General features: G+C 38.2%; 57 protein-coding genes and 3 other annotated features (1 of these 60 running past the window's edge). Of the genes, 48 read left to right on the forward strand and 9 right to left on the reverse strand.

The genetic code is table 11. From position 1 onward, the window contains the following. Positions 1 to 354: 354 nt before the first annotated feature. Entirely contained in the window at positions 355 to 801 is a 447-nt protein-coding gene (locus ABNX05_RS12060) for an SRPBCC family protein (RefSeq protein ID WP_349659983.1), read from the forward strand. Positions 802 to 1,077: 276 nt separating this feature from the next. Continuing rightward, positions 1,078 to 1,848, forward strand: coding sequence for a valyl-tRNA synthetase (locus ABNX05_RS12065; RefSeq protein ID WP_349659984.1), 771 nt, complete (start codon positions 1,078 to 1,080; stop codon positions 1,846 to 1,848). On the opposite strand, the gene ABNX05_RS26555 is transcribed toward ABNX05_RS12065, so the two are convergent. Beyond that, positions 1,825 to 2,019: a YszA family small membrane protein gene (locus ABNX05_RS26555; RefSeq protein ID WP_490390921.1), complete on the reverse strand. Its 195-nt coding sequence runs from the start codon at positions 2,017 to 2,019 to the stop codon at positions 1,825 to 1,827. The two genes, ABNX05_RS12065 and ABNX05_RS26555, sit on opposite strands and share 24 nt — an antisense overlap. 104 nt (positions 2,020 to 2,123) lie before the next feature. Next, positions 2,124 to 2,401: a binding site (T-box leader), on the forward strand. Positions 2,402 to 2,525: 124 nt separating this feature from the next. Between ABNX05_RS26555 and ABNX05_RS12070 the strand changes: the two genes are divergently transcribed. The 3 genes from ABNX05_RS12070 (at position 2,526) to ABNX05_RS12080 (ending at position 7,849) form a co-directional block, all read left to right on the forward strand. After that, a complete protein-coding gene (locus ABNX05_RS12070) occupies positions 2,526 to 5,171 on the forward strand; it encodes a valine--tRNA ligase (RefSeq protein ID WP_349659985.1) in 2,646 nt (881 codons plus the stop codon). A gap of 135 nt (positions 5,172 to 5,306) precedes the next feature. Beyond that, a complete protein-coding gene (locus tag ABNX05_RS12075; protein ID WP_432760142.1) occupies positions 5,307 to 6,599 on the forward strand; it encodes a bifunctional folylpolyglutamate synthase/dihydrofolate synthase in 1,293 nt (430 codons plus the stop codon). Beyond that, complete coding sequence (locus tag ABNX05_RS12080; protein ID WP_349659987.1) at positions 6,596 to 7,849, forward strand: bifunctional folylpolyglutamate synthase/dihydrofolate synthase; 1,254 nt, start codon at positions 6,596 to 6,598, stop codon at positions 7,847 to 7,849. Before ABNX05_RS12075 ends, ABNX05_RS12080 begins: the two co-directional genes overlap by 4 nt. A 62-nt stretch (positions 7,850 to 7,911) precedes the next feature. Here ABNX05_RS12080 and ABNX05_RS12085 read toward each other — a convergent pair whose 3' ends face one another. After that, positions 7,912 to 8,328: an SRPBCC domain-containing protein gene (locus ABNX05_RS12085; RefSeq protein ID WP_349659988.1), complete on the reverse strand. Its 417-nt coding sequence runs from the start codon at positions 8,326 to 8,328 to the stop codon at positions 7,912 to 7,914. 336 nt (positions 8,329 to 8,664) lie between these two features. Between ABNX05_RS12085 and ABNX05_RS12090 the strand changes: the two genes are divergently transcribed. From ABNX05_RS12090 to ABNX05_RS12175, 18 genes are all read left to right on the forward strand, one after another. After that, positions 8,665 to 9,309, forward strand: a complete 645-nt coding sequence (locus ABNX05_RS12090; protein ID WP_349659989.1) for a hypothetical protein — start codon at positions 8,665 to 8,667, stop codon at positions 9,307 to 9,309. A gap of 99 nt (positions 9,310 to 9,408) precedes the next feature. Then, the gene (locus ABNX05_RS12095) at positions 9,409 to 10,002 is read left to right on the forward strand and encodes a Maf family protein (protein WP_349659990.1); all 594 of its coding nucleotides are present in this window, start codon (positions 9,409 to 9,411) and stop codon (positions 10,000 to 10,002) included. 34 nt (positions 10,003 to 10,036) lie between these two features. After that, a complete protein-coding gene (radC, locus tag ABNX05_RS12100) occupies positions 10,037 to 10,708 on the forward strand; it encodes a RadC family protein (RefSeq protein WP_349660147.1) in 672 nt (223 codons plus the stop codon). Between the two features lie 1,007 nt (positions 10,709 to 11,715). Further along, positions 11,716 to 12,735, forward strand: a complete 1,020-nt coding sequence (locus ABNX05_RS12105) for a rod shape-determining protein (RefSeq protein ID WP_197144832.1) — start codon at positions 11,716 to 11,718, stop codon at positions 12,733 to 12,735. 13 nt (positions 12,736 to 12,748) lie between these two features. Then, on the forward strand, positions 12,749 to 13,660 hold the full coding sequence (mreC, locus tag ABNX05_RS12110) for a rod shape-determining protein MreC (RefSeq protein ID WP_349659991.1): 912 nt from the start codon (positions 12,749 to 12,751) through the stop codon (positions 13,658 to 13,660). Beyond that, complete coding sequence (mreD, locus tag ABNX05_RS12115) at positions 13,660 to 14,184, forward strand: rod shape-determining protein MreD (RefSeq protein WP_349659992.1); 525 nt, start codon at positions 13,660 to 13,662, stop codon at positions 14,182 to 14,184. The genes mreC and mreD overlap by 1 nt, the downstream gene beginning before the upstream one ends. 27 nt (positions 14,185 to 14,211) lie before the next feature. Continuing rightward, on the forward strand, positions 14,212 to 14,880 hold the full coding sequence (minC, locus tag ABNX05_RS12120; RefSeq protein WP_079563570.1) for a septum site-determining protein MinC: 669 nt from the start codon (positions 14,212 to 14,214) through the stop codon (positions 14,878 to 14,880). Between the two features lies 1 nt (position 14,881). Continuing rightward, positions 14,882 to 15,679: a septum site-determining protein MinD gene (gene minD, locus ABNX05_RS12125; protein WP_079563571.1), complete on the forward strand. Its 798-nt coding sequence runs from the start codon at positions 14,882 to 14,884 to the stop codon at positions 15,677 to 15,679. A 93-nt stretch (positions 15,680 to 15,772) separates the two neighbouring features. After that, positions 15,773 to 16,327, forward strand: a complete 555-nt coding sequence (locus tag ABNX05_RS12130) for a peptidoglycan DD-metalloendopeptidase family protein (protein WP_349659993.1) — start codon at positions 15,773 to 15,775, stop codon at positions 16,325 to 16,327. Further along, positions 16,317 to 16,928: a zinc metalloprotease gene (locus ABNX05_RS12135; protein WP_349659994.1), complete on the forward strand. Its 612-nt coding sequence runs from the start codon at positions 16,317 to 16,319 to the stop codon at positions 16,926 to 16,928. The genes ABNX05_RS12130 and ABNX05_RS12135 overlap by 11 nt, the downstream gene beginning before the upstream one ends. A 45-nt stretch (positions 16,929 to 16,973) precedes the next feature. Beyond that, positions 16,974 to 17,050: a sequence feature (ribosomal protein L21 leader region), on the forward strand. 14 nt (positions 17,051 to 17,064) lie between these two features. Beyond that, on the forward strand, positions 17,065 to 17,373 hold the full coding sequence (gene rplU / locus ABNX05_RS12140) for a 50S ribosomal protein L21 (RefSeq protein WP_036124117.1): 309 nt from the start codon (positions 17,065 to 17,067) through the stop codon (positions 17,371 to 17,373). Between the two features lie 16 nt (positions 17,374 to 17,389). Next, positions 17,390 to 17,746 (forward strand): ribosomal-processing cysteine protease Prp, encoded by a 357-nt coding sequence (locus ABNX05_RS12145; protein ID WP_349659995.1) that lies wholly within the window; start codon positions 17,390 to 17,392, stop codon positions 17,744 to 17,746. Beyond that, positions 17,743 to 18,042 (forward strand): 50S ribosomal protein L27, encoded by a 300-nt coding sequence (rpmA, locus tag ABNX05_RS12150; protein ID WP_079563575.1) that lies wholly within the window; start codon positions 17,743 to 17,745, stop codon positions 18,040 to 18,042. The genes ABNX05_RS12145 and rpmA overlap by 4 nt, the downstream gene beginning before the upstream one ends. A 137-nt stretch (positions 18,043 to 18,179) precedes the next feature. Further along, a complete protein-coding gene (locus tag ABNX05_RS12155) occupies positions 18,180 to 18,707 on the forward strand; it encodes a Spo0B domain-containing protein (RefSeq protein WP_349659996.1) in 528 nt (175 codons plus the stop codon). Between the two features lie 5 nt (positions 18,708 to 18,712). Next, the gene (gene obgE, locus ABNX05_RS12160) at positions 18,713 to 20,002 is read left to right on the forward strand and encodes a GTPase ObgE (protein WP_349659997.1); all 1,290 of its coding nucleotides are present in this window, start codon (positions 18,713 to 18,715) and stop codon (positions 20,000 to 20,002) included. A 23-nt stretch (positions 20,003 to 20,025) separates the two neighbouring features. Beyond that, positions 20,026 to 20,481, forward strand: coding sequence for an ACT domain-containing protein (locus ABNX05_RS12165; protein ID WP_079563577.1), 456 nt, complete (start codon positions 20,026 to 20,028; stop codon positions 20,479 to 20,481). A 656-nt stretch (positions 20,482 to 21,137) separates the two neighbouring features. Continuing rightward, complete coding sequence (pheA, locus tag ABNX05_RS12170; protein WP_349659998.1) at positions 21,138 to 22,013, forward strand: prephenate dehydratase; 876 nt, start codon at positions 21,138 to 21,140, stop codon at positions 22,011 to 22,013. Positions 22,014 to 22,043: 30 nt separating this feature from the next. Continuing rightward, the gene (locus ABNX05_RS12175) at positions 22,044 to 22,433 is read left to right on the forward strand and encodes a thiol-disulfide oxidoreductase DCC family protein (RefSeq protein WP_349659999.1); all 390 of its coding nucleotides are present in this window, start codon (positions 22,044 to 22,046) and stop codon (positions 22,431 to 22,433) included. Positions 22,434 to 23,362: 929 nt separating this feature from the next. On the opposite strand, the gene ABNX05_RS12180 is transcribed toward ABNX05_RS12175, so the two are convergent. Next, positions 23,363 to 23,896 (reverse strand): transcription repressor NadR, encoded by a 534-nt coding sequence (locus ABNX05_RS12180; protein WP_349660000.1) that lies wholly within the window; start codon positions 23,894 to 23,896, stop codon positions 23,363 to 23,365. Positions 23,897 to 24,038: 142 nt separating this feature from the next. On the opposite strand from ABNX05_RS12180, the gene ABNX05_RS12185 reads away from it, so the two are divergent. The 7 genes from ABNX05_RS12185 to yajC all read left to right on the forward strand — a co-directional run bounded on the left by ABNX05_RS12185 (position 24,039) and on the right by yajC (position 30,522). Beyond that, the gene (locus ABNX05_RS12185) at positions 24,039 to 25,034 is read left to right on the forward strand and encodes a LysM peptidoglycan-binding domain-containing protein (RefSeq protein ID WP_349660001.1); all 996 of its coding nucleotides are present in this window, start codon (positions 24,039 to 24,041) and stop codon (positions 25,032 to 25,034) included. A 70-nt stretch (positions 25,035 to 25,104) separates the two neighbouring features. Next, on the forward strand, positions 25,105 to 25,902 hold the full coding sequence (locus ABNX05_RS12190; RefSeq protein ID WP_349660002.1) for a phosphotransferase: 798 nt from the start codon (positions 25,105 to 25,107) through the stop codon (positions 25,900 to 25,902). 274 nt (positions 25,903 to 26,176) lie between these two features. Next, the gene (gene ruvA / locus ABNX05_RS12195) at positions 26,177 to 26,797 is read left to right on the forward strand and encodes a Holliday junction branch migration protein RuvA (protein ID WP_079563583.1); all 621 of its coding nucleotides are present in this window, start codon (positions 26,177 to 26,179) and stop codon (positions 26,795 to 26,797) included. Between the two features lie 18 nt (positions 26,798 to 26,815). Further along, entirely contained in the window at positions 26,816 to 27,820 is a 1,005-nt protein-coding gene (gene ruvB, locus ABNX05_RS12200) for a Holliday junction branch migration DNA helicase RuvB (RefSeq protein WP_197144844.1), read from the forward strand. Positions 27,821 to 27,837: 17 nt separating this feature from the next. Further along, positions 27,838 to 28,881: a tRNA preQ1(34) S-adenosylmethionine ribosyltransferase-isomerase QueA gene (gene queA / locus ABNX05_RS12205; RefSeq protein ID WP_349660003.1), complete on the forward strand. Its 1,044-nt coding sequence runs from the start codon at positions 27,838 to 27,840 to the stop codon at positions 28,879 to 28,881. A 53-nt stretch (positions 28,882 to 28,934) separates the two neighbouring features. Beyond that, positions 28,935 to 30,080, forward strand: coding sequence for a tRNA guanosine(34) transglycosylase Tgt (gene tgt / locus ABNX05_RS12210; RefSeq protein WP_079563586.1), 1,146 nt, complete (start codon positions 28,935 to 28,937; stop codon positions 30,078 to 30,080). Between the two features lie 169 nt (positions 30,081 to 30,249). Beyond that, entirely contained in the window at positions 30,250 to 30,522 is a 273-nt protein-coding gene (yajC, locus tag ABNX05_RS12215) for a preprotein translocase subunit YajC (RefSeq protein ID WP_349660148.1), read from the forward strand. Positions 30,523 to 30,719: 197 nt separating this feature from the next. Here the strand turns inward: yajC and ABNX05_RS12220 are convergent, their stop codons facing one another. After that, positions 30,720 to 31,565, reverse strand: coding sequence for a polysaccharide deacetylase family protein (locus ABNX05_RS12220; RefSeq protein WP_349660004.1), 846 nt, complete (start codon positions 31,563 to 31,565; stop codon positions 30,720 to 30,722). Between the two features lie 450 nt (positions 31,566 to 32,015). Between ABNX05_RS12220 and ABNX05_RS12225 the strand changes: the two genes are divergently transcribed. Continuing rightward, positions 32,016 to 32,651, forward strand: coding sequence for a DUF421 domain-containing protein (locus ABNX05_RS12225; protein WP_349660005.1), 636 nt, complete (start codon positions 32,016 to 32,018; stop codon positions 32,649 to 32,651). Here ABNX05_RS12225 and ABNX05_RS12230 read toward each other — a convergent pair. Then, positions 32,648 to 34,165 (reverse strand): putative polysaccharide biosynthesis protein, encoded by a 1,518-nt coding sequence (locus ABNX05_RS12230; protein WP_349660006.1) that lies wholly within the window; start codon positions 34,163 to 34,165, stop codon positions 32,648 to 32,650. The genes ABNX05_RS12225 and ABNX05_RS12230 overlap by 4 nt on opposite strands. Positions 34,166 to 34,258: 93 nt before the next feature. Here ABNX05_RS12230 and ABNX05_RS12235 point away from each other — a divergent pair, with 93 nt between their 5' ends. Together ABNX05_RS12235 and secDF are read left to right on the forward strand one after the other, a co-directional pair. Next, positions 34,259 to 34,567, forward strand: a complete 309-nt coding sequence (locus tag ABNX05_RS12235) for a post-transcriptional regulator (RefSeq protein WP_349660007.1) — start codon at positions 34,259 to 34,261, stop codon at positions 34,565 to 34,567. Between the two features lie 351 nt (positions 34,568 to 34,918). Beyond that, positions 34,919 to 37,186 carry a protein translocase subunit SecDF gene (gene secDF, locus ABNX05_RS12240; protein ID WP_349660008.1) on the forward strand — a complete coding sequence of 756 codons (2,268 nt, stop codon included), beginning with the start codon at positions 34,919 to 34,921 and terminating at the stop codon, positions 37,184 to 37,186. 202 nt (positions 37,187 to 37,388) lie between these two features. Here secDF and ABNX05_RS12245 read toward each other — a convergent pair whose 3' ends face one another. Further along, positions 37,389 to 39,077, reverse strand: coding sequence for a methyl-accepting chemotaxis protein (locus tag ABNX05_RS12245; RefSeq protein WP_349660009.1), 1,689 nt, complete (start codon positions 39,075 to 39,077; stop codon positions 37,389 to 37,391). 326 nt (positions 39,078 to 39,403) lie between these two features. Then, positions 39,404 to 39,799 (forward strand) — a binding site (T-box leader). Between the two features lie 2 nt (positions 39,800 to 39,801). Continuing rightward, positions 39,802 to 40,023, reverse strand: a complete 222-nt coding sequence (locus tag ABNX05_RS12250) for a hypothetical protein (RefSeq protein ID WP_349660010.1) — start codon at positions 40,021 to 40,023, stop codon at positions 39,802 to 39,804. 413 nt (positions 40,024 to 40,436) lie between these two features. Here ABNX05_RS12250 and ABNX05_RS12255 point away from each other — a divergent pair, with 413 nt between their 5' ends. From ABNX05_RS12255 to ABNX05_RS12295, 9 genes are all read left to right on the forward strand, one after another. Continuing rightward, positions 40,437 to 41,801: a chorismate-binding protein gene (locus tag ABNX05_RS12255; protein WP_349660011.1), complete on the forward strand. Its 1,365-nt coding sequence runs from the start codon at positions 40,437 to 40,439 to the stop codon at positions 41,799 to 41,801. Continuing rightward, entirely contained in the window at positions 41,801 to 42,832 is a 1,032-nt protein-coding gene (trpD, locus tag ABNX05_RS12260; RefSeq protein ID WP_349660012.1) for an anthranilate phosphoribosyltransferase, read from the forward strand. Before ABNX05_RS12255 ends, trpD begins: the two co-directional genes overlap by 1 nt. Continuing rightward, positions 42,829 to 43,620: an indole-3-glycerol phosphate synthase TrpC gene (gene trpC / locus ABNX05_RS12265; RefSeq protein WP_349660013.1), complete on the forward strand. Its 792-nt coding sequence runs from the start codon at positions 42,829 to 42,831 to the stop codon at positions 43,618 to 43,620. Before trpD ends, trpC begins: the two co-directional genes overlap by 4 nt. Next, positions 43,617 to 44,231 (forward strand): phosphoribosylanthranilate isomerase, encoded by a 615-nt coding sequence (locus ABNX05_RS12270; protein ID WP_349660014.1) that lies wholly within the window; start codon positions 43,617 to 43,619, stop codon positions 44,229 to 44,231. The genes trpC and ABNX05_RS12270 overlap by 4 nt, the downstream gene beginning before the upstream one ends. Then, positions 44,231 to 45,442: a tryptophan synthase subunit beta gene (gene trpB / locus ABNX05_RS12275; RefSeq protein WP_349660015.1), complete on the forward strand. Its 1,212-nt coding sequence runs from the start codon at positions 44,231 to 44,233 to the stop codon at positions 45,440 to 45,442. The genes ABNX05_RS12270 and trpB overlap by 1 nt, the downstream gene beginning before the upstream one ends. After that, entirely contained in the window at positions 45,439 to 46,230 is a 792-nt protein-coding gene (gene trpA / locus ABNX05_RS12280; RefSeq protein WP_349660016.1) for a tryptophan synthase subunit alpha, read from the forward strand. The genes trpB and trpA overlap by 4 nt, the downstream gene beginning before the upstream one ends. A 147-nt stretch (positions 46,231 to 46,377) precedes the next feature. After that, complete coding sequence (gene recJ, locus ABNX05_RS12285) at positions 46,378 to 48,696, forward strand: single-stranded-DNA-specific exonuclease RecJ (protein ID WP_349660017.1); 2,319 nt, start codon at positions 46,378 to 46,380, stop codon at positions 48,694 to 48,696. A gap of 33 nt (positions 48,697 to 48,729) precedes the next feature. Next, a complete protein-coding gene (locus tag ABNX05_RS12290) occupies positions 48,730 to 49,242 on the forward strand; it encodes an adenine phosphoribosyltransferase (RefSeq protein ID WP_079563600.1) in 513 nt (170 codons plus the stop codon). Between the two features lie 256 nt (positions 49,243 to 49,498). Next, positions 49,499 to 50,425, forward strand: coding sequence for a serine hydrolase domain-containing protein (locus ABNX05_RS12295; protein WP_349660018.1), 927 nt, complete (start codon positions 49,499 to 49,501; stop codon positions 50,423 to 50,425). 159 nt (positions 50,426 to 50,584) lie between these two features. Here the strand turns inward: ABNX05_RS12295 and ABNX05_RS12300 are convergent, their stop codons facing one another. Then, on the reverse strand, positions 50,585 to 51,031 hold the full coding sequence (locus ABNX05_RS12300) for a helix-turn-helix domain-containing protein (RefSeq protein WP_349660019.1): 447 nt from the start codon (positions 51,029 to 51,031) through the stop codon (positions 50,585 to 50,587). Between the two features lie 335 nt (positions 51,032 to 51,366). Here ABNX05_RS12300 and ABNX05_RS12305 point away from each other — a divergent pair, with 335 nt between their 5' ends. After that, complete coding sequence (locus ABNX05_RS12305) at positions 51,367 to 51,573, forward strand: transcription initiation factor TFIIIB (RefSeq protein WP_142509673.1); 207 nt, start codon at positions 51,367 to 51,369, stop codon at positions 51,571 to 51,573. Between the two features lie 145 nt (positions 51,574 to 51,718). On the opposite strand, the gene ABNX05_RS12310 is transcribed toward ABNX05_RS12305, so the two are convergent. Next, positions 51,719 to 52,165, reverse strand: coding sequence for a MarR family winged helix-turn-helix transcriptional regulator (locus ABNX05_RS12310; RefSeq protein WP_349660020.1), 447 nt, complete (start codon positions 52,163 to 52,165; stop codon positions 51,719 to 51,721). A 245-nt stretch (positions 52,166 to 52,410) separates the two neighbouring features. Between ABNX05_RS12310 and ABNX05_RS12315 the strand changes: the two genes are divergently transcribed. From ABNX05_RS12315 to ABNX05_RS12335, 5 genes are all read left to right on the forward strand, one after another. Next, entirely contained in the window at positions 52,411 to 53,667 is a 1,257-nt protein-coding gene (locus tag ABNX05_RS12315; RefSeq protein ID WP_349660021.1) for an MFS transporter, read from the forward strand. 237 nt (positions 53,668 to 53,904) lie between these two features. Next, the gene (locus tag ABNX05_RS12320; protein ID WP_349660022.1) at positions 53,905 to 54,300 is read left to right on the forward strand and encodes a M23 family metallopeptidase; all 396 of its coding nucleotides are present in this window, start codon (positions 53,905 to 53,907) and stop codon (positions 54,298 to 54,300) included. 295 nt (positions 54,301 to 54,595) lie between these two features. Then, positions 54,596 to 55,687, forward strand: a complete 1,092-nt coding sequence (locus ABNX05_RS12325) for a carbohydrate kinase (protein WP_349660023.1) — start codon at positions 54,596 to 54,598, stop codon at positions 55,685 to 55,687. A 4-nt stretch (positions 55,688 to 55,691) separates the two neighbouring features. Then, positions 55,692 to 56,609, forward strand: coding sequence for a pseudouridine-5'-phosphate glycosidase (locus ABNX05_RS12330; protein ID WP_349660024.1), 918 nt, complete (start codon positions 55,692 to 55,694; stop codon positions 56,607 to 56,609). Positions 56,610 to 56,817: 208 nt separating this feature from the next. Further along, a protein-coding gene (locus ABNX05_RS12335; protein WP_349660025.1) for a RelA/SpoT family protein crosses the window boundary here: on the forward strand, positions 56,818 to 57,671 show its 5' portion. 1,342 nt of this gene lie beyond the right edge of the window; the window shows 854 of its 2,196 coding nt (coding positions 1-854); it begins with the start codon at positions 56,818 to 56,820; its stop codon lies beyond the right edge, outside the window.

Consider the following 57,671-nt stretch of genomic DNA (forward strand, 5'->3'; position numbering starts at 1 on the left):
GTTTTGGTTTTGTTTGTGCGAAAGCGCAGCGACAGCAACAGCACGATGTTGGTCACGAAGGCGTTATCACAGGATGTGATGCTCTTAGTTTTCGTTCCTCTATCGCTAATCCCCAAGGAGTCGCCCAGTCGTAACGAAGATCAACGTATTTACATATTAGATGTTTTAACAAAAGTCACAGCTTTTGGTGATGAACCCTTTATCTGTAAAGGCTTATACTTATGTGCCCGTTAGAATGTATGAATCGTTACCGCTTGAGAAAATTTTTATTAAAATTATAACTTTCAGCATAGCCAAATTGTAGGCGAAATCGTATATAATAGAGCTATTCGTAAAAGAAAGTAGTGAATTGATATGGCAACTGGCACACATATGGTCGAAGTACCTGTAGGAATTGAAAATGTATGGGATTTCGTCAGTGATATGGAAAAATGGGCAAAGCTTGTCCCAGGTTATAATGCACATGAAATGATTGATGAAAAACATTCAACATGGACGTTTAAAGGCAATGTTGGTGTTCTGAAAAAAACAGTACAAGTAGAGATTGCTATTTTAGAATGGACAGCACCTTCTAAAGTAACATTCGAATTAAAAGGAATTTCTGATAACTTTTCAGGAAACGGTTATTTCCTAGCGGAAAGTATTGATGCAGAAAATACAAAAATGACAGGCTTCTTGGAAGTAACAGCAGGAGGATTAGCTGGTCCTGTTTTAAATCCAATCTTTAAGCCAATCGTACCAAAAGCAACACAAATGTTAACAGACCGTGTAGCAAACAAAATTAAATTGGTGAATGTATAATAACGATTGCACACCATTAAAAGGCATGCTAGAGAATTTTTTCTAGCATGCCCTTTTTTTCTGTTACGGCAGGCGCTTTCTTAGGGGACGCCCGATGTGCCGCTTCTCTTTGGCACTATACAAAATCCGATTGCATTGTTTATTTGCGCGAGATCAAAGAGACAGCTACATAATATACACCAAGACGAAATTGATTAATCATCCTATAGCATACTATCCTTCGGAGCTTCATATGATGCAAGAGGAGGGATTATTATCGAACACAAAACATGGAATATGAGTGAAACTTTTAGTTTTCCTGGTTATGGCTGCCCAATAGAAATAGCAGCTGTACAAATTAAGCCACGGTGGCAGACAACACAGTTAGAAGACTCTCTACGATTAATGGGTATTTATCATATCACAGCACATGTTCGCTTTGATTTTCAAGACATGCAAGCTTACATGGATGATGATGAATTAGTACAAATCGATACACTAGATATTCAAGGAGATACTGGTTATTTTGAGTATGCAGTTCCTTTAAATGTAGATTTACCAAAGGATGCAGCTATTGAAGATTTAATGGTAAAGGATATTCGACCTGTTTTGAGGAATCAGATGTGTCAGCTCGAGTGGACGGTTACAAGTGTTTTTAATGAGCCTGAGCTTGCGTTAGAAAAAGCGCACGTTTTTGAAAAACAGTCTGTCAATGCCTCAGCACAAATTGAGAAGGGGGACCTTACAAAAGAAACGGCACAAGTAAAACAACCTACAACTGCAGTAGCTTCGAATCAAGAAGAAAAAACTGTAGCTGTAGCAGCTTCAGCACAAGAGGAAAAATCAAAGACTGTTTCATTTGCAGTTCAAAAGGAAAAGTCTGAAGCAATAATAGCTTCAGACAAAAAAGAAAAGCCTGCATCAAAAACAATGTTGAGGGAGTCCTCAAGTAATATTGTAGTCCGTGAATCTAGTTCCTGGCATGAAGTGCCATCGATGATCTGGGATTTAACCGAAGACTATACACCGCTAAAGGTTCGTGTTTCAAATGATTTCATTCAAAAGTAAATAGCATATAAGTAAAAGGAGCAATAAGATGATGAAATCCCCAGATGTTGGAATGATGATGACACGTATAAACTGAAAAGCACAAATTGGAACAATTATCGTTTTGCAATAAAAACGAAATTGTCGTAGCCATGGTGGTAAAAGCCAAGGATTATACTTACGTCGTCGCATTTGAATTTTCACTTCCTTTTCTAGTAGTGCTTCCTAAAAAATGACTAAATCACTTGAAAAATTGCACGATTTTGGGGTACAATGTGAAAAAGTTGAATATAAATGCAAATGCTATGACAGGGAAGAGTAAATTATTCGTACATTTTAAGAGAGGAAACGGTAGCTGAAAAGTTTCTATTTGTACCTAGTTGAATGTAGCCCTCGAGCAGCTTTAGTGAACTAACAGTAGTTAAAGCCGGTTAAACACCGTTACTGAATTGAGAGCCAGTAGTAAAGGCTTAAGCAAGTAGTACATTTTTTTCTGATGAAACGTATGATAGCTTAACTCGCCTCTGCTGGAATTAAAGGTGGTACCGCGAACTTAAACTCCTTCGTCCTTTTTGACGTTAGGAGTTTTTTTTATTTTTATTAATCTTCTTGTTAATGTCTTTTTACTAAGACTTAAAAAAGAATGATTGGTACTATCTCACACTAAAAAAATTATTAAGTTAACAGGAGGAGTCAAAATGACAGAAAACATTTCAATGCCAACAAAATATGATCCACAGTCCATTGAAGCAGGTCGTTATGAATGGTGGTTACAAGGGAAATTTTTTGAGGCGCAGCCTACAAGTGAAAAGGAACCTTATTCTATCGTTATTCCACCACCGAATGTAACAGGTAGACTACACCTTGGCCATGCTTGGGATACAACATTGCAAGATATTTTAATTCGTATGAAGCGCATGCAAGGTTATGATGCACTTTGGTTACCAGGAATGGACCATGCAGGTATTGCGACACAAGCAAAAGTAGAAGCAAAATTACGAGAAGAAAATATTACACGTTATGATTTAGGTCGTGAAAAATTCCTCGAAAAAACATGGGAATGGAAAGAAGAATATGCTGGGCATATTCGTGATCAATGGGCGAAGCTTGGTCTTGGATTAGATTACTCTCGCGAGCGTTTCACACTTGATGAAGGTCTTTCTGATGCAGTTAAAACTGTTTTCGTGCAATTATATGAAAAAGGCCTAATCTATCGTGGCGAACGTATTATTAACTGGGACCCTGCTGCAAAAACAGCATTATCAGATATTGAAGTTATCTATAAAGATGTTCAAGGTGCATTCTATCATATGAAATACCCATTAGCTGATGGCTCAGGATATGTGGAAGTAGCAACTACACGTCCTGAAACAATGCTAGGTGACTCTGGGGTAGCTGTTCACCCGAATGATGAGCGCTATCAACACTTAATCGGTAAAACAGTTATTTTACCAATCGTAGGTCGTGAAATTCCAATCGTAGCAGATGACTACGTAGATTTGGAATTCGGTACTGGAGTTGTAAAAATGACACCAGCACACGATCCTAATGACTTTGAGGTTGGTAACCGCCACAACCTAGAACGCATTCTTATTATGAATGAAGATGGTACTATGAACGAGCTTGCTGGCAAGTATAACGGTATGGATCGTTTTGAATGTCGTAAGCAAATCGTTGCTGATTTACAAGAAGCTGGCGTGCTTATCCGTATTGAAGAGCATACACATTCAGTAGGGCACTCTGAGCGTTCTGGTGCTGTTGTAGAGCCCTATCTTTCTGCACAATGGTTCGTAAAAATGCAACCACTTGCTGATGCTTCACTTACTCTTCAAAAAGATGAAGAAGGGCAAGTAAACTTCGTACCATCTCGTTTTGAAAACACATATTCTCGCTGGATGGAAAACATTCGTGACTGGTGTATCTCTCGTCAATTATGGTGGGGTCATCAAATTCCTGCTTGGTATCACAATGAAACAGGTGAAGTTTACGTAGGTAAAGAAGCACCAGCAGATGCAGAAAATTGGACGCAAGATGAAGACGTATTAGATACTTGGTTCTCGTCTGCACTATGGCCATTTTCTACAATGGGTTGGCCAGATGAGACGAACGAAGAATATAAACGTTACTATCCAACAAGCACACTTGTAACTGGTTATGATATTATTTTCTTCTGGGTTTCTCGCATGATCTTCCAAGGTCTTGAATTTACAGGTCAGCGCCCATTCAAAGATGTATTAATTCACGGTTTAGTACGTGATGGAGAAGGACGCAAGATGAGTAAATCACTTGGCAATGGTGTAGACCCTATGGACGTTATTGATCAGTATGGTGCTGATTCATTACGTTACTTCTTAGCTACTGGATCTTCTCCTGGTCAAGATTTACGCTATACAACTGAAAAAGTAGAGTCAGTATGGAACTTTGCAAATAAAATTTGGAATGCCTCTCGTTTCGCTTTAATGAATATGGAAGGTATGACATATGATGAAATCGACTTAACTGGTGAAAAATCAGTTGCCGACAAATGGATTCTTACTCGCTTAAATGAAACAATTGAACGTGTAACATCTCTTGCAGAACGTTATGAATTTGGTGAAGTTGGCCGTGAGCTGTATAACTTCATTTGGGATGATTTCTGTTCTTGGTATATTGAAATGGCTAAATTACCGTTATATGGTGATGACGAAGTAGCTAAGAAAACGACTCGTTCTATTTTAGCTTACGTTTTAGACCAAACTATGCGTCTATTACATCCATTCATGCCATTCATTACAGAAGAAATCTGGCAGCACTTACCTCATGAAGGTGAATCAATTACAGTGGCAGCATGGCCAACTGTTCGTGAGGATCTTCATTTTGCAGAGGAAGCAGACAATATGAAGCTCCTAATGGATATTATACGTTCAGTACGTAATATTCGTGCGGAAGTAAATACACCAATGAGCAAAAAAGTGCCACTATATATTTCAGCGAAGGATGCTACAACGGTTACAGTACTAGAGGCAAATAAAGCGTATTTAGAAAAATTCTGTAATCCAGAATCACTAACAATCGGAGAAAGCTTAGAAGCACCTGGTCAGTCAATGACAGCAGTAGTAACTGGAGCTGAACTATTCCTACCACTTGTTGGACTTATTAATCTAGAAGAAGAAATTGCTCGTCTTGAAAAAGAATTAGAAAAATGGGCAAAAGAAGTAAAGCTTGTGAATGGTAAGTTATCGAATGAAAAATTCGTTTCTAAAGCGCCGGAAGCATTAGTTAATGCGGAGCGTGAGAAATTAGCCGATTACGAAAGTAAACATGCGGTTGTATTAAAACGTTTAGAAGAACTAAAAAATATGTAAGATTAAGACAGCGGATGGCAATCGTCATCCGCTGTTTTTTTCTTTCATTCAAATGTAAGTTTTTACGAAAAGTATGTGTATTAGGCGCTACTTATACTAAAATAGAGATAATTGTAGTAAGAGGGAGTGTTTCTTTTGTTTAAAACAATGAAAGAATGTACAGATTTTATTTTTACGTTAAAGGCAGTTGATCATAAACGTGCTCCGCTCGTCTTGATGCGAGAGGTATTAGCTTTTCTTAATAACCCACAGGACAAGCTACGTGTTATCCATTTAGCAGGCTCAAATGGGAAGGGGTCAACAGTGAATGCGCTAAGAGAAATGTTGCAACTTACTGGCTACAAAGTAGGCGCCTTTACTTCACCTCATCTAGAGTGTGTTAATGAACGTATGACTATTAATGGTATGCAAATTAATGATGCACAATTTTTACACTATATGAACAAAGTTGTTGAGATTATTGAGACACATTATGAAGGTGAATTTCCGAGCTTTTTTGAAGTGGTAACACTTATTATGTACCAATATTTTGCGGATGAAGAAGTGGATTTTGCGTTGATTGAAACGGGACTTGGTGGACGTTTAGATGCTACGAATGTCGTTACGCCTCTAATTTCAATTATTACAACGATTTCATTAGAACATACTGCGTTTTTAGGAGATACGTTAGCTAAAGTAGCGTTTGAGAAAGCGGGAATTATTAAAGAAAGTGTACCTGTTGTAGTGGGTGTTAAAAGTGAAGAGGCACTTTCTGTAATTCGTGAGGTAGCAAATAAGCGTCATGCCCCATGCTTTGTTTTAGGGGAGGATTTTACGGTTGATAATATTGAACAAGGAACTGATATGCAACATTTTAATTACCGTAAAGCAAATGTGGAGATGGAAGCTATCCCATTAAAAATGGCTGGTCAGCATCAAATAAATAATGCAAGCGTTGCGATTTCGGCAATTTTAACGTTAAGAGAGAATGGAGCCGTTGATATTTCGGATGCATCAATCCGTCAAGCTTTGGCAAAAGCTCAGTGGGCAGGCCGTTTTGAGCAATTACCTGGCGCTATTATATTAGATGGCGCACATAATTCTGAAGGAACTGCGGCGTTAATTCAAACTCTAAAAACGGTTTATCCGCAACAAAACTATCGATTTATATATGCAGCATTATCAGATAAAGATCATGCGAAAAGTATTGCTTTAATGGATAGTATTGCTACATCAATTGCATTTACACAAATCGAGCTTCCGAATGCTATGCCTGCTGATCAATTAGCTGCATTATCTACAAATACGAAAAAAATATATAATGCGAATTGGTGTGAAATGGTTCAAACGATGCTACATCAAAGAAATGATGAGGATGTTATCGTCATTACAGGCTCCTTATATTTTATAGCTGAAGTTCGACAATGGCTACAGGGGGAACAAAGATGATCCCGAAATGGAATAGCTATAAGGAAAAATGGAATGTTCAGAGTGATGATGTTATTAAACCTGGTCTAACTGCGATTGAAGAAGCATTGGTACGAGTAGGTAATCCAGAAAATAAATTGCAAACCGTACATTTAGCAGGGACTAACGGTAAAGGCTCGACACTTACTTTTTTAGAATCAATTGCTAAGGAACATGGCTTACGTGTTGGTAAATTTATGTCTCCTTGTATTTTGGACGTGCATGACCAAATTCAAGTAGAAGGTCAAGCTATTTCAGAAGCTGAAATGAACCTTGTATTCCAACAAATGCAGGTAGCCGGACTTAGTGGCAAACTAACAGATTTTGAACTTTTAACAGTTGCAACATTTTTACATTTTGTTGCTAGTAATGTAGATATCGCCCTTATTGAAGCTGGTATGGGTGGCTTACTTGATAGTACGAATGTGGTCACACCAATTGCTTCTATCATACCGAGTATCGCATTAGAGCATACGAATTTTTTAGGAGATACGATTGAAAGTATTGCCTATCATAAAGCCGGAATTATTAAGCCGTATCAACCAGTTATTATTGGCGATTTACCGTTAGAAGCGAAAAATATTGTCTACGAGGAAGCCAGTAAAAAACATGCCTCCGTTTTTGAGCTAAATCATCAGTTTTATGTGGAACAAGAGAAAGATGGAGAGAGCTATGTGCATAATGACAATGGCCTCCGTATTACAAAGCTTACACGCACTATAAAGGGAGCACATCAGGCGAATAATATGGCACTTGCTATTACAGCCTTTTTCGAAGTAGCAATCTCATTGGAGTTACAAGTTAGTGAAGAAGCTATTCAAAAAGCTGTAAAAAACGCAACCATTTTAGGACGTTTTGAAGAAATTATGCCTTATGTTGTTTTAGACGGTGCGCATAATCCAGCGAGTGCTGAGAAATTAATAGAAACGATTAAGCAGGAGTTCCCAGATGAGCAGATTACTTTTGTAATTGGAATTCTTGCAGATAAGGCTGTAAAAGAGATTTTGCAACTATTTGAGCAAGTAAGTGATTGTTTTTACTTTGTTGATTTTGATAATCCCCGTGCGATGGCTGCTCACAACATGCTTGAGCTGTCCAACGCCTCTTATAAGGCAGTTTTAGAAGATTATGTGCAATTTTTAAAACGACAGTCAGCAAGAAAATCAAGGACGATTGTATCGGGTTCATTGTATTTATTAACAGAAGTGCGTAGTAGATTAAAAAACAATTAACATGAGTTAGTATATTTCCAGTAAAAATCAGGTACTCATTAAAAAATGAGTACCTGATTTTTTCATTTGGTTATTCTCTCTTTGAGTTCCGTAAGTACTTTTTCCCAATATTTTTTCATCTCTTCTCTTACATTTTGATCAGAAAGTTTTTCTTGATGAAAGCTAATTGTAGTTTTATTACTTGCCCCCGGAATAATACGAACTTGTACGGTTGATGCTTTTTCCCATCCTACCTTTTGCCAAGTTAGGCGAAGTTGTTGTAAAGGTTTGACTACGCGTATTTCTCCTGACCCTAATTTCGTAATATAGTTCTGTCCTGGTTCAAGGATAATGAACATACTCTCTCCTAACCATACGTTTAATCCATCTTGTGAAGTAACTAGGTTCCAAGCTTCCTCTTGGGAAATCGGGAACATCCTTCTAACACCTACTTGAAACCCTACTGTCTTTGTTTGTCCAATAATTTTGGGATTTTCCACCTCGTTACCTCCATTATTAATATTTGTCTGTAAATAATAGTATTTCTAGTTCTACTTTCTATTTCCTTGCACATCCTCAAATTTTTTGGATGAAATTTCTTTGTTAAAAGCAGGCTCCTTTGATAGCGATACAAAAGAGTAGAATAAAAAACCCATCTTTTTTTAGTAAATCTTTTGTTACAAAAATATTTAATTTTGCAGTAAAACCTCGAAAATAACTAGTAAATCAAAATGTAGTAAATTCGCATTTACACATCCTTTTGTACATATACTTATATATCAAATTGGTCTTTTCTAAATTTACTTTGATACGTTAAAGAAAGAGGTGATGGTTGAATGAAAATTGTCAGTCAAGTGATGAGAAAACAAATATTTCGAGCGATGATTATTGGAGGAGTAGTAGGGCTTTTTGGTGTAGGCATTTTTTTAGGTATTCTTCAAGCAAGCAATCAATTTTCTATAAAAAATGATAGTAATGAGGTAGCTAATAAAAGTAATAGTAATACCAAAGGGGAAACCATTACGACAGCAGGAGGAGCAACGAAAGGACCCATGCTTTTTGCTAGTCAAGCAGGGGTCTATTCAAATTATGAAAGTGCAAGCGCATTTGTATCTGAACACCCTTCATTAAAAGAAAGTGCCATTGTCGAGGTCGATGGAAAATTTCACGTTTGGACAAGTGTGGTAACAGATGAAAGTCAACTTGTTTTCTTAAAAGATCCTGCAACATTTAAAAAAGCATTTACTTTGAGTGGCGACAGTTGTAAGGAGGCAACGCTTGCAGAGCTTCCGTCTGTGCTAACTGACAAAAATGCAACAAAATTAAATTTTAAGGATAATTCCAAAGATTCTACGCTACCTGCTGATTGGCAATCTATTGGAGCAGCAGCCACGTCTATTTCAAGCGATACCAGCATCATTCGATTACAAGTTTTGGCCCATTACAAATCGAAAAATGCTTGTCTTCAGGTGAAATTTTAAGCATAAAAGATAGTGAAATAAGCATTATCTTGATTTTTAGAAAATTTTCAAATGCCAAATTCTCCGTTATGATAACTAATAAGGAGGAATGGTCAGACAATGTTTAAAACAAATCACAAGATAGTGCTTGCTTCTGCTTCACCACGACGAAAGGAATTATTAACTATGCTATCCCTTCCGTTCGACATAATAACTAGTGAAGTAGAAGAGACAAGCGTTCAGGCAACTACAATGCAAGATTATGTAAAAGGCGTAGCTCTATTAAAAACACGTGATGTAGCAAAAAAAGCTCCAGATACAACGATTATTGGAGCGGATACGATTGTTGTTTATGATGATGAGCTACTCCATAAACCAAAAAATCGTGAGGAGGCAATTTCTCACTTATTGCGCTTATCAGGTAAGTGTCATGCGGTCATGACAGCTGTTGCCATTATTGAGCCTGACGGTCATGAAACAACATTTGTGGAAGAGACAAATGTTGTCTTTCATCAGTTATCGCAGGATCTCATCGAAGCATACGTAGATTCAGGAGATCCATTTGATAAAGCAGGCGGTTATGGCATTCAAACTGCTGGAACCCTCCTAGTGAAACGAATTGAAGGAGATTATAACAATGTTGTCGGTTTACCACTTGCAGCGTTGTTTACGCAATTGGTAGCACGCAATATTATCCAATTTGCGAAGGAGTGAGACTTTTTTGACGAATGATGTTTTACAAGGGACGATGATACGAGACGTTCATATAGAAGATCGCCCTCGTGAAAGACTACGTAGACAAGGAGCTATGAGTTTATCGAATCAGGAGCTACTGGCTATTTTACTAAGGACAGGCACTAAAGAAGAGTCTGTCCTAGTACTGGCAAATCGCGTACTTAACGTTTTTGAGCGTTTACATCATTTGAAACATGCAACAATAGAAGAAATGGTTGCTATTAGAGGGATTGGTGAGGTTAAAGCCATTCAGTTATTAGCGGCAATTGAACTCGGTAGACGTCTTGCGCAGAAACATAGCGATGAAAAATATACGATTCGTTCCCCACAAGATGCCGCTACCTATTTAATGCCTGATATGACCTCACTGAATCAGGAGCATTTCGTCGTTCTTTTTTTGAATGTGAAAAATCAAATTATTCATAGAAAGACAATTTTTATAGGCAGTCTAAATGCTTCGATTGTCCATCCTCGCGAGATTTTTCGCGAGGCTGTAAAGAGATCTGCGGCTTCTATAATTTGTGCACATAATCATCCTAGTGGCGTACCAACACCTAGTGATGAGGATATTGAAGTGACGAGAAGAATTATAGAGGCTGGTTATATTATTGGCATTGATTTAATCGATCATCTCATCATCGGTGATCATCAGTTTATTAGTTTGAAAGAAAAAGGATATTTTTAATTTCATTCAGCGGATGCCAAACATCCGCTGAATGAAATTAAAGCCTCCGGCGGATGTCATGGAATCGGAAATGAGTTCTTAGGGGATGTTAGCCTAAAATCATCGCATCCATGCGATAACGGCTAACTGACCTGCATCGTGCAGGCCTGAGCACAAAGCCGATTCCGGACGCAATTATGCCGAGGCATAATGGATCTCTGCAATATATTTTGCAGAGTTTTTTTGTGGGAATTTTTAGAGTTTGTTGAAGTATCAGGTTCATCACCAAAAGTTGTAGAAGATTTTATTAAAACGATGTAAATAAGTTGATCTTCTTACGACTGGGCGACTCCTTGGGGATGACAATCGAAGAACGAAGTCTAATAGCATCACATCCTGTGATAACGCCTTCGTGACCAACATCGTGCTGTGTTGCTGTCGCTTCGCTTTCGCACAGACAAAAACACGTTGCTGTCGCTACGTTAGCACTACGCTTTCGCGCATAAAACATCCTGTTGGCCCGAGACCCTGGAGCGAAGCGGATGTTTTCTGCCTCAAAAATCAAATCGTTTTATTATTTTATAAAAAAATTTTTGTATTTTTTTGCGAAAAGCTAATAAAGAAAACGAACCTTTTCTTATAGAAAACGTTATTGTATTCGTAGAAATGTCTATAATATTCACAAAAATTGGTAGCCTATTACACGTTGTCTTACAAGAATAAAAATTATATGCTAATCTATACGTACTGTTTTTGTTTGGGAGGGAATTAAAATAGTATCTTTTCAGCGAGATGAGGTATGTGGCACTACAAATTCTTGCGTTTTTCCGTTATAATGAACGGTATGATTTTATTTTTATTCAGAAAAAGACTCTCATTCCAACAGGTGTGAGATAATTGAGTGTGTAGTTTTTTTCAGTAGGTGTCTATCACCGAGTGAATGAAGATAAAACCTCGGGGTGTAAACGCGCCGGGGTGTAAGTTGATGTCAACGAAAGTATGGCTTAAATAGAAAGGGAGTACACAAATTGTTTGGATTAGGAAGTAAAGATGTCGGGATTGACCTTGGCACAGCGAATACATTAGTGTTTATTAAAGGGAAGGGAATCGTTTTACGCGAACCTTCAGTCGTAGCGAAAAATACAAAAACTGGAGATATCGTTGCAGTAGGTAACGATGCAAAAAATATGATTGGTCGTACACCTGGCTCAATCGTAGCAATCCGTCCTATGAAAGATGGCGTTATTGCTGATTTTGATATTACTACAGCAATGATAGAATACTATTTAAAAGAAGCTTGCAAAAATTCTGGTGGTAATTGGAAAAAGCCGAATGTTATGATTTGTGTGCCATACGGTATTACATCGGTTGAACAACGTGCGGTTATTGATGCTGCTCGCCAAGCAGGTGCTAAAGAAGCATTTACAATTGAAGAGCCATTTGCAGCAGCAATCGGTTCAAACTTACCGGTATGGGATCCAACAGGGTCAATGGTCGTTGATATCGGTGGTGGTACAACAGAGGTAGCGGTTATTTCATTAGGTGGTATTGTAACAAGTGAATCCGTGCGTGTCGGCGGGGATGCAATGGACCAATCCATCATTTCGTATATTCGTAAAACATATAACTTAACAATCGGTGAACGTACTGCGGAAGCAGTGAAAATGGAAATTGGTACAGCGTTGGCTGAAGGTCCAGAAGAAAAAATGGAAATTAGAGGACGCGACCTTTTAACAGGTTTACCGAAAACGATTGAAATTTCATCACAGGAAATTTCTGAATCTTTACGTGAAGCGGTAGCATCTATTATTGATGGAGTTCGAAAAACGCTTGAGCAAACACCTCCTGAATTATCTGCAGACGTAATGGAACGCGGAATTGTTCTAACAGGTGGCGGTGCGCTATTAACAAACTTAGACAAAGTTATTAGCCAAGAAACGAATATGCCAGTATTTATCGCAGAAGATCCACTAGACTGTGTTGCTATTGGTACAGGTAAAGCTCTAGAACATATTGACTTAATTCGTCAACAACAAGTTAAAGGGTAAGGAGGTTTAGGCAATGCCACACTTTTTTTTCAATAAGAAATTAATTTTGCTGCTTGTGGGCATGGTTTTTCTTGTGGCATTGATTAGCTTCTCATTACGTGAGCGGACGAATGCAACTTTACCAGAGCAAATTATTAAAGACACTGTCGGCGTCGCACAATCTATTGTTGCGAAGCCGGCGAATTATATTGCGGGTGTTTTTGATAGTATTGATTCCCTCTTAAACACGTACGAAGAAAATAAACGTTTAAAAGCACGCTTAGATGAATTTGTTGCTGTACAAGCTGAGGCATCGGATTTGAAATCTGATATTAAAAAGTTTCAAGAGCTTATGGACAAATCGGAAAGCTTAAAAGCATATGATCCGATTCATGCCACAGTTATTGCTAGAAACCCTGACCAGTGGGAAGAAAAAATTATTTTAGATAAAGGATCTTCACACGGTGTAGAAAAAAATATGGCAGTTATGACAGCGAAAGGTTTAATCGGTAAAGTTACTTTAGTGACGCCTTTTACCTCTGAGGTAGAGCTTTTATATACAAATAATCCAAATTATCGTGTTTCTGCGATGGTTCCAGGAGATAAACAAGCATACGGTTTAATCGAGGGCTATGATAAAGAGCGTAATAAACTCATCATGAAGCGAATCGATTCTAATTTAACAGTTAAAAAAGGTCAACAAGTAGTTTCATCGGGACTTGGCGGTGTTTTCCCAAAAAATGTGCCAATCGGAGAAATAACTGAAGTAAGTACAGATGATTATGGTTTAACGAAAATGGCTTATGTAGAACCATCTGCTGATTTTTCAATTTTAGATTATGTTGTTATTGCTAAACGTTCCTCTACGGTGATAGATGGATCTGATGGTAATTCATCGAACGGAGATTTAACACATCCACAACAGGGTAACGAGGAGGTTGAATAATGATTCGATTTCTTATTCCCTCTGTGGCAGTTTTACTATTTTTACTAGAACCAGAATTTGCTATGCTTTCACCGATTGAAGTAAAAGGGCATATCTATTATTTGGTCCCTAGATTTTTAATCTTATATTTAATATTTATATCCATCTATTACAGCCGTCAACGAGCGGTAATGTATGGACTTTTTTTTGGTGTCTTGTATGATGTGTTTTACATTGATATTATTGGATTATATTCAGTACTGTTTCCGCTAGTATGTTTTTTAGCAGGGTCAATTGTGAAAGTTATTCATCAGCACTTAGTTGTGACAACGACGATTTCAGTTGTGTTAGTAGCAATTTTAGAATTTATACTTTATCAATTCTTCTATCTTATCGACTTTACAACGATTCCATTTTCGGATTTCTTACGTTCACGACTACTGCCAACGATCATTGCTAATGCACTATTTTTAATGATTCTTGGTTGGGCCTTCAAGTATCTGATTAATGCGCGTGTCTTACAGAGAGCACGTGAAGTTTCTTAATAAAGAGCAACGTGGGGTGAGGCATTCATGAAAAAACAGTTAGTTAATATGAAGGGAACAAAGGATGGATTTGTTCTTCATTTAGACGATCAATGTGCGTATGTCGATTTAGTAGAAGAGCTTAAAAAGAAAGTTTCAGAGAGCGGTATCGATAGTAAAGTAGATGTACAATTATATTTGGGCTATCGATACTGTTCTGATGAACAAATCAAAGAGCTTATTAAAATTGTTCAGGAAACAGAGCAACTAATCGTTTCAAAGGTGCAAAGTGAAGTACTGACTGTCCATGAGAGCAACCAGAAAAGGATTGAAAGTCAACAAGATACATATTTAGGTGTGGTCAGATCGGGTCAAGTTCTACGTTCGCCAGGCGATATAATTATCGTAGGGAATGTCAATCCGAATGGACGTGTAGAAGCAGCTGGCAATGTGTATGTCCTAGGTAAACTTAAAGGAATTGCACATGCTGGTGTTCATGGTAATAAGGAAGCAATCATTGCAGCATCTTGTTTCGAAGCCACACATATCATGATTGCTGATCAGGTTCAGGCAATGTCAGACGAACATGTAAAAACGATTAATCAAGAAGAGATGACTTGTGCATTTATTGGCTATGATGGGCGCATTACGTACGATCAAATTCACGCGTTAAAAAATATTCGACCATTGTTAAATGTGTCTAAAGGAGGAAGCTAGTGTGGGAGAAGCGATCGTCATAACTTCAGGTAAAGGCGGCGTCGGAAAAACGACGACAACGGCTAACCTTGGGACTGCATTGGCTCTACAAGGTAAAAAAGTATGTTTAGTAGATACAGATATTGGCTTACGTAATTTGGACGTGATTTTAGGTCTTGAGAATCGAATTATTTATGACTTAGTAGATGTTGTTGAAGGGCGCTGTAAGATTCATCAAGCGCTAATAAAAGATAAACGTGTAGATGAAAAACTATTTTTATTACCTGCTGCTCAAACGACAGATAAAAATGCTGTTAAGCCTGAGCAAATGAAGAGCTTAGTAGAAGAATTAAAAAGAGATTATGATTATGTTTTAATAGATTGTCCAGCGGGAATTGAACAAGGCTATCGCAATGCGGTTGCTGGTGCTGATCATGCAATTGTAGTAACAACGCCAGAGATTTCTGCTGTGCGTGATGCAGATCGAATTATTGGCTTACTTGAACAGGAAGAAATTACGGCACCTAAACTAATTATTAACCGTATTCGCCAGCATATGATGAAAAGTGGTGATACTTTGGATGTGAATGAAATTACAACACATTTGTCTATAGATTTATTAGGAATCATTGTAGATAATGAAGGGGTTATTTCATCGTCCAATAAAGGTGAACCGGTAGTAATGGACCCTGCAAATAAAGCATCTCTTGGCTACCGTAATATTGCTCGAAGAATACTTGGAGAGTCTGTACCACTTATGGCCATTGAAGATGAACATAAAGGTGTATTTTCAAAACTAAAAGCGTTATTTTCAAAATAATCATCAACCTTTTCGTGCATTTGTACGAGGAGGTTTTTTCTTTGTGCATGAATGGACATGCAAGCTCATATAGTGTGAAAAAAGGATGAGGGCTTGTTTAAAAAATGGAAATGGTTGGTCGCGATATTGCTCGTGGCTGCAACTATGCTAGTCATTCGTTTAGAGGATCAAGGTGTATTGGAAACACCGGTGAGAAAACTTGTTACAACATCAGCTGATTTGACTTATTTAAGCGAGCTCGGACAAAGCTGGCTAAATAAAGATGATGCAACAATTTTAGTATCGAGTGATGTTGGACAAACTGAATTATTAACATTTGCCAATGCGGAAGTTTTTAAGGAAGGCTTTTTATTGCAATATGACATGGGCTTACCAGTTTATGCTGGAAAGAATGGTCTTGTCGTTTTTACCGGTCATACAAAATATACTGGTAAAACAATGACAATCAGCTATGACGATGGTACAACTGTATCCTATGGTATGCTAGATAGTTTAGCACAACTTCCATACACAACAGTGCAGGCAAACGATTTAATCGGCATGAAAGAGACGGGGCAACTCTATATCTCAATTGAGAAAGACAAGGCACAATATAATTTGGAGCAGATTGTACAGTGGCTTGAAACAGCGGAGTCCAATGAAAATTAAACTGCATCTTCTATGTATCCCTCTCGTATTTTTAATGATTTTCACCGGTCAAATTGCTTATTACGCTATTATTTTAACTTCGTTATTATGGCATGAAGCAGGTCATTTGTTAATGGCGATGCTTTGTGGCGTTAGCGTAAAATCATGCGTTATTACACCTTACGGAGGGGAAATAGAATTTGAAAATCCAGCGGCTGTGCCAGCAACGTCACTCCTTTGGATTGCCTTAGGAGGACCAATCGCTACAATATTAGGGATTGGCCTCGCTTTTTTTATGCCAGAGCTGCTTGCGACCAAGCTTATTAATGTGCAACTTGTGCTATTAGTAATCAATGTTATACCGATTATCCCGTTGGACGGTGGCAGAATATTTTTAGCGTGCCTATATCTATTCAATCCAAGTGTTCGTGCGTTTGAATATTACTACTGGCTTTCTCTTATAATTGCATTTATACTATTCATGATAACTTTATGTTACCTCCCACAATCTATTTTTATAGCAATTTTATGTTTATTTATATGGCTTCAAGTGTTAAAGGAATGGAATTATCGAAAGTATCGTTTAGCATTTGAGAAATATGTAATGAAAAGATTGACATGATAGAAATCACGTGGTAATATTTTAATGTTATTGTTTGTAGCACCTGTGCTACTACAACCGCTCTGGAAAGGTTAAAGTATCGCAATGATCACCTTTATAAACAGGCGAGTCTGAGTCTATGAGGAGGTGCAGTAAAATGTACGCAATTATTGAAACTGGTGGTAAACAAATCAAAGTAGAAGCTGGTCAAGAAATCTATGTTGAAAAATTAGGTGTAGAAGCTGACGAGGTTGTAACTTTTGATAAAGTTTTATTCGTAGGTGGCGAAAACGTTAAAGTTGGAGCTCCATTCGTAGAAGGCGCTACTGTAACAGCGAAAGTTGTGAAAGAAGGCCGTGCGAAAAAAATCGTTGTTTTCAAATTGAAAGCTAAAAAGAACTACCGTCGTAAACAAGGTCACCGTCAACCTTACACAAAATTAGTTGTTGAAGCTATCAACGCTTAATTATGAGGTGTAGCGAATGATACAAGTTACGATTCATCACAATGAAAATAGACATGTGTCAGCATTTGAATTTTCAGGACATGCGGAATACGATGAATCTGGTAAGGATTTAGTATGTGCAGGAGCATCTACCATTGCCATAGGTACGGTGAATGCTATTTATGCACTATTACAAATACAGCCAGAAGTCGAACAAGCTGCTGAAGGTGGAGGCTATCTTAAGGTAGACTTACCATCAGATTTAGAGCCTGAGATTGATGCAAAACTACAGTTAATTGTCCAAGTAATGACAGCCCAAGTGTATTCTATGGTGCAAAATTACGGACAATATATCCAAATCAACTACAACCAAGTAGGAGGTGGAACACAATGAAATTATTATTAACTTTAGACTTACAATTTTTCGCATCTAAAAAAGGTGTAGGTTCTACTAAAAACGGACGTGACTCTGAGTCTAAACGACTTGGTGCTAAACGTGCTGATGGCCAATTCGTAACTGGTGGTTCAATTCTTTACCGTCAACGCGGTACAAAAATTTACCCAGGTACAAACGTAGGTCGTGGTGGTGACGATACACTATTTGCTAAAGTTGACGGCGTTGTAAAATTTGAACGTTTAGGTCGCGATCGCAAACAAGTATCTGTATACCCAGCAACACAAGAAGCTTAATCTTTTATAAGATAACATAAAGCGGAGGACTGCATTTATTGCAGTCCTTTTTTTGGCTAAATTTCAATGAAGATTTAAGGGAAAAATACAGCAAAACTTGTTATACTAGTAAGGATAACTTTATTGGAGTGAATGGGATGAACAATCAATCACTAACCATTAGTGAAGTAATACGTTTTGCAAATCATGATTATGTGAATCAGCTTCAGCTTATTCGCATGAATCTAGATTTAGGTAGAATTGATGAATCAAAAAAACTTATTAAAGAGTATTCAGAGCAATTACAAGTATTTTCTATCCTTAATCGTCTACAATTACCCCAAACAATAGAATGGCTGCAAACAGCAGGCTGGCGCTACCCTTCATTACCAATGAAGCTAAGCAATGATATAAAAAAGCCTGTCACAAATACTATTGATTCGGAAGTTGTAGATTACTTAAACAAAACAGTTATGCATGTTTATGATACATTAGATCCATTTACAGAGCAGAGCTTAGTGCTCGATGTACGTGTTGACGATCATACATTTGCCGTGACATTCACGTTAAATGGGCTATGGAGTGCTGATGCATTCACCGAAAAAGGTTTGAAACAATTAGACATTCAAACAGTGGAAGAGACAAATACGTCTTGGATATATGTATTGAGTGCAAGCAGGGAGTGAATTAAATGTTTGTCGATCACGTCAAGATTTATGTAAAAGGTGGCGACGGTGGGGATGGAATGGTAGCCTTCCGTCGTGAAAAATTTGTACCGAATGGTGGTCCAGCTGGTGGCGATGGTGGTCACGGTGGGAATGTTGTCTTTCAAGTTGAAGAAGGTCTGCGAACGTTAATGGATTTCCGCTACAAACGCCACTTCAAGGCTGACCGTGGTGAACATGGTATGAGTAAAGGGATGCATGGTAGACGTGCAGATGATTTAATCGTTAAAGTACCACCGGGCACAGTTGTAATGAACGAAGAAACAGGCGTTGTTATTGCGGATCTAGTCGAGCATGGTCAACAAGCGATTATCGCAAAAGCTGGTCGCGGTGGCCGCGGGAATTCCCGCTTTGCAACACCAGCCAATCCTGCTCCAGAACTTTCAGAAAAAGGTGAGCCAGGACAAGAATTAAATGTTATATTAGAGTTGAAAGTACTAGCAGATGTAGGATTAGTTGGCTTCCCAAGTGTAGGTAAATCAACATTATTATCTGTTGTTTCTGCGGCAAAGCCAAAAATAGGTGCTTATCATTTCACTACAATCGTACCGAACTTAGGAATGGTTGAAACGGATGATCATCGTAGCTTTGCAATGGCCGATTTACCAGGTTTAATCGAAGGTGCGCACGAAGGTGTTGGTCTAGGTCACCAATTCCTCCGTCATATTGAACGTACACGTGTTATCGTACATGTAATTGATATGTCGGGTATGGAAGGGCGCGATCCTTATGAAGATTACTTAACAATCAATGATGAGCTAAAACAATATAATCTTCGTTTAACAGAACGTCCACAAATTATTGTGGCAAATAAAATGGACATGCCAGATGCAGAGGAAAACTTAGAAATTTTCCGTGAAAAAGTGGGCGAAGATGCGAAAATCTTCCCAGTATCAGCGGTTTCTCGCCAAGGTTTAAAGCCGGTATTATTTGAAATTGCCGACTTACTGGAAGTGACTCCTGAATTCCCATTATTCGACGATCTAGATGAAGAATCAGATGCAACGGTACTTTACAAACACCAATCTGAAGCAGATTCAATCGAAATCTCTCGTGATCCTGATGGTACATTCATTCTTGGTGGATATGCGATTGAGCGTATCTTCAAAATGACAGACTTCAGCCGCGAGGACGGTGTACGTCGTTTTGCACGTCAATTACGTGGTATGGGCGTCGATGAAGCATTACGTGAACGTGGTGCTCAAAATGGAGATATTGTACGCTTATTGGAATTCGAATTTGAATTTGTCGACTAAGAATAGGTTTTAGGGGGAAGCGTATGAAGAATGTTGCGAATCAGCGATATTATTTAGTTCGTGAAGATGTTTTAACGGATGCTATGCAAAAAACTTTGGAGGCGAAACACTTACTTTCAAGTGGTACGGTAACTTCCATTTGGGATGCGGTAAAGCAGGTGGATTTATCGCGTAGTGCGTTTTACAAATATCGTGATGCTGTATTTCCTTTTCACTCAATTGTGCAGGAACGCATTTTAACAGTCTTTGTACAGCTTCAGGACCGCAAAGGAACACTTGCAAAGCTTTTAGAAACAGTGACAATTACGCATTGCAATGTGCTGACTATCCATCAAACGATACCGATTCAAGGACGTGCTAATGTTACGTTGTCGCTAGATGTCACTAGTATGACATGTGAACTTGATGATTTAATACAGCAACTTAAACGGTTAGATTTTGTAGAGTCAGCGGAAGTAATTAGTTCGGGTGCATTGTAATGACTGACAGCATGTTTGAATTTTTGACAAAATGTAAATAAGCTCAAAAGGAGCAGTCCCATGTGATGTAATGAATCATCATGGGACAGCTCCTTATTCTATATCGATAGAGAAAATTCATAGGAAGAGTAATGGATAGACCATAGAGGCTCCGGAGCGTTTGGGAAGCTTCATATTATGCCTTACCTAATATTTGATGTAGAATAAAAGGAGTTTTTCAGGAATTAAAAATTCCGAATTTTTACATTAGTGAAATTAAAGAGGCTTGTCGCTAAAAGTTAGGGATGACATTTGTTAAAACGTATGTCAGTTATATAAGTTGATCTTCGTTAAGGCAAGACGCCCCCAGGAAGCTCTGCTCTGTGCGAAGCGACAGCAACAACAAATGTTTTAACTGCGCGAAAGCGAAGCGACAGCAGCAAATGTTTTAACTGCGCGAAAGCGAAGCGACAGCAGCAAATGTTTTATCTGTGCGAAAGCGAAGCGACAGCAACAAATGTTTTATCTGTGCGAAAGCGAAGCGACAGCAACAAATGTTTTAACTGCGCGAAAGCGAAGCGACAGCAACAACAACAAAGCGCCCAGTCGGAACGGAAATCAACCATACGTTTTGGTGGTGAGCCAATTAAATAAAACCATGAACAGGAGGAAATGTAATGACAGAGCAACAATGGGAAAAACGAATAGGATATTTAGGACCTGAGGCATCATTTACATACTTAGCAACAAAGGCAACTTTTCCGAATGAGTGGCTTGTCCCTTGTTCTACAATTCCAGAATGTATTGAGGCGGTAGCAAAGGGAAAGGTAGATTTAGCAGTTGTACCACTGGAAAATGCTTTAGAAGGATCGGTATCGTTAACGCTTGATTATTTATTTCATGAGGCGACCTTATATGTTACAGGTGAGCTTCAGTTAAAAATACAGCAGCATTTAATGGTCAATAAAGCGCAGAAGGACAACTGGGAATCAATCATAGGAGTTTATTCACATCCACATGCTCTAGCCCAATGTCATAAATATTTATTTTATCGTTTCAGCCATGCTCCGTTACATCAAACGACATCAACGGCAGCAGCGGCAAAATTTGTATCCGAAAATCCTAACGAGTGCATTGCCGCAGTAGGAAATGCAGCGGCAGCAGAAAAATATGGCTTAGAAATCGTTCAATCTAATATTCATGATTTCCATTTTAACCATACACGCTTCTTCGTATTATCTAAGCAAAATAAACGATTACCCCAAGAATTATCAGATGGACAGGCAAAGACAACGTTCATGATTACATTACCAATAGATCGTTCAGGGGCGTTACATCAAGTATTATCAGTTTTCGCATGGCGACAACTAAATTTAAGTAAAATCGAATCACGCCCATTAAAAACGGGCTTAGGCGATTATTTCTTTATGATTGATGTTTTAGCAGATGAAAAGGAGCCTATGATGCGTGGGGCTATGGAAGAACTAGCTGCACTTGGTTGCAAAGTGAAGTCACTTGGTACATACTTTACTTATCGAACATCAGACGAGTAATCAATGTTGTCTTCGCTAGGAGGAAATTGTATGGGCGGCATTATTTTATTTGACGGAGTATGCAATTTTTGTGATAGCAGTGTGCAATTTATTATCAAATATGATCATGCAGCATATTTTCAATTTGCATCCATCCAGAGTGATGCAGGGCAGGCGTTACGTGCTCAATACGAAATACCAGAAAATATAGATAGTGTCATATTAATTGAGCATGGGAAGGTCTATTTTGAATCTACTGCAGCACTTAAAATTTGTAGGAGATTAAATAGTTTTTGGCCTGTCTGCTATGTTTTCATTCTTATTCCACCATTTATACGAAATATAATGTACCGACTATTTGCTAAAAATAGATATCGTCTTTTTGGACGAAAAGAAAGTTGTTTATTGCCAACACCTTCACAACGAAAAAGATTTCTTTAACTATGAAGCTATCCAATTTATGTGGATGAAAGCTAGATAAAGTATGGCTCTTCTGCAAAACGAGGGGTTGATTTCCATTCCGACTGAGCGCTTTCCTGGGGGCGTCGGGGCAACAGGATGTTGGTCACGAAGGCGTTATCACAGGACGTGATGCTTTTAGCCTTCGTTCCTCTACCCGCTTCACTCGCAAGGCACGCTGCAGGGTCTCATCTGTGACGCTAATCCCCAAGGAGTCGCTCAGTCTCCACTCAACCATTTCATATAGCATGTATATTCTAGCATGTCACTTAAAACATACAACAAACTTCTGCAAAGTTTATTGTGCGAAAGCGTATTCGAGAATACAGTAACAGCAGTCTTACAGTCGCGTCACTGTTATACGTTTATTCCGTTTGATTAAGTACTATAGCATTCATTTTTGAAATGCATTGACATATAGTTTTCAACAACATGTGCTATCCAATTAATGTGGATAGCTCTTTTTTTGAAATTGCAATAGTATTTTCCATATGATTATGTAACTAATGAAATAAGCTTCAAAAAAATAAGTAATAATATTATCAGGTTGTCGATAGAGAAAAAATAGGATTATATTTGAGCGATATATAAGGATTTTTTTGTTGCTATTTTGCTAATATACCCCCATTTTAACTGATTGTAGCGTAGGGCTACTCGACTCCCGCGGGAAAGCGAAGCGTCAGCGACAAATGTTTTATCTGTGGGAAAGCAGAACTTCAGCAACAAAGCGAGTAGCCCGTAGCGGAAATCAGCCTTTCGAATTAATTAGAATGTATAAAAATGGTTAATTAATACACCTGATAGTAAATCATATAAATTCATTTAAATAGAAAGCTGCTAGTCTCTGTGAAGGCTAGCAGCTTTGAATCGATTATTTGATTTTATACATTATGGAAGGGAAAATTGTTGACTTATTGATCGACAACTAAATAGCCTTTTTTTTGTAAAGTAAGCTCAATTAAATCTAAAATTTCAACAGAAGGTGCGGAAATAACATGAAGGTGCGTACCATCTGTTAGTTCGGATAAATAACTTGCTTGTGTTTCGTTGACACGTTGAATAAATTTTTTTACCTCATGACGGTTAGAGACCATAATGGATGCAGTAATTTCTCCATAAATAGGATGTTCAACAATAACATTTTTTACTGTACCACCGCAATCAACTATTGTTATTAGTTCATCTTCTGCATTCTCTGCAGTATGGAAGCAAGGAATTGTCCGTTCGACGGTCTGCTGTATTTGTTCCTGATGCATATAAAGATATCCTTGACTAGTAGCAATAATAGGCTCATTCCTAGCTTTTAATAATGTCATATCATTGACAATGACTTGTCTAGAAACATTAGCGAATTTAGCTAGGTCCGTCCCTGTGATAGGTGCTGTGCTGTTTTTTAGTTGTGCTAGAAGTTGCAGTCGGCGTTCTTCGCCTAACATTTTTTTCATAAGAGATCACCTCTGCTTGTAATAAAGGAAGCAGTTTTCCTTAAAAACTAGTGTACCATGAAGCCTTTCTAACATGGGTGAATTTTTTGTATCCAAATGGAACATTGAACATATGATACGAAGAGAGGAAGGGAGGAAAAAATTGCGTATTCATATTGTCCAAAAGGGAGACACGTTGTGGAAGATTGCGAAAGAGTACGGAGTTTCATTTGAAGATTTGAAGCGGCTTAATGCCCATCTCGCTAACCCAGACTATATTGTACCGGGCATGGAAATTATCCTACCTGAAAAAATAAACAAAGAACCACATAGAGAACATCATCGAGAAACAGATCGTGGAATGCATAGAGATGGACATAGAGAGGGGGGGCATAGGGAATCACATAAAGAGGGGCATAAGGAACATATGCACAAAGAACATATGCATAAGGAGTCACCTACAAAGCATTTTAAAGAAAAAGAAGTACAACGACCAATGCCACCACCAATTATTGCACCACCACCACCAATGCCTGAACCACAGATGATTCCAATTCCTTATCCGATGCCGATGCCGATGCCTCAAGTGCCAGTTGAGCTTAGCTGGAATCAACAAGTTGTCATGCCAAGTGTAGAGCAGACTGTATCACCAATACAAATTCAACCACCACCACAACCAGTAGCCCAACCGACGCCAGCACCAATGCCAATGCCGCAACCGATTTTTATCATGCCACAAATGCCAGCAGTACCACATTGTGCAAGCTGTCATCAGCCAGTGCATCATCATATGTATTGGCCAATGCCGATGCAGATGCCAATGCCAATGGAGCCGTATACAATGCCAGAGCAACCATCATGTGGAATGGGATGCGAAAAAGTTGCTGGGGTAGGGGATTTCTTAGAATCTAGTACATCTCCATTCTTCCCTATGAAACCAGAATTTGAAGCTATGCCGGAAATGGAACAGCCTTGTGGTTGTCATGCTCAGCCAGCCATGATGCCAAATTGGCACATGGACCCATGTTTCTGTCAACCACCATGTCCGCCACCATGCCCACCGCCATGTCCATCACATTGCCCAATGCCATATTCGTCAGTAGGACCGTGGATGTCACCGCACTTTTTCCCAGGCGGGATGACGCCTTATCGATGGTAAAAAAGCGTATATCATTGAAGAAGTAAAGCCGAATATTTGGAAGTATAAATATCAATCCAATAATTATTTTGTGAAACGGGCAAAGCAGATAGAAATAGCAGAAAAGGTAAGGGCTATTCATCGACAGCTTGGATATCTAGAACCCTCGTTGATTTTGCCTTTAATGAAAAGTGATGACGAGTATTTAATCGTGCAAGATTGGCAAGAGGGAAGTCATGGTGCTAATTTTGCTCGTAAAACAGATCGGAAAGAATCACTGAAGTTATTAAATATGTTACATGATACACATAAAAAAATTGCTTGGCAACGTGTGCCAGGCTTGCACACCTATTCACAGCTTTTAAAATGGCAAATGCGTTTTATGCGTTTTAAAAGCAGACGGAAAGAGTTTCGGCCATTTTTAACAAAAGAAGAAATCGATCAAATTTTACATTATAGTGAGAAATCATTACAGTTAATCGCGCAGGAAGATGTACCTGAAAAAGAAATAACGCTTTTACATGGAGATGTCGTACATCATAATTTTTTATGGTGCTCAGATGGCGAATTACGTTTAATCGATTTTGATCTGGCACACCTTGGAGAAGCGGATGATGAATATATTTTATGGTTGCATCGTGTACTGCCAGCTGTAAATTATGACCTTGGTAAAATATTTGCAGAGCTACCAGAGATGAAACGATTAGATAAAAAAAAGCTTCATCGTTTAAAATATCCAAATGAGTTATTACGTGAATGGCTTTTTGCAGTAGATTTACCATTAGATCAGCAGCTGGTATTTTTAGATTATTTAGTGCCATTTACAAAACGAGCTCTCACATATTGGCCAAAACTGTGGTACGATATTGATAAAATGATAAAGAAATGACCGTCTTTCGGCGGTCATTTTTGTCTGTGAACGACTACTTGTACTATTTCTTAATGATAAGGAAATTATAGATTTTTAACTGTGTATAACCAAGAGCATAGTTTTCGTCTAGGATAAAGCGCTACATCCTCGAGGTCGCTTCGATTCCTCGGGCAAAAGTGGTGGATCGTTTACTTTTGCTTCGAGCTCTCCAGCGCTTTAGCGCATTTGTTATAGTCGAGCATTCGTTCGCAATATGCTATAATCGAAGACGATGATTGTGAGGGATTATAGAATGTATGATTATTTAAACGGACAAATAAAGCGTATAACTCCTGAGTATATCGTCCTTGAACAACAAGGGATAGGCTGGCAGTTGAATACACCTAATCCATTTGCGTTCAGGACATCAGCACTCGAACAACAAATATATGTACATTTACATGTACGCGAGGACGCACAAGTGTTATATGGCTTTCCGAATTTAGACCAACGAGAGTTGTTTCGTAAACTTATTTTAGTGTCAGGGATTGGACCAAAGGGTGCGCTTGCTATTTTAGCTACTGGGAATCCACAACAGGTTATCAGTGCCATTGAACGAGAGGATGAATCGTTTTTAGTAAAGTTTCCTGGTGTGGGTAAGAAGACGGCACGTCAAATGATTCTAGATTTAAAAGGTAAACTTGGCGGATTGTTAGATACTATTGAACTACCAAGTACAGAAGATGAGCTACCATTATTTGGTGTGAATCCATATAAACATGAGCTTGAAGAAGCTATTCTTGCCTTAATGGCACTAGGTTACTCTGAAAAAGAACTAGAAAAAATACGTCCACAGCTCGAAGATAACGACAAGCTTGAAACAACAGATGCATTTATGAAACAAGCTTTACAATTGCTATTAAAGTTAAAATAGTGAAAGGGGGGAAAGTACATGTCTGAACGTATGATGGCTAGTGAGGCAGGTAGCTATGATGAACATTTTGAATTATCTTTACGCCCACAAAGATTAGCACAATATATTGGTCAACATAAGGTAAAGGAGAATTTACAAATTTTCATTGAAGCGGCAAAGCTTCGTCAGGAAAGTTTAGATCATGTGCTGTTATATGGACCACCCGGACTTGGGAAAACTACATTAGCTGCTGTCATTGCTAATGAAATGAATGTCAATGTGCGCATGACTAGCGGCCCTGCAATCGAACGTCCTGGCGATTTAGCAGCTATTTTAAGCTCACTGGAGCCAGGGGATGTGCTATTTATTGATGAAATACATCGCCTGCCTCGTGCAATTGAAGAGGTGCTTTATCCTGCTATGGAGGATTTTTGTTTAGATATTGTCGTTGGTAAAGGCCCTGAAGCGCGCTCTGTACGACTTGATTTACCGCCATTTACACTTGTGGGTGCAACAACAAGAGCAGGTGCACTATCAGCACCTTTAAGGGATCGCTTTGGCGTATTATTAAGATTGGAGTATTATGATAATACTTCACTTGCAGAAATTGTTGTACGTAGTGCGCATTTATTTGATGTTGATATTGAACAAATAGCAGCACTTGAAATGGCAACGCGCTCACGTGGTACACCTCGTATTGCTAACCGTCTGCTAAAACGAGTACGAGATTATGCACAGGTGCTTGGAGATGGTATGATAACGGAGGGACTTGCTAAGCAAGCGCTTGAGCTATTACAAGTCGATCCTAGAGGGCTTGACCATATTGACCATAAACTTGTGACCAATATGATTGAGCGCTTCCGAGGTGGCCCAGTAGGCTTGGATACGTTGGCAGCATCTATTGGTGAAGAACGCGTTACGATTGAGGATGTGTACGAGCCATATTTGATGCAAATCGGCTTTATACAACGGACGCCGCGTGGACGTGTGGCAACACATTTAGCCTACGAACATTTTGGATATGAATATCCCCAACAAACCTAGAAGAAGGAAGTATTTTCATGCGTGTAGAAGATTTTGATTTTGAATTGCCAGAAGAGCTTATTGCACAAACCCCACTTTTGGACCGTACAGCTAGTCGATTAATGGTAGTGACGCCAGGCTCAACAAATGTAGAGCACCACCATTTTGCTCATATTTTAGATGAGCTACAAACTGGAGACTGTCTTGTGTTAAATGATACAAGAGTCTTACCAGCACGTTTAATGGGTGTAAAAGAGGAAACAGGTGCTCATATAGAGGTACTGCTGTTAAAGCAAATGGCGGGTACGGATGAATGGGAAACACTTGTTAAACCAGCTAAGCGTGTTAAAGTTGGCACAGTTGTAACATTTGGAGATGGCTTACTGACAGCTACTTGTACAGGAGAGCTTGATCATGGTGGACGTACATTTGAGTTTAAATATAACGGCATTTTTTATGAAATTTTAGAGCAACTTGGTGAGATGCCACTACCTCCATATATTCGCGAAAAGTTAGAGGACAAGGATCGCTACCAAACTGTTTATGCAAAAGAGCGAGGTTCAGCAGCAGCACCAACAGCAGGCCTGCATTTTACAGAAGAATTACTAGAGCAGGTGAAAGCAAAAGGGGTCGAAGTTGTTTTTATCACTTTACATGTGGGACTTGGAACTTTCCGTCCTGTAAGTGTAGAGTCAATTGAAAATCACGAAATGCATTCTGAATTTTATAGTGTAACGGAAGAAACCGCATCTATCATTAACCGAGTTAAGAGTAATGGTGGTAAAGTGATTGCAGTTGGTACAACCTCTACACGTACTTTAGAAACGATCGGCTCTAAATATGGAGGCGAAGTACGGGCAGAACAAGGTTGGACGTCTATTTTCATTTATCCGGGATATGAATTTACTGTTGTGGATGGTTTAATTACAAACTTCCATTTACCAAAGTCTACCCTTGTTATGCTTGTTAGTACGCTTGCAACAAAAGAAACAATTTTAAGTGCATATCAACAAGCTGTAGAAGAAAAATATCGTTTCTTTAGCTTTGGAGATGCTATGTTTATTCGTCCAAAAGGCGAATAAAGAAAAAATCGGAGTACTGTTTTTACTTTAGATAAGAGAGGAATTTTTATAATATGACACAACCAGCAATTCGTTATGAGCTACTTCATACTTGTAAACAAACTGGAGCACGCCTTGGGATCGTGCATACACCGCATGGCTCTTTCGAAACGCCAGCATTTATGCCTGTTGGGACACAAGCAACTGTTAAAACAATGTCACCTGAGGAATTAAAGGAAATGAATGCAGGCATTATTCTGTCAAATACGTATCATTTATGGCTACGACCTGGTAATGATATTGTTAAGGAAGCAGGGGGCTTGCATAAATTTATGAACTGGGATCGCCCGATTTTAACAGATTCAGGTGGTTTCCAAGTGTTCTCACTAAGTCAATTCCGTAAAATCGAAGAAGAAGGGGTTCATTTCCGTAATCATTTAAATGGGGACAAATTGTTTTTAAGTCCAGAAAAGGCGATGGAAATTCAAAATGATTTAGGTTCGGATATTATGATGGCTTTTGATGAATGTCCACCTTTCCCTGCGACGTATGACTATATGCTGCAATCAGTAGACCGTACTACACGTTGGGCTAAACGTTGTAAAGAGGCACATAAACGTCCAGAAGACCAAGGTCTATTCGGTATTATTCAAGGGGGAGAATTCGAGGATTTACGTCGTCGTTCTGCAGAAGCATTGGTAGAGCTTGATTTCCCTGGTTATGCAATTGGAGGCTTATCTGTTGGTGAACCTAAGGACATTATGAACCGAGTATTGGAGTTTACAACACCATTAATGCCAGCAAATAAACCACGTTATTTAATGGGTGTAGGTTCACCTGACTCATTAATTGATGGTGCTATTCGAGGTATTGATATGTTTGACTGCGTATTACCAACACGTATTGCCCGTAACGGCACATTAATGACATCTGAAGGCCGTTTAGTTGTTAAAAATGCAAAATATGCACGTGACTTCGGACCAATTGATCCAAACTGCGATTGCTATACATGTAAAAACTATTCACGCGCTTATATTCGTCATCTAATTCGTACGGAAGAAACGTTTGGTATTCGTTTAACAACTTACCATAACTTACACTTCCTATTGAAACTAATGGAACAAGTACGTGAGGCAATCCGAGAAGACCGTCTTGGTGATTTCCGAGAAGAATTTTTCGAGAAATACGGCTTTAATGGGCCAAACGCAAAGAACTTCTAATATTTAGTAAAAAGGGCATGCGAATTTGTGTGAATTAAGAATGTTTTTAGCAAAAAAATGTCTATCGTAGAAAAAATATTAGTAATATAGAAAAAAATTGGGCTTGACCATCGCTTTTTTATGGTGGAATAGTCTATACTAAAGTAGAATTGGAAAGGGGGCAAGAATGATGGAACAATATTCTGGCTTAATCATGATTTTAATCATGTTCGTTGCAATGTGGTTTATTTTAATCCGCCCTGCTAAAAAGAGACAGCAGGAAACACAAAGTATGCAGAGTGGTTTGCAACGTGGAGATAAAGTTATTACAATCGGTGGCTTACATGGCGAGATTGACTCAATTGAGGACACAGCTGTGACATTAAAAATTGCAGACAATGTGCGCGTTAAATTTGACCGTCAAGCAATTGGACGAGTTGTAAATGGCGACCAATTAAAATAATAATGAGAAAAAGACTTACATTAGTTGTAAGTCTTTTTTTTGCGTTTTTGTAGCGATGGCGAAGAATAGATAAGTCTTCTCCAAGCCTTATGGCATCACCCGGAATATCCGTCATTGAATCAACCCTCATCCAGACCTAAGTGCAAAGCCGATTCAGGACGTAATAACGTCGGGACATAATCATGATGTTCTTTTTGCTAAGTGCCACCATTTTTTAATTTCTTAATTAATTTTGCTCCAGTGTCATTGCCATTTACCGTTATTCTGCTTAAAGCAAATACATTATCGCCAATAGTGACACCTTTATTTTTAATAACAAAAGCCATTTTAAATCCAGCATCTTTCGCCAATTTCATTGCATCTTCAGAATTAGTTCCGAAGGGATAGCTAAGGGCAATTGGTTCATATCCTAACTTTTCTTTAATAATTTTCCTAGAATGAATAAAATCTTTTTTAACCCGTTTTTCGTAGTCTTCTTGTTTTTCTAGTTTTCCATTAATGTAACTACGACCATATATGGCACCTTTCATTCCGCCGCTGAATGACTGTAATTTATTATGTGAATTCCAAGTGTGGCTTTGGATGGTTATATAATCCTTCATTTCTTTTAATTGATCCCAATTCATTTTGGAAATTTCGTTTGGATCCACATTCTTTCCGCTTTTTTCTAGAATGTGACTGGTGATTACAAAAATTTCTGCATGCATTTTGTATTTTTTCAAAATTGGATAAGCTTTTTCATAGTTACTTAAATAACCATCGTCAAAAGTTATTAACACAGGATTTTTAGGTAATTCTGTTTTACCGTACAAGTAATCATATAATTCTTGGGCTGTAATCGAGTTGTACCCATTTTCTTTAAGCGTTTTAATTTGTTTTTCAAAATTCTCTGGGGAAATGATTGTATTATTATTTATGTGTTTATCTAAATGGTGGTACATTAGAACAGGAATCTTCTTATTTTCATATCCATAAATAGGGAAAGGTTTAATGAGCAATATACTATAAGCAACAATAACTAGAAAAATTATTAACCTTTTCATTTTCTCACCTTGTTTTCATTTGTTAAAAAGAATAATGGTGGATCATTTACTAAATTCGAAAGTAAAAGAAGGACCTTATAAACAATACCTACATTATTGGGAGAGCTGTGAAACGTCCTGTTAACTATCCGAGAAAATTTAGTTTTTTCCACTTCAAAAGCAGGAATTATAGCTTCTTTTATTGTACACAAACAACTAAGGTTTATTCTTTTGATTTACGAAAGTTACACGATGTCATTTCCTAATTTAAGAGTTGTTGTTTTGTAATGTTAATCGTGCGTTTTTTAGGTTTTGTCTTAATTGAAAACACGATTTTCTTATAGGTTAGCATGCGAAAAAAAGAAAAATTTTAGGAGACGATAAGTGTTAAAAAATCAAAGCTAAGATATAACATCATCCTGTATAAAAAAAGATAAGTAAGGTCACCTTGAATAGTATGGGGGTGACAATATGGAAGAATATTTAGCGATTGTTTTAAGAACCTGCTTTTTATATGTGTTTATCCTAATAATTTTTCGTTTAATGGGTAAACGTGAGGTTGGCGAATTATCTGTAATCGATTTAGTTGTATCCATTTTAATGGCTGAGGTGGCTGCGTTTGCACTTGATGATTTCGAAAGTCCTTTATTTAATGTGATTTTACCAATCATCGTGTTGTTTTTAATTCAAATAACAACTGCATATTTGTCACTCAAAAATAAAAAATTCCGTGATCTAGTTGATGGTGATCCAGTATTACTTATAAAAGACGGTGTCATTTTAGAAAGTGAAATGCGCAAGCAACGCTATAACCTAGACGATTTGTGTCAACAATTACGAGAAAATGGAAATGCTTCCGTGACAGATATTGCATATGCTTATTTAGAGCCATCTGGCAATTTGTCCGTCTACCAAAAAGATGAAAAGGCATTTGTTTACCCATTGATTATCGATGGTGATATTCAGGAGAGGCATTTAAAAGTATTGCATAAAGATGCTGATTGGTTAATGGCAGAGCTTGCTAAAAATAATATTACGGATAGTAACACTGTATTTTTTTGTGTTTGGGAGGAAGATCGGCTGCATATTCAACTGAAAGAATCTTAAACTTTCTTGGCCAATTTACGAATGTAGCGCAAATCAGTTATACGTAATTGATTGGAAACTAGTAAGAATGTAAATAGCAAAAACAAAGTTACACAGCTACTTAAAATAAATGGTAGTGGCATTATTTGCATCAGAAAATACTGGGTAACACAAACAGCAATAAAACAGCCATAAGGAACAACAAACATTCTAAAACCAGCACGTAAATTTTTACGTTGCCTTACTGTTGCAATATGCAAAAACGAAGTTAGTAAAACGCCAAAGCCAATCGCCACAACGGCACCTTTTTCTTGTATACCCGGTTGAGAAGCAAGTACGAACATGACAAAGAGCTTACCAAGACCACCGTAAATGGAGTTCATCATTGCTGCGCGTGCTTCACCAATTGCTTGTAATATAGAGTGCAATGGACTTTGTATATAATAAAAATAAAAAATAGGAGCTAATATTTTCACATAACCACGATTTTCTTGTAAGTGAAAGAGCTTCACAGCTAATTCGTCTCCATGAACGAAAAAGTACGTAGCGGCAACACAGCCCACTAAGGAAGACAGTCGCAATGAAACAGAGATACGTTCCTGTAGGAGCGGTATATGCTGACGTGCAACCGCGTCACTAACAGCTGGTATAAGAACAATTGAAAGTGCTGCAGACACAAAAGCAGGGAATAATAATAGGGGGACTAGTACACCCGAAATAACCCCATATAAAATTGTTGCAGCGGAGGCTGTTAAACCAGCCATAGTTAACGCTTTTAAAAAAATGATAGGCTCTAAAAACCAAGTAAAAGATCCGAATAGCTTGCTTCCCGCAGAAGGAAGGGCAATTCGTAACATTGGGGAGGCAGGATAACCCTCGATTTTGTTTTTTCGTGTCAATAATTTTTTCTTTGAGACTATATAATGCATCCACAAATACAAGAAAGCAACGACTTCAGCTAGTAGCGTAATACCCATAGCAGCGGCAGCAGTAGCGGCAGCATTATTATAGGCAGCCACATAAGGCAGCGTCAAAGTGATAAAGCTAATACGGATAATTTGTTCAATCATTTGAGCCCAAGCTGTTGGTGTGATTTTCGCAATACCTTGTAAATAAGCGCGTAATAATCCTGAGCCAACTGACACTGGTACAGCAAAGAGTGCAATCCAAAGAGTAAAAGTTGTATGTTCATTATGTAAAAGTGTAGTCGATATATAAGGTATAGTTAGTGCAACGATTGGCATAAAGACGATCATTCCAATAAATGACCAAAAAATAGCCGTACGCATAACACCATAGATGCTTTCGCGTTTGTTTTTTGCTAATAACTCTGCTACAATTTTTGCCACAGCAATAGGTAGTCCAAGTTGAATGAGTGAGATGAAGAAAATGAACGCCGGATAGACGGTCATATAAATGCCGACTGCCTCTTCACCAGCGATCCGCATAAATTGCATTCTATAAAAGAAGCCAAAGAGTTTCGATAAAAAAATCACGAACATTAAAAATAGTGTTCCACGTACAAAAGAACTCATGCCATCCGTCCCTTCTCAAGCCACAAAAATTCATTTACACTATTTGTATGCAAACTTGTCTTACGATACGACTTTGATTGGAGATGATTCAAAATGAGTATGCAGCATGAGCAACTATTTGAAAAAATCCGTCCTGCAATTGATAGTAAGATGGAAGAGTTTAAATATTATCAATATAATGCGATTACAGCAGAAGAACTATGGCGCTATTGTGTAGAGAAAAAATGGCGCAGAAAAAATATTGAACAATTACGCATACATGAAGTTATCGCCACTATTTTTGCAGTATCACCGTCCGATATCGTATCTTTTAATCAAGTAGAATTCTTACAAAGTAATGATTGGTTTACAGAATTGAATACGGAAGAGTTAAAAATGCTGCTTGGCCCGGTTAAAACTTAAGAAGAATGTGTGAAATTTGTCAAATAATAATAGAATACTAAAAGTGTTGAATTGACACCAAGCGCAACGTGTTTCATAATGAGTGTGTTGCGCTTTTTTTTTATTTGTATAAGTATTTTTAACAAAACCCTCCCAATAGTTCTTTTCCAAATTTGGAGGCAAAACACCTATTCAAATACAGGGATAAATTTGCGCGTTATGAACGATCGAAATAAGTAGAGCAATCTTTTTTGAAGCACAGGCAACATTATTCTATAGGAAAAGGAGGAATAAACGCTTCAAAAGGACTTGCTATTATACTTGTTTGTAGTGTAAGGAATTGCCTTACACCAATTCGAGGAGGATTTATAAATGAAACTTAAAAGTCGTATAGTTGCATTCGTACTACTAATGGTTATTTTTGCAGCAACCATCGGTACGACTGTAGGCGGCGTCTTAAAGGACATTAAGCTAGGCCTTGACTTACAAGGCGGGTTTGAGGTTCTTTATGAGGTTAAAGAATTAAAAGAGGGACAAAAAATTACACCAGAAGTTGTATCGGCAACAGCGACAGCTCTTGGTGAGCGTGTAAATGCTATCGGGGTAAGTGAGCCGAGCATTCAGGTTGAAGACAAAAACCGCATTCGTGTGCAATTAGCGGGTGTCGAAGACCAAGAATCAGCACGTGAATTATTGTCTACTTCTGCAAATTTAACATTCCGTGATGTCGATGACAATTTATTGCTGGATGGTAATGACTTAAAGCCAGGTGGCGCTAAAGGGTCATTTGACCAGCAAAATCGACCTATAGTTTCGCTAACGTTAAAGGATGCGGAAAAATTTGCTGATATCACAAGTAAAATTGCTGCTAAACCAGCAGGCCAAAATTTACTAGTTGTATGGTTAGACTTTGAAGAAGGTGTTGATTCATATAAAACTGAATCACAAAAAGCGAAGCCTCGCTATGCATCTGCTGCAACAGTTAGCCAAAGATTAGATACAACAGATGTTATGATTAGCGGGAACTTCACAGTTGAAGAAACGAAAAATCTAGCGGGTATTTTAGATGCTGGGGCACTTCCTGTTAAGCTTAATGAAATTTATTCTACTTCAGTTGGTGCACAATTTGGTGACCAAGCACTGAAAAGTACAATTTTAGCCGGTATTGTGGGCGTAGTAATAATTTTCTTATTTATGCTATTCTACTATCGTTTACCTGGCTTTATTTCCATCATTACACTTGCTATTTTCACTTTCCTAGTACTCGTTGTATTCAGTTGGATTAATGCAGTGTTAACGCTTCCAGGTATCGCAGCTATCGTGCTTGGTATAGGGATGGCGGTAGATGCAAATATTCTTGCCGCAGAACGTATTCGTGAGGAATTACGTGTCGGTTATTCGGTTAAACAAGCATTCCAAATCGGCTCGAAGGAGTCTTTATCAGCCATTGTCGATGCACAGCTAACTACATTATTAGCAGCTGCTGTATTATTCCAATGGGGTACAAGCTCTGTTAAAGGGTTTGCAACAACATTAATTATTAGTATTTTACTAAGCTTCCTAACAGCTGTTTGGGGCTCTCGTGTATTACAAGGAATACTTGTAAATAGTGGCTACTTCAACAATCCAGCATGGTTTGGTATTCCAAAATCTAAACAGCATAGCCTGGATGAAAATATCGGAACATTAGATTTATCAACGAAATTTGATCGTTTTGACTTTGTACACAACCGTAAGAAATTTTATACATTCTCATTAGCTATTTTAGTGGCCGGTTTAGTGGTTCTTGGTATTTTCCGCTTAAACCTTGGTATTGATTTCTCTAGTGGTACACGTGTGCAAATTGAATCAGAGCAAACGTTGAATAAAGAAGAAGTATCCAAATATCTAGATAGTATTGGCTTCTCATCTGAAGATATCGTTTTGACAGGTGAAAAGAGTAACGGAGCGGTTATCCGTTATAAACATGACCTAACGCAAGCAGAAATTATAAAATTCAAAAAAGAAGCAGGCGAAAAATATGGTCATGAACCTGGTGTAAGTACAGTGTCTCCGACCGTTGGTAAAGAGCTTGTGAAAAATGCGATTAAAGCATTATCTCTTGCAGCTATCGGTATCATTATCTATGTAGCGGTTCGTTTTGAGTGGCGCATGGGTATTGGGGCAATTGTTTCGTTACTACATGACGTATTCTTAATTGTTGCCGTATTTAGTTTTATGCGCTTAGAAGTTGATATTACGTTTATTGCGGCTGTACTGACAATTGTCGGTTATTCTATTAATGATACGATCGTTACATTTGACCGTATGCGTGAAAATTTAGATCGATATGATACGATTAAAGACCGTGAAGTATTAGCGAATATCGTTAACAAATCACTACGTCAAACGATGGGTCGATCTGTTAACACAGTGTTAACGGTTATTATCGTGACAGTGGCACTTCTTATTTTAGGTGCACCATCGATTCAAAACTTCTCAATCGCGTTATTAGTTGGTTTAATCACAGGAATGTATTCTTCAATTTGTATAGCTGCACAAATCTGGTATTCACTTAAAGTTCGTGAAATGAAAAAATCAGATGGTCAAATACACAAAAAAGAGAAAAAACAATGGGGTACTGACGAACCTACTGTTTAACTTCTTTCAGAAGTTAAAGCCTCCGGCGGATGTCACGGAATCGGCTTTGTGCAGCACAAAGCCGATTCCGGACGCAATTATGCCAAGGCATAATTAATCATAAGCATTAAAATGAAGCAGGGAAGGAAATATTTCTTTCCCTGTTTTAAAAAAGAATCTATTTGCTTTCTTTGGAAAGCAAATAGATTCTTTTTTTCGTTCATTAAAGTTTAAATTGCAGTAGTAATGACTGCAGTTGCTGAGCGTTATTGTTTAATTCCTCTGCTACCTCATTCACCTGTTGCATGGTTGCAGCTTGCTCTTCTACTGCTTCAGCAATGATTTGTGAGTTGTTCGCTGAAATACTCGCACCATTTGCAATTTCAGTTACAGAGGCAGCGACTTCTTCCACACTTGCTGAAATTTGTTCAGAAGTGGCCGATATATCTTCAATTTGGTCAGTAAATGCTTGCACAGACTCAGTAATGGATTCAAATGCATCACCGGCCTCATATATTTTTGTTACACCATCCTGGACAGATGCTAAACCTTCATATACGGCAGCTTCTACATTTCTTGTATCCGTTTGAACTTCTTTTGTGAGGGCGATAATTTGGCTAGCAGATTGATTGGATTCTTCAGCAAGCTTTCGTACTTCATCTGCTACAACTGCGAAGCCTTTACCGTGCTCACCGGCTCGTGCCGCTTCGATAGCAGCATTGAGTGCCAGTAAATTTGTTTGTTCCGTAATAGCAGTAATTACTTTTGTAATTTGCCCGATTTCCTCAGATTGCTTACTTAGCTTTTGCATTAAATCAGCAATACGTGTAGTTGCCACAGAAATTGTATCCATCTGCTCTTTGGCAGTTGTAATAGTTTTCCCGCCCGTATTGGAAAGCTGTGTCATATTTATTGCATTGTGATGCAAATTTTGAGTAGCTTCAGCAATTCGTTGTACACCAGCAGCTGTTTCGTCCATTGCTAGAGCGCTTTGCTGAGAGGCACTAGCTGATGAAGCCAAATGATTTGACGTGTCTTGTACTCGCTGGGAAATGTCGCTTGAAGTAGTTGTCACTTCTACAGTGCTTGCGGAAAGCTCTTCAGAAGCAGCAGTTAAATGTGTAGCGTTTTCCTGAACATTTTTAAGTAGTACAGATAAGTTCTCTTTTAACGCATTCACTGCTGTGGCAAGCGTACCAATCTCATCTTTTGAGTTGTGTTCAAGCTGAGCAATCGTTAAGTCACCATGTGCTAATGTATCTGCTGCATCAATCACTTTACGAAGCGGTTGAGTGATATAGCGTTTTACAAAATACATAAAATAGAAACCAATAATTGCACTTAAAACAAGTAAGGCAATGGATATTATAATAGCTCTGGCAACTGTTTGGACAACATTGCTTTTAACCTTTTCCAGCTGTTCATCATGATATTTTAATAAATCATTTGTCAGTGTATATATTTCATTGTTGTTTTTAGTAACTTCTCCATTTATGTATGATAAAGCTAAATCTGTTTTGCCACTATTTAATGCTTGCACTGCTTGATTAGAACTTGTTAGTAAATCTTGTTGTAATTCGCTTACTTGCTTCACAATATTTTTTGTGTAATCGGAACGAACAATGCCTGAAAGCTCTTGAATCGTCTCTGGTAATAGTTTCTCATAACGCTCTAAGTTTGTTTTTGTAGTCTCATCCTTACTATTTAGAACATACGAGCGTAAAAATAGCCCTTGTGAGGCAAGCTCTTGTTGTATTTCCTCTGTTAATTGAATTTGTACGATTCTATGATCAAGTACCTCAACTATATCTCCTTCAACTGACTTAAACTGAAAAAATGCAATAATACTTGATATTAATAGCATACAAGTGAGTGAAATAAAACCAATATTTAGTTTTTTTCGAACGGACATATTCGTTCCTACCTTCTTTTTTATGTATTTGAGAATGAATGTTCTGGAATTACTATAACTTGATATTTTTACAAGGTCAATACATTATAAATACATAAAAACGAGTGATTTAACCCCCTTTTATTGGTATATTATGAGGCGATTTTCCCTTTTATATAATTTCAAAACTCTTTTCAACATTTTCCTTTTTCTCTGAATTGATTGACAATTATCGTAGTTTAGCATAGAATAAGGCTAACTTTTTTGTTCGGTACAAGGTAGTTGGTCTCGGGAGCGAGGCCAGCCTTAGAACAGATGAGCTGAGTTTAGTTTAGATGAGAATAGCTGAGAAATTGTTGAATAAGAGTAGTAGCATAAGTGTGCAATTTAGAGAGTCAGTGGATGGTGTGAACTGATTTGCAGCTTATGTGAATGGACTTATGAGAGTCGCTAATTATAATAGCGAACGGATTCCCCACGTTAAAGGGGGTGCTTTGACTTAGATAAGACAAATCTTTTTGACATAAATTCAAAAGATTTGTCAATTTAACTTCTTTCAGCAGATGTCCAATCATCCGCTGAAAGGTCACGGAATCGGGAGGGAGTTCTTTGTGCAAACACAAAGCCGATTCCGGACACAATTATGCCGAGGCATAATTGATCTGGCGAACTAAGCTGAGCATTTAAGGGAGAGCAAATATGCTCTAATATGAGGTGGCAACGCGGTCATGATCGTCCTCTGCAATTAGGAAAAATCCTTTTTGCAGAGGACTTTTTTTGTTGTTTTTAATTTGCAGGTGGATGAATGCTTCGCTTTCATGCCAAAAACATCTGCCGCTACGTTGCACTTCGCTTTCGCACAAAAAACATCTGTGGCTCCGATAAGCATCTTGTCGGAACGGAAATCAATACCAGACATTGGTAAATTACCATACAAAATGATTTCTAGTGAATTTTTTAAAATCATCAGAATTTAAGGGTGAAATTTTGTTAAACCATCTGCCCTGCATATAAGTTGATTGGAATGGAGGCTGGGCGACTCCTCGGGGATAAGCGTTAGAGGAACGGAGGCTAAAACCATCACGTCCTGTGATAACGCCTTTGTGACCAGCATCGTGCTGGCCCGAGACCCTGCAGCGTAGCGGGGGTTTTCTGTGGAAAGCGTAGTGGTAACGTAGCGGCAGCAAATGTTTTAACTGTGCGAAAGCGAAGCGACAGCAACACCAAAAGCGGCTCATCGAACGCCCCCAGGAAAGCGCCCAGCCGGAATGGAAATCAACCCTACGCTATGATGATCTTTTTTCAACAAGAATTGATTCAGTAACTAAACATTTGTAAGTCTAGAGGTAGTGGATTTTTAAGAAAAGGAGCTTGGTCATTATGCTATCAACGAGTTCAAGAACAAAAATGAAAACTATTAATGCTGATTCATTAACACCTATTTTAATTTTTAGACGACTTCAAGGAAAACATAAATTTTTGCTGGAAAGTTCAGCACAGCATGAAGGAGCGGGACGCTTTTCTTTTATCGGTGCTAATCCAAGAAAAACATATAAGGGATTTGGAGATGAGATTCAGGAATATTCATATAAGACTGGACACACCTATACACATAAGGGCGACATGTTTGTTTTATTGAAAAGATTAATGCCACGTATATCCAATACAACACAATTCCCATTTTCAGGAGGAGCTGTTGGCTATGTTGGCCAAGGTACAACGACAAGATTTTCGACTGCAAAGGGTAAAGCGGAGCTACCAGATGTGCATTTCCATGTGTATGAGACAGTTATTGTGTTTGATCATGTAACAGATGAAGTTACTTTAATTTATACGAATATTGATGCGGAAAAAAAAGAACCAAATTTAGAAGAGTTGGCAGAGCAGCTTTTAAAAGGTAGAGAGAATGAGGATACGGCTTGTAGCTTTGAACCTTTCGAATCAACTAAGAATGAACAGTTTGCAACATCCCTTGCATCAATCAAAGCTACTTTAGATGAAGATATTACTAGGGTTATGTTATCAAAGTGCATTTTAGCAAATTTACAAGGAGATGCTTTCGCTTTATATCGTCAATTGCGTAAAAAACATCCCGCTCCCTATATGTATTATGTAGAATTTGACGACCATATTGTCTTAGGGACGTCTCCTGAAAGTCTAATTCGAGTAAAAGGTGAGCGTGTGATTGCCACACCAACAGAGGGGGTATTTCCTAGAGGTTCCACAAAAGGTGAAGATTTAGAGCAGGAACGCAAGCTACATGAAAACACAAATATTAGGGAGTCGCATGCTGTACTTGTTTCTGCTGTGCAACAAGAGCTACAGTCTGTGTGCTTCCGAGATTCCATTCAAGTCATTGAGGCGATGAGAATTGAGCGTTCCAAGCATGCATTACACATGACATCGAGAGTCGAGGGACAACTACTACCAATGCTTCATGCACTTGATGTATTAGCTACGACATTACCATCCTTTGCATCAACAGGTGTTGCAAAGGGTCAGGTAAAGGATTATTTAGATCAAACTACAGGGATATTTAGAGGTGCTCTTGGATTTATTGGTTTTAACGGTCATCTTGATTTTGCCTTAACAGGGAAATCTATTGTCATAGAAAATGAAGCGATGCATATGCAATCGACTGTAATGGTGACCAAATATACAAATGTTGAAGAAGTTTTGAATCAAGTAGAAGGGGATGAACAGGAATTTTTACAGCTACTTGAAAAAGAAGGAGGTTCACACTAATGGAAGGTATTCGTGAAAAAGTACAACGCCGAGAGCATTTAATGTATGAGGAAATGCTACAGGCAGCAAAATGGATGTTTCAAGATGACACACCAAAGGATCAAATCGCAAGCTTTTTAACGGCATTATCTGTCAAAGGTGAAACTGCACATGAAGTAGCTGCATTAGCCACAACTATGCGTTCATTTGCATTAGACGTACGAGCAAACGAAGGGGTCTATATGGATAATTGCGGTACTGGTGGCGATGGACTTAATACATTCAATATTAGTACAACTTGCGCCTTTGTACTAGCGGGGGCCGGTGTCAAAATGGCGAAGCACGGCAATCGCAAAATATCTTCGGCATCAGGAAGCTCTGATGTTTTGGAAGCACTCGGTATTCATACGAATATTTCTATTGAACAAACTGTCGATCTGTTAGAGAAAGAAGGAATAGCCTTTTTATATGCTCCAAATGTTCATCCGAAATTAAAGCGAATTGGCGAGGTTCGTCGTGCACTTGGCAAGCCAACAATTTTTAATCTTGTAGGTCCTCTTACAAATCCAGTGCCTTTATCGACGCAATTTACAGGCATTAATCGTCCTAATTTTGTCATGGAATATGCATCCGTATTACAAATGCTCGGGCGAGAACGTGCAATGGTCGTTTCTGGGCCACTAGGTTTAGATGAGGCGTCATTAGCTGGTCAAAATACCTTTGTTTTAATAGATAAGGGTGACTTAATTCCATTTTCGTTAACTGCAGAGGAAGCGGGTCTCAGCTATGCACCAATAGAGGCTATTCGTGGAGGTAATGCAGATGAAAACGCGGCAATTATGCGTACATTATTAGCCGGTGAACAAAGTGCTTATTTTGACACTGTTTTATTGAATGCTGGTATTGGGTTGTTCAGCTATGGAATTGCTGAAACCGTTAAAGAAGGTGTAGAAATAGCGAAAGATAGTATTTTTAGCGGGCGAGCCCTTCAAAAATTAGAGGCAGTCGTTACTTATAGTGAGCATATTAAAGGAGTGGAGGTCGAACAATGAATATTTTAAATAAAATTCTCGAACAAAAAAAGATGGAAGTTGGTGCGTTACTTGAACAGCCCGACCCATTAGCGAATTTTTCAGAAAAACCGCGTCCATCGTTGTTTGAGCGATTGAGAAAAGCTGAAACATTACAAGTTATTTCTGAAATGAAGCGTGCTTCCCCCTCAAAAGGGCTAATCGCAGAAGGGACAGATCCAGTGGCACAAGCAAAAATTTATGCAGACGCAGGGGCAGCAGCCATTTCCGTTTTAACAGATAAGCAGTTTTTTAAAGGCTCCTTTGATGATTTAGCTGCAGTTGCAAATGCTGTCCAAACGCCACTTCTTTGTAAGGATTTTATGATCGATCGTGTGCAAATTCGATTTGCGAAGGCATCGGGTGCATCAATTATTTTATTAATTGTGGCCGCGTTAACCGATCAAGCATTACGTGATCTGTATAGCTATGCAACAGGTTTAAATTTAGAGGTATTGGTAGAGGTGCATGATCTCGAAGAGCTTGAGCGGGCAATTGCAGTTGGTGCCAAACTAATTGGCGTCAATAACCGAGACTTACGTACGTTTGAAGTGAGCTTAGAGCGAACACGTGAAATTGCTGAAGCTTTTCCGCTTGATGAAGAGAAAGTTTTAATAAGTGAAAGTGGGATAAGGACGCAAGAAGACGCTAAAGCGGTGGCGGCTATGGGAGCTAGTGGCGTTCTTGTAGGTGAGTCATTAATGCGCAGTGGTGATGTTGGTTCTGCACTAAAAAGTTTACTGGTCAATAAGGTGGGGGCATCTGTATGACGAGGGTGAAAATTTGTGGACTAAAGGAACAACAGCATGTACGGGCAGCAGTAGAGGCAGGGGCTGACGCTATTGGTTTTGTCTTTGCACCAAGTAAACGACGAGTGACGATTGAACAGGCACAACAATTAGCCAAACATGTGCCAGAGGGCGTTTTAAAAATCGGTGTTTTTGTCAATCCGAGGGCGGAGGAATTACGAACTGTGATGGAAAGTGTACCACTAGATTATGTGCAATACCATGGGGAGGAATCTCCTGATTTTATTCGTCAGCAAGGCTATCCGGCAATTAAAGCTTTGTCCGTCAGAGGTGCTGAAGATGTTCAGGTTGCTGCTAATTATGATGTGGACTATTACCTATTTGATGCGCCAGGAACCGATTTTAAAGGAGGTAGTGGTCATACGTTTGATTGGACCCTCTTAGAGAAAGTAGGGATTCCGCGAGAAAAGTTAATGTTAGCAGGTGGTTTGCAAGCTGAAAATATAGGAGAAGCAGTATCACTTGTGTCGCCATTTATGGTAGATGTATCAAGTGGTGTGGAGACAGACGGTGTAAAAGATATAGCTAAAATAACCGCATTTATACAGGTAGTAAAGAAGGGGAGAGTATAATGGCAAACTCAATTGCAAATAGTGTACCAACAAAGGAAGGGCGTTATGGGAAATTTGGTGGACAATTTGTTCCGGAAACATTAATGACAGCTTTGTTGGAATTAGAGACGGCCTATGACGAGGCAATGAATGATCAAGCGTTTACTGAGGAATTAGCTTATTATTTACAACAATATGTTGGCCGTGAGACGCCGTTGTATTACGCAGAAAATTTAACAAAAGAGCTAGGGGGTGCGAAAGTTTATTTAAAGCGTGAAGATTTGAATCATACGGGAGCACATAAGATTAATAATGCCATTGGTCAAGCGCTTCTTGCAAAACGAATGGGTAAAAAGAAAATAGTCGCAGAAACAGGTGCAGGGCAGCATGGAGTAGCAACGGCCACAGCATGCGCATTATTGAATCTTGAATGTGTTGTATTTATGGGCGCAGAGGATATCGAACGCCAACAGTTGAATGTGTTTCGCATGGAGTTACTCGGTACAAAAGTGGAATCTGTAGAAACAGGTTCAAAAACATTAAAGGATGCTGTCAATGCAGCACTGCGCTACTGGGTGACAAATGTTGAGGATACTCATTATATTTTAGGCTCGGCTTTAGGGCCACATCCATTCCCGAAAATAGTAAGGGATTTCCAGCGTGTAATTGGTGTTGAAACTAGAGAGCAGATTGTAAAAAAGGAAGGACGTTTACCCGATGCAGTCGTCGCTTGTATAGGTGGCGGTAGTAATGCAATTGGTATGTTCCACCCTTTTGTTGATGACGAGACTGTAGCGCTATACGGGGTAGAGGCAGCAGGCAGTGGTATTGAGACAGGTAAGCATGCAGCAGCAATTGCCGGTGGTCAGCTAGGCGTTTTACATGGTGCATACATGTATTTATTACAAGATGAAAATGGCTTTGTGCAGGAAGCTCATTCTATTTCAGCTGGTCTAGATTATCCAGGGAAAGGTCCAGAACATTGTTATTTACATGATATTGGGCGTGTTCAATTTGATTCGATTACAGATAGTGAAGCACTTGAGGGCTTGCAATTACTGAGTAAAACGGAAGGTATACTACCTGCACTAGAAAGTTCCCATGCCATTGCTTATACAGCAAAACTCGCGAAAACAATGTCTACAGATGACATCATTGTTGTGTGCCTATCTGGCCGAGGAGATAAGGATGTCCATACTGTCCGAAAAGCATTAGGAGGAGAAGTGGAATGACAACACTACAGCAGGCAATTGAACAAACGAAAATCGCTGGTAATAAAGCATTTGTACCTTATATTATGGCGGGGGATGGGGGTCTGGAAACTTTGAAGCCAACGATCCTGAAGCTACAGGAAATGGGTGTAACGGCAATTGAAGTGGGTATACCGTTTACGGATCCTGTAGCGGATGGACCGACGATCGAGCAAGCAGGTGAACGTGCTTTAGCCGAAGGTGTAACATTACGTAAAGTGCTTGCAGCATTAGCTTCATTTAGAGGAGAAATTCAAGTTCCGTTAGTTGTCATGACTTATTTTAATCCTGTTTTAGCTTTTGAGTTAGAGGCTTTTGCTAAAGCTTGTGTAGCAGGGGGGGTTAAAGGGTTAATCGTTCCTGATGTACCGCTTGAAGAAAGTGCGATCTTACGTGACACATTAAATCCTCATGGTATCGACATCGTTCAGCTTGTATCATTAACAAGTCCTCCTGAGCGAATTGCACGTATCGCGGCTGCTAGTCAAGGGTTTGTCTATGCTGTGACAGTCAATGGAATTACAGGGGCCCGTGCAAGTTTTGCAGATAATTTACATGATCATTTTGCACGCTTACGTGAAGTAAGCCAAATACCAGTACTAGCCGGCTTTGGAATTTCAACTCCTGAGCAGGTGGTAAGCATGGGGGCACTTAGTGATGGTGTAATCGTTGGTAGTGCGATCGTGACAGCATTGTATGAAGGTAATTTGGAGAAGGTTGAGGCATTAGTATCTGCTTCAAAAGATGCGTTTCAGAAGTCTACTCTTTAACGGAGTAGGCTTTTTTCTTTTGAGATTGTTAGAGATTAGTAGAACGACGACGGATTGCCACAACTTTACAGGTAAAACTATCATTCTAGCAGATAGTGCGGATAGTCTAGATTTTCGGTATAATAGCTTTCGTGAGGAAGTGAAAAGATGATTCTATCGAAAAAGAGATGGCAAGTAGAGCGTCCAGACGCGAAGCTTGTCCAAACATTACAAAATGACCTACAACTTTCTGCGATTGCAGCAAAAATTTTAGCAGCACGAGGCTGCGAAACAACTGCTGACGCAGAGAGCTTATTAAATATGACAGAAGCAAATATTCATGATCCGTTTTTAATGCATGGTATGGCAGAAGCTGTAGCGCGTATAGAGCAAGCGCTTGAAAACGGAGAGAAAATCTTAGTATTTGGCGATTATGACGCGGATGGTGTCACTAGTACGACAGTCATGCTGAATGTGTTACTTGATCTCGGTGCCGATGTTTCGTTTAAAATACCAAATCGTTTTATTCACGGTTATGGACCGCACGAAGCACTATTTCGTGAAGCACATGAAGAGGGTGTTCAATTAATTATTACAGTTGATAATGGTATTTCAGGGATGGAACCGATTCGTATCGCGAAGGAACTAGGTATGGATGTTATCGTTACAGATCACCATGAACCAGGCGATGAATTGCCACCAGCAGATATTATTTTACATCCTCGTATACCAGAAGGACATTATCCATTTGGTGAGCTAGCAGGTGTGGGTGTAGCGTTTAAGTTAGCTCATGCTCTATATGGGGAACTGCCAACGCATTTATTCGAATATGTAGCTGTTGGAACAGTAGCGGATTTAGTACCATTAGTTGATGAAAACCGCTACCTAGTTAAGCGAGGAATAGAAGAAATGCGTCGTTCACTCAGCCCTTGGGTACAAGCGATGTGTGAAGTTGCAAGTGCAGAGCAAGCTAAAATCAGTGAAGAAACAATCGGCTTTTACTTTGGACCGCGTTTAAATGCAGTTGGTCGACTTGGAGAAGCGGCACCAGGTGTACAGCTATTAATGGCTGAGGATAATGCTAAAGCAACAGCATTGGCGAAACAGCTTAATACATGTAATAGTGAGCGCAAAGATATTGTAAAGAGTATTACAGATGAGGCCATTGCTCTCATCGAATCAGATAAAAAAATCGGGGATTCACTCGTTTTAGTGATCGCTGGAGAAGGCTGGAATGCTGGGGTAGTAGGGATTGTCGCGTCTCGTCTTGTAGAGCTATATTATCGTCCAACCATTGTATTGTCACTAGACTACGAAAAAGGAACAGCTAAAGGTTCAGCTCGTAGTATTGAAGGATTCCATTTATTTAATGAACTAGCGAAAAATCGAGATATATTACCTCATTTTGGTGGGCATCCTATGGCAGCCGGGATGACGTTACCTATTGAGCATGTTGATGAATTAAGAGCACGCTTAGATACTCAAGCAAGAGCATGTTTATCAGAAGAGCAATTAACACCTGTTCTCAATATAGATATACCACTAAAAATGGATGAGATTTCAGCAGATGCTATTGAAGAAATTTCAACGCTCGGTCCATATGGTACGGATTTTCCGAAGCCTGTTTATGTGCTCGAGGATGTGGAAATATCCTCCATGCGGAAAATTGGAGCAGCAGAAAATCATATAAAAATGGAATTGACGAATGGCTATGAAAAATTGGATAGCGTCGGTTTCAATAAAGGACATTTACACGACGAGTTAACATATGGAATAAAAGTTTCATTTACTGGAGATTTACAAATAAATGAGTGGCAAGGGCGTAAAAAAGCACAATTTATGATAGAGGATGTTCAAACGACTGAATGGCAATTATTTGATATTCGTGGTATTCGACAAACATCACGCTGGTTAAATACGGTCCCAAAAGAGGAGGCTACGTTCATCGCCTTCCGTCCAGAGACGGTGACCTATTACCAGTCGTTAATTGGTGTGCCAATCCTAGCAGTGGATCCTACACTTTCAAATGTAGAACAAACCAATTATATCGTGCTACTAGATTTGCCGGAAAATGTTCAAATATTAGAAGATGTCTTACGAAAAACAGTACCTTCCCGTATTTATGCACATTTTTACATGCCTGATTCTCAGTATTTCAGTGGATTGCCTACGCGTGAGCAATTCTCCTGGTATTATAAGTTTTTAAAAAATCGACCTGCTTTTCCACTGAATATGCATTTGTCTGAACTAGCGAAGCATACAGGTTGGCCATTAGATGCATTAAAATTTATGACACAGGTGTTTTTTGAGCTTGATTTTGTTAAAATGGAGAGTGGACTGACGACTGTCAACGTGAATGCACCAAAACAGGCATTAACAGAGGCACCGTCTTACAAACAGCGTTCAGAACAGATTGAAATGGAGCAAAAGCTAGTATATGCCCCTTATATAGAATTAAAACAATGGTTTGATGAACGATTACATTAATATGCGAAAAAGTTTCGTAGGAGGAACAATAACATGGATTTAAAGCAATACGTAACAACGGTTGAGAACTGGCCGAAAGAAGGTATCAGCTTCAAAGATATTACGACAATTATGGATAACGGTACTGCATACAAATATGCAACAGATCAAATCGTAAGTTACGCAAAAGAATTAGGTGCTGAAATTGTGGTAGGTCCTGAGGCTCGTGGTTTCATTATCGGATGCCCAGTTGCTTATGCGCTTGAAATTGGATTTGCCCCTGTTCGTAAGCCAGGAAAATTACCACGTGAAGTGATCAGTGCTGACTACGGTCTTGAGTACGGTAAAGATACGTTAACGATGCACAATGATGCGATTAAACCAGGTCAAAAAGTATTAATCTGTGATGACTTACTTGCGACTGGTGGTACTGTTGAAGCAACAGTGCGTTTAGTAGAACAATTAGGTGGTCAAGTTGTTGGTTGTGCATTCCTTATTGAGTTAACAGAGCTAAACGGTCGTGCAAAACTTGGTGACCTAGACATTAAAACACTTATTCAATATTAATAAATAATTGGATACTAGCTAAATGAATTGGTTGTAATGGAGACACTGGATGCCCAGGAAATCTCTTGTCCAGAACAGAAATCAACAAATCATTTTGCAAAAAAAGCGATGAAAAGCGTCACATTTTTGTGGCGTTTTTTTATTTATAGGGCTGTTTTCGAAAAGGTTGTTGCTATTCTACTAATTAGCGTAATAAAGAAGGAAATAAGTTATAAAAGGAGAATATTTAGTGTAGTTTTGGGAAGGGGGTAGAGATATGAGTGAAATATCTTTTTTTGAGTTAGAAAAGAAACTTAAAAGTATTAGAATTGAAGCATTTGTCATTTATAAAGGGAATACACGGATATTCGAATACTTGAAGAATAAAAAGGTTATAGAAAAGCCGTCAAAGGTTTATTCCATTACCAAAAGCATCGTTTCTATATTAATTGGAATTATGGTAGATAAAGGTTTAATAAAAAATATTCACGAACCTATACAAAACTATTTTCCAGAAATATTAGAGTCTAATGATCCGCAAAATAAAGAAATTACAATATTTCATTTACTGACCATGACTTCGGGTTTAAAAGTAGGGAATTTCCAAGGATCGAAAAATTGGGTTAAATTCATACTAGGACAACCAATTATACATAAACCAGGTTCAACTTTTCAGTATAATTCAGGAGACTCTCATTTACTAAGTGCTATAATACAAAAAATTTCTGGAATTCCTACCGCTTCATTTGCTGAAAAATATCTATTCCGTCCATTAGGGATAAATAAATACACTTGGCAAAAGGACCCACAAGGAATTCACGGGGGTGGTTTCAGCATTTCGTTAAATCTAGAGGATATGGTGAAGATTGGATTATTATTTTTAAACGAAGGGCGATTTAATTCAAATCAGGTGATTTCATCCAACTGGCTCCTTCAGGTAAAAAGACCATATAAACAAGTTAATACTACAAAAGACGGAACATATGGATATGGTTATCAGCTATGGACTTATGAAGATACTAACACTAACACCCCGATTGATTATTACTATGCTAACGGTTTATTTGGACAATATATATTTATTGTTCCTACGTTAAATATTATGGCTGTGGCAAAAAGCCATATACAAAATGAAAAGCAATCTGCACCGAGATTTTTTTTCGAAGAGTTATTAGGTAGTTGGCAGGATGAGGGAGACATATGAGCATGCTAAATTTTGGTTCCTCCTCTTCTGATATCATACTAATTTCTTCTTTAACTGACGGTGGAGATTAGTTGAAGAAGATATATACTGAAAAAAGTCCCTTCAGATAAGTTTGAAGGGACTTGCCTATATTAGTGTATAATTCTAAATCCAAAATGATTATTTGTATTTTTTGGCTAGAGATTCGCTGCCAATTGCTCCAATGATAGTCATAAAAAACGGTCCAATTTGAAATAACAGAGAATCCTGTAAGAACACAATGTTTAAATCAAATAACTTATTACCTATTATAATGAATATCTTAGCCAGTATGATTAAAAATCCAATTATTAGAAGAATATCAAAAAACAATTTCCACCGTGGATAGACTAATTTTTGGCTATCTTTTATGAGTTTCTCTTTCAAAGAATTATCCTCCTTTACTAATTCATCAAGAGTAATATCAAATATGTCACTTAACTTAATTAACAATTCAATACTAGGGTAACTTTCTCCACGTTCCCATTTGGAAATAGATTGTCTACTAATATTTAGTTTTTCTCCAAGCTGTTGTTGTGACATATTATGCTTTAGACGTTCTTCTTTTATTTTTGAAGAAAAATACATATGATCAACTCCTATCCACAGTATATTTATTTGCACTAAAAAACTAAAGAACCGCATCGTTGCAAGGGTGTAAACTATTAGTTTCCCCTTGGAAATAGCGTTTATTATTGTTTAGAGTCCTTCATTTACCTATTAATTATTAAAAAATTAGGGATTTAATGGGCTTTCCTTAAACTGCTAAATTGGCAGTTTAGTCAGTGTATTTTATAGGGTTTTATTAATTATAAAAGTTCTTTTGTTATTTCGCTCAAGATGAAAGCAAATTATTGTTCATTCATAATTACATAAGAAACATCGTAAAAATATTTATATAAAACCAAAGTGGAGGTTTACAAATGAAACATACTACGAAAGTAACAGAATGCCCTAAATGTGGTGGAAAAGAATTGGGAAAAGGTCATCAACATAGTAGTTATTCAGTTATGTATCCATCTAATAAGTTAAGCTTTGGGTATGATGTTGAATATATTATTTGTACTGAATGTGGACTAATAATTGAAAGTTATGTAGAAAAACCAGAGAAATTTAAGGGGACACTTTAGATGTTCTTCAAGTAACGGGTGCTTCGTTGAATAATATAGGGGGGAATTACGCTAGGGGTGAATTCTTACCTTATAAGAGCCCAGCCGGAACGAAAATCACCCCCTCTTTATGCCGAAGGTAATTAAAAAAACATTTAGGTCTTCTTTATTCTTCATCATAAGATTGAATTATTTTTTGGATAGATTTCAATGTTTCGTAAAAATCCTCGTACTTCTCTAAGCCAATATCATTAATAATTTTTTCTTGAATTTCTTCCCAGATGGGAGCTGCCTCGTTTAATTTTTCACCCCCTTTTTCAGTTAGTGTAATGACCTTCGTTCGAGCATCTTGCGGATCTTTCGTTATATCTACATAGCCATTTTGCTTTAACAAGTTAATATTGCGTGTAATGGTTGTTTGATCGAGCAGCAAAATTTCACCAAGTCGACTAATGGAGACTGATTGTTGATGATCGATATTTGCTAGCATTGAATATTGTGTAATTTTTAAGCCAGTGGGCTGTAATAATTTATCATACAATTGTGTCACGACTCTTGTTTTTTTACGAAGGTTTGCACATACACATATTTGTGTGTAATCTATATTCTTCATTGCTCTGTACTCCTTTTTGAGTGAGTTCAATATTATAGTAGTCTTATTGATATATTTTGTTAAGCTAGAAAATATTTCTTGACGGTAATTAAAGCCGAACCTAAAATTAAATATATGTATATACATGCATTTTGAAAAGGTATTCTCGCAAGAAATATATGCATATACATAATGGCCGTAAATATAATTATATCTTTCTTATTAAAAAGCACATCTAAAATTTTTCAAGAAATGAAGGTGTTAAGATGAAGCGTATTCATTATAGCTGGTTTATTTTAATTATAACCTTTTTCTCGATTATTGTTGCAGGAATTACTATGTCATCATCAGGGGTGTTCGTAGACTCCTTTGAAAAAGAATTTAATTGGGATCGATCTTTAATTGCTTTAGCATTTGCAGTGAGTCTATTTTTATATGGATTTTCAGGCCCGTTTATGGCGGCATTACTAGAAATAACCGGTTTAAAGAAAATGATGCTAGGTGCGATGGCTACATTATTCATAGGCATGCTGCTTACACTTTTCATGACACAATCATGGCAGTTAATCATTATATGGGGCGGTATTATTGGCTTAGGAGCAAGTCTTTTTTTAACTGTGTTAAGTCCTTATGTAGCTAATAATTGGTTTGTGAAAAGTAGAGGGTTGGCAGTAGGAATTTTAACGGCGAGTACTGCAACAGGGCAGTTAATTCTTCTCCCTATATTGGCGATGATTATTGAACATTATTCTTGGCGATGGGCGATTGGACTAATTCTCATCCTAAGTTTTGTTATGTTCATCACTATTTCTATATTTATTAAAAATACACCACAGGATATTGGAATTCTTCCTTATGGAATGGAAGAAAATCTTGAAATCCAACAAGAGAATCATAAGAAAAATCCGATTAGTATTGCTTTTAATGGTTTATTTGAGGCTATAAAGAGGAAAGAATTTTGGTTATTAGCGGGAAGTTTTTTTATTTGTGGACTTTCAACTAGTGGGCTAGTTGGTACTCATTTCGTTTCTTATTGTATTAGTTTTGGTGTTCCTTTAGTAACCGCTGCAACTTTTCTTTCTTTTATGGGAGTGTTCAATCTTGTAGGTACTACTTTATCAGGGTGGTTGTCTGACCGTTTTGATAATCGATGGTTATTGTTTTGGTATTACCTTTTAAGAGGAGTGTCTCTGCTATTACTCCCATATGCATTAATGAAAGGATCGTTCACTTTACTGACAATCTTTACAATATTTTATGGATTAGATTGGATTGCCACAGTACCTCCAACGATCAGTATTTCTAGACAAATTTTTGGTACAAATAAAAGTGGCATTATTTATGGGTGGATTTTCGCTTCACATCAAGCGGGAGCTGCAGTTGCCGCTTTTGGTGGAGGCCTAATCTATAAGTTTTTCAATTCATATACTTGGGCCTTTTTCCTTGCTGGGATGTTCTGTGCATTGGCAAGTTTATTTGTTATCATCGTGAAAAAACAAACTCCTCATCAAGCACATACTTAATAATCAAATCAATAATCAATTTAAAAAGTTGAATCCAATTACTTAGTAGACAAGTATATGTATTATAAAACAGTAATATAATCGAAAGAGGAGGGATATGAGATTTTCCAAGTCACGGCACAAACAAATTAGGATCAAGATATGCTTATGACTTTTTACAAGTGGATTGGGAAAGAAAGGGCTGGCCCGCCTATCGCGTCAGTCTGGTGCAATATCTACTTTTCGGGGTTCACTTAGATGACTATTATTGTTGGGGGCAAGAAGTATATGCTCCTTGCGACGGCGTCATTGTCCAAGCGGAGGATGGCTATAAAGAACGGAAATTGCTTTCAGATATGTCAAAAAGCTTATAAAAATGCTCATTATTTCGACCCGAAGAAAGATGACATTCAATCAGTTGCTGGCAACTACATCATTATAGAATGTACTAACAATGTATACGCTGGTTTAGTTCATCTTCAAACAGGATCAATTCAAGTTTTAGTTGGTCAGCGTGTAAAAAAAGGTGAAGTTATTGGTAGAGTGGGTCATTCAGGTAACTCCTTTGCCCCGCATTTGCATGTTCAACTTATGGATAGTAGTGATATATTTTATATGGCTCACCTAGTTCAAACCTTAGACGTAATTCACTAGTTAGGTTAGGGAATTTGCTATCTATATACTTCAATATTTTTTTCTTCATCATAGTTACTCCATGATGGGAATTCTGAAAAATCCCATCATTAACACTCCTTATATTTAAGCTTTCAAACTTTTCTATTGCACCCTAATCCAATAATGTTACAAACCTCATATTCAACTAAACTTCACCATTAGTTGAAATTTAATAGGCTTTAACTTTTTTGTATAAATCTAAAATGGAAAAATTTTTTTGACAACATCCAAACAAAAGTTTATAATGTAAACAAATATAATAAAAGGTGATGCTATGAATGAAAGAGAACAGGCGGTCCTTGCTTTAATTCGCCAGAATCCGTTTATGGCTCAGCAAGAGATGGCAGATAAGATGAAACTATCTCGACCAGTCCTTGCTAATTTAGTGTCGAGCTTAACGAAGCAGGGGAAAATTGTAGGTCGTGCATATATTTTGCCTGAGGAAAATGAAGTTATTTGTATCGGTGGAGCCAATCTCGACCGAAAGTTTCATGTCAAAGGGAATGTCCAATTCGGTACGTCCAATCCTGCTAGCTCTTCATTTAGTGTAGGTGGTGTTGGACGAAACATTGCTGAAAACTTAGGCAGATTAAATCATCAGGTAACATTGCTAACTACCGCTGGCAAAGATGCTGATTGGCAAGTAATCCAAGAAGCGTCAGAGCCATTTATGAATTTACGTTATGTAGAGCAGTTACCTGACGCTTCGACGGGTTCCTATACTGCTGTTATGGATGAGCAGGGCGAGCTAGCATTAGCGGTAGCAAACATGGAAGTATATGATCTTTTATTGCCAAGTTTGCTAAAAAAACATGAGGCAATGCTAATGAATGCGGGTTGCTTTATTATGGACTTAAACTGTCCAAAGGAAACAGTGGCTTACATACAGCAGGTTGCGATTGCTCGTGACATTCCATTTGTCATCGTACCGGTATCTTCGCCAAAAATGAATCGATTACCGGATACGTTGCAAGGTGTAACATGGTTTATTTGCAACACAGATGAAGCAGAGACGATTGTAGGTCATAAAATCGAAAACTCTGCACACTACGAAAAGGCTTTACAGCAACTTCTTACATTAGGTGCTGAGCATGTCATTATTACAGCTGGTAGTAAGGGTGTGTATGCAGCTGCCACTACAACGAAGCCAAGTCATTTTGCAGCTAAAGCTATAGAAAAAATTGAAGATGTGACAGGTGCAGGAGATGCCTTTGTCAGTGCAGTAATCCATAGCTGGCTTACTGGCAAATCCTTTGCAACATGTATTGATGCAGGCTTAACAAATGCCAAAAATACACTCGCATCGCCATATACCGTAAGACCTGAGCTATCAGTTGATTTGTTAAACAGTGAAATGGAGGAATAACAACATGAAAGAATTCATCGTATTATCAGAAGAAGTAAAAGAAGGACAAGCGAAAGGTTTACCAATCGTAGCATTAGAATCAACAATTATTTCTCACGGAATGCCATATCCACAAAATGTAAAAACTGCACGGGAAGTAGAACAAATTATTCGTGATAATGGTGCAGTACCTGCAACTATTGCATTAATTGATGGGAAAATCAAAATCGGTTTATCAGATGAAGAACTTGAAATGTTCGGTAATTCACAAGGTGTAGCAAAAGCATCTCGTCGTGACTTAGGCTATCTTTTAGCAACAAAAAAATTAGGAGCGACAACTGTAGCTGCAACAATGATTTGTGCGGAGCTAGCTGATATCGAAATTTTTGTAACTGGCGGCATCGGTGGCGTACACCGTGGTGCTGAAACAACAATGGATATTTCAGCAGACTTAGAAGAGTTAGCACAAACAAATGTTGCTGTAATTTGTGCGGGTGCTAAGTCCATTTTAGATATTGGTTTAACTTTAGAATACCTTGAAACAAAAGGTGTGCCAGTCGTTGGATACGGTACTGATGAACTGCCAGCATTCTACACACGTCAAAGCGGATTTGATGTAAACTTCAAGATTGATACGCCAGAAGAAGTGGCAGAAATGCTACGTGCAAAATGGCAATTAGGCTTAAAAGGAGGAGCAGTCATTGCTAATCCAATTCCTGAGTCTGAAGCGCTTGAGCACTCATTCATTACAGAAATCATTGAAAAAGCTCTAGTAGAAGCGGAAGAAAACGGAATTCAAGGTAAAAACGTGACACCATTCTTACTTGGAAAAGTTAAAGAATTAACAGAAGGTAAAAGCCTTGATGCTAACATTGCATTAGTAAAAAATAATGCAGTAGTTGGATCGAAAATTGCTGTAGCGTATAATAAATTAAACTCATAAACTTTTGTACAGAAAAAGAGACTCTTTGCGAAATATAAAATTCGCAAAGGGTCTTTTTATTCATTTTAGGGTATATTTTTCCAATTTTCACATTGTTCACGAGAATAACTAAACAAAATGACACAGTTACTTTACAATAGCCCATTAAATTTTATACAATTAAGTTTATATCTAATCTGAAAAATTTGACGAGCAAGGTGGACATGTTATGGCGAAAGAGCAAATTTTGACTCCCGAGGACGTTTTTGAGTTAGTCAAATCCTACATGAATGTAGAAAATGTCGCATTCGTGAAAAAAGCATATGAATTAGCAAGGGATGCCCATATTGAGCAATTCCGAAGCTCAGGTGAACCGTATATTATTCACCCAGTGCAAGTAGCTGGTATTTTAGCTGAATTACAAATGGATCCAGAAACAGTTGCGGCTGGTTTTTTACATGATGTTGTCGAGGATACGGATTTTACGCGCGACGACTTAGTTCGCGAATTCGGCGAAGAGGTTGCAATACTTGTAGACGGTGTAACAAAGCTTGGGAAAATTAAATATTTATCTAAAGAAGCGCAACAAGCAGAAAATCATAGAAAAATGTTTGTAGCGATGGCGCAGGATATTCGTGTCATTTTAATTAAACTGGCAGACCGTCTACATAATATGCGCACATTAAAGCATTTACCTGCAGAAAAACAACGCCGTATTTCTAAAGAAACACTTGAAATTTTTGCACCACTTGCGCATCGTCTTGGGATTTCGACTGTTAAATGGGAGCTTGAGGATACAGCACTTCGTTATTTAAACCCCCAACAATATTATCGCATTGTCAGTCTTATGAAGAAAAAACGTGATGAGCGTGAAGCATATTTAGACAATGTCATGACTGAAATGAAGTCACAACTTACAGAGGTTGAAATTGAAGCGGATATTTATGGTCGCCCAAAACATATTTACAGTATTTATCGTAAAATGGTGTTACAAAAGAAACAATTCAACGAGATTTATGATTTATTAGCCATTCGTGTACTTGTCGATAGTATTAAAGATTGCTATGCCGTACTTGGGATTGT

This window comes from Lysinibacillus zambalensis (genome assembly GCF_040183165.1).
Classification (GTDB): Bacteria; Bacillota; Bacilli; order Bacillales_A; family Planococcaceae; genus Lysinibacillus; species Lysinibacillus zambalensis.

What these genes read in the sequence shown, in the direction of transcription:
- ABNX05_RS12060 (WP_349659983.1), top strand. Translation starts at nt 355, where the DNA reads ATGGCAACTGGCACACATATGGTCGAAGTACCTGTAGGAATTGAAAAT.
- ABNX05_RS12065 (WP_349659984.1), top strand. Translation starts at nt 1,078, where the DNA reads ATGAGTGAAACTTTTAGTTTTCCTGGTTATGGCTGCCCAATAGAAATA.
- ABNX05_RS26555 (WP_490390921.1), bottom strand. Translation starts at nt 2,019, where the DNA reads ATGCGACGACGTAAGTATAATCCTTGGCTTTTACCACCATGGCTACGA.
- ABNX05_RS12070 (WP_349659985.1), top strand. Translation starts at nt 2,526, where the DNA reads ATGACAGAAAACATTTCAATGCCAACAAAATATGATCCACAGTCCATT.
- ABNX05_RS12080 (WP_349659987.1), top strand. Translation starts at nt 6,596, where the DNA reads ATGATCCCGAAATGGAATAGCTATAAGGAAAAATGGAATGTTCAGAGT.
- ABNX05_RS12090 (WP_349659989.1), top strand. Translation starts at nt 8,665, where the DNA reads ATGAAAATTGTCAGTCAAGTGATGAGAAAACAAATATTTCGAGCGATG.
- ABNX05_RS12095 (WP_349659990.1), top strand. Translation starts at nt 9,409, where the DNA reads ATGTTTAAAACAAATCACAAGATAGTGCTTGCTTCTGCTTCACCACGA.
- radC (WP_349660147.1), top strand. Translation starts at nt 10,037, where the DNA reads ATGATACGAGACGTTCATATAGAAGATCGCCCTCGTGAAAGACTACGT.
- mreC (WP_349659991.1), top strand. Translation starts at nt 12,749, where the DNA reads ATGCCACACTTTTTTTTCAATAAGAAATTAATTTTGCTGCTTGTGGGC.
- mreD (WP_349659992.1), top strand. Translation starts at nt 13,660, where the DNA reads ATGATTCGATTTCTTATTCCCTCTGTGGCAGTTTTACTATTTTTACTA.
- minC (WP_079563570.1), top strand. Translation starts at nt 14,212, where the DNA reads ATGAAAAAACAGTTAGTTAATATGAAGGGAACAAAGGATGGATTTGTT.
- ABNX05_RS12135 (WP_349659994.1), top strand. Translation starts at nt 16,317, where the DNA reads ATGAAAATTAAACTGCATCTTCTATGTATCCCTCTCGTATTTTTAATG.
- rplU (WP_036124117.1), top strand. Translation starts at nt 17,065, where the DNA reads ATGTACGCAATTATTGAAACTGGTGGTAAACAAATCAAAGTAGAAGCT.
- ABNX05_RS12145 (WP_349659995.1), top strand. Translation starts at nt 17,390, where the DNA reads ATGATACAAGTTACGATTCATCACAATGAAAATAGACATGTGTCAGCA.
- rpmA (WP_079563575.1), top strand. Translation starts at nt 17,743, where the DNA reads ATGAAATTATTATTAACTTTAGACTTACAATTTTTCGCATCTAAAAAA.
- ABNX05_RS12155 (WP_349659996.1), top strand. Translation starts at nt 18,180, where the DNA reads ATGAACAATCAATCACTAACCATTAGTGAAGTAATACGTTTTGCAAAT.
- obgE (WP_349659997.1), top strand. Translation starts at nt 18,713, where the DNA reads ATGTTTGTCGATCACGTCAAGATTTATGTAAAAGGTGGCGACGGTGGG.
- ABNX05_RS12165 (WP_079563577.1), top strand. Translation starts at nt 20,026, where the DNA reads ATGAAGAATGTTGCGAATCAGCGATATTATTTAGTTCGTGAAGATGTT.
- pheA (WP_349659998.1), top strand. Translation starts at nt 21,138, where the DNA reads ATGACAGAGCAACAATGGGAAAAACGAATAGGATATTTAGGACCTGAG.
- ABNX05_RS12175 (WP_349659999.1), top strand. Translation starts at nt 22,044, where the DNA reads ATGGGCGGCATTATTTTATTTGACGGAGTATGCAATTTTTGTGATAGC.
- ABNX05_RS12180 (WP_349660000.1), bottom strand. Translation starts at nt 23,896, where the DNA reads ATGAAAAAAATGTTAGGCGAAGAACGCCGACTGCAACTTCTAGCACAA.
- ruvA (WP_079563583.1), top strand. Translation starts at nt 26,177, where the DNA reads ATGTATGATTATTTAAACGGACAAATAAAGCGTATAACTCCTGAGTAT.
- ruvB (WP_197144844.1), top strand. Translation starts at nt 26,816, where the DNA reads ATGTCTGAACGTATGATGGCTAGTGAGGCAGGTAGCTATGATGAACAT.
- queA (WP_349660003.1), top strand. Translation starts at nt 27,838, where the DNA reads ATGCGTGTAGAAGATTTTGATTTTGAATTGCCAGAAGAGCTTATTGCA.
- tgt (WP_079563586.1), top strand. Translation starts at nt 28,935, where the DNA reads ATGACACAACCAGCAATTCGTTATGAGCTACTTCATACTTGTAAACAA.
- yajC (WP_349660148.1), top strand. Translation starts at nt 30,250, where the DNA reads ATGGAACAATATTCTGGCTTAATCATGATTTTAATCATGTTCGTTGCA.
- ABNX05_RS12220 (WP_349660004.1), bottom strand. Translation starts at nt 31,565, where the DNA reads ATGAAAAGGTTAATAATTTTTCTAGTTATTGTTGCTTATAGTATATTG.
- ABNX05_RS12225 (WP_349660005.1), top strand. Translation starts at nt 32,016, where the DNA reads ATGGAAGAATATTTAGCGATTGTTTTAAGAACCTGCTTTTTATATGTG.
- ABNX05_RS12230 (WP_349660006.1), bottom strand. Translation starts at nt 34,165, where the DNA reads ATGAGTTCTTTTGTACGTGGAACACTATTTTTAATGTTCGTGATTTTT.
- ABNX05_RS12235 (WP_349660007.1), top strand. Translation starts at nt 34,259, where the DNA reads ATGAGTATGCAGCATGAGCAACTATTTGAAAAAATCCGTCCTGCAATT.
- secDF (WP_349660008.1), top strand. Translation starts at nt 34,919, where the DNA reads ATGAAACTTAAAAGTCGTATAGTTGCATTCGTACTACTAATGGTTATT.
- ABNX05_RS12245 (WP_349660009.1), bottom strand. Translation starts at nt 39,077, where the DNA reads ATGTCCGTTCGAAAAAAACTAAATATTGGTTTTATTTCACTCACTTGT.
- ABNX05_RS12250 (WP_349660010.1), bottom strand. Translation starts at nt 40,023, where the DNA reads ATGATTTTAAAAAATTCACTAGAAATCATTTTGTATGGTAATTTACCA.
- ABNX05_RS12255 (WP_349660011.1), top strand. Translation starts at nt 40,437, where the DNA reads ATGCTATCAACGAGTTCAAGAACAAAAATGAAAACTATTAATGCTGAT.
- trpD (WP_349660012.1), top strand. Translation starts at nt 41,801, where the DNA reads ATGGAAGGTATTCGTGAAAAAGTACAACGCCGAGAGCATTTAATGTAT.
- trpC (WP_349660013.1), top strand. Translation starts at nt 42,829, where the DNA reads ATGAATATTTTAAATAAAATTCTCGAACAAAAAAAGATGGAAGTTGGT.
- ABNX05_RS12270 (WP_349660014.1), top strand. Translation starts at nt 43,617, where the DNA reads ATGACGAGGGTGAAAATTTGTGGACTAAAGGAACAACAGCATGTACGG.
- trpB (WP_349660015.1), top strand. Translation starts at nt 44,231, where the DNA reads ATGGCAAACTCAATTGCAAATAGTGTACCAACAAAGGAAGGGCGTTAT.
- trpA (WP_349660016.1), top strand. Translation starts at nt 45,439, where the DNA reads ATGACAACACTACAGCAGGCAATTGAACAAACGAAAATCGCTGGTAAT.
- recJ (WP_349660017.1), top strand. Translation starts at nt 46,378, where the DNA reads ATGATTCTATCGAAAAAGAGATGGCAAGTAGAGCGTCCAGACGCGAAG.
- ABNX05_RS12290 (WP_079563600.1), top strand. Translation starts at nt 48,730, where the DNA reads ATGGATTTAAAGCAATACGTAACAACGGTTGAGAACTGGCCGAAAGAA.
- ABNX05_RS12295 (WP_349660018.1), top strand. Translation starts at nt 49,499, where the DNA reads ATGAGTGAAATATCTTTTTTTGAGTTAGAAAAGAAACTTAAAAGTATT.
- ABNX05_RS12300 (WP_349660019.1), bottom strand. Translation starts at nt 51,031, where the DNA reads ATGTATTTTTCTTCAAAAATAAAAGAAGAACGTCTAAAGCATAATATG.
- ABNX05_RS12305 (WP_142509673.1), top strand. Translation starts at nt 51,367, where the DNA reads ATGAAACATACTACGAAAGTAACAGAATGCCCTAAATGTGGTGGAAAA.
- ABNX05_RS12310 (WP_349660020.1), bottom strand. Translation starts at nt 52,165, where the DNA reads ATGAAGAATATAGATTACACACAAATATGTGTATGTGCAAACCTTCGT.
- ABNX05_RS12315 (WP_349660021.1), top strand. Translation starts at nt 52,411, where the DNA reads ATGAAGCGTATTCATTATAGCTGGTTTATTTTAATTATAACCTTTTTC.
- ABNX05_RS12320 (WP_349660022.1), top strand. Translation starts at nt 53,905, where the DNA reads ATGACTATTATTGTTGGGGGCAAGAAGTATATGCTCCTTGCGACGGCG.
- ABNX05_RS12325 (WP_349660023.1), top strand. Translation starts at nt 54,596, where the DNA reads ATGAATGAAAGAGAACAGGCGGTCCTTGCTTTAATTCGCCAGAATCCG.
- ABNX05_RS12330 (WP_349660024.1), top strand. Translation starts at nt 55,692, where the DNA reads ATGAAAGAATTCATCGTATTATCAGAAGAAGTAAAAGAAGGACAAGCG.